The following is a 46259-nucleotide window of genomic DNA, read 5'->3' as shown; positions in this document are numbered from 1 at the left end:
TGTTCTATTTTGTCAGTTAATATTTTGCGTCTATATTTCACACACCATACGATATGATATTGAATAGAATAGACATAACCTCGTCCGTAGTGTATTTTTGCCATATATTATCACCTAATTGTAGGGTAACATGTGTATGAGTGAAAATCAAGATTTTATCTGGTTTTATAGCCACATTATAAATAACATATGTTAACGTCCTTACTCATGACTAAAGTCACGAGAGTGCGGACACAAACGCTTCAATCGGATATACATGCATTGTGACACAAAAAAAGCCTTGACGTAAAGCATGTTCTTTACGTCAAGGCTTTATTCGTTTTTGTTTCTGTAGTCCCAATCGTGCCGTCGCTGATGGCCTTTGTTTTGAACCCGCTCTCTCACAGGTGGGTGCCCTGTTTCAAGCTTTTGTACGTCCTCGGTATGTAAATGAGGCATGTACGCCACCTGAAAACCCGAGCTCCCGTATCACACATTGTTCGGTCAAAACAATAGGTGATACGACAAACACATCAGGACTTCGTGTTATTTGTATGTTAACACACTTTCGATCGTTTTGCAACGTCACAAATTTAGTCTGCTTTTTGAACGTCTTTCACACGCAAACGCAGCTCGTCTAGTTGTGCTTCACTTACTGCGCTTGGCGCTTCCGTTAACAAACAGCTCGCGCTTGCTGTTTTCGGGAAGGCGATTGTATCACGTAAATTCGAACGCCCCGCAAGCAACATGACAAGCCGGTCTAAGCCGAGCGCGATGCCGCCATGCGGAGGAGTGCCGTATTCAAACGCCTCAAGCAAGAAACCGAACTGTTCGCGCGCTTGTTGTTCTGTAAAACCAAGTGCTGTAAACATTTTTTCTTGTATATCGCGTTCGAAAATGCGGAGGGATCCTCCTCCTAATTCGTATCCATTTAACACAAGATCGTATGCTTGCGCTCGAACGCTCGCTGGGTCTGTTTCAAATTTTGGCACATCTTCACGAACAGGCATCGTAAACGGATGATGCGCTGCATAATAACGACCTTCTTCTTCGTCGTATTCAAATAGTGGCCAATCTGTAATCCATAAGAAATGAAACGCTGATTCGTCAATCAACTGTAAATCTTTTCCTAACTTTGAACGCAATGCACCAAGCGCATCGGCAACAACCGATTTTTTATCAGCGACAAATAACAATAAGTCACCCGTTTCTGCTTCAAGTGTTTGCATCATTTGTTTTTGTTCATCTTCATTGAAAAACTTAGCAATTGGTCCTTTTAAGCCGTCTGCTTCAACTTTCAACCAAGCTAATCCTTTTGCTCCATAACGAGCGACATATTCCGTTAGCGCATCAATATCTTTACGCGAATATTTATCCGCTGCACCTTTCACATTGATCGCCTTCACTTGTCCGCCGTTTTGCACCGCGCTTGCAAACACTTTAAACCCGCAATCTTTCACTTGCTCGGATAAATCAACAAGCTCAAGTCCAAAACGCGTATCTGGCTTGTCCGAACCGTAACGCGCAATCGCTTCATCGTATGACATGCGCGGGAACGGAATAGAGATGTCGACTCCTTTTGCGACTTTCATGACGCGCGCCATCATTCGCTCGATCATTGCTAAAATATCGTCTTGACTCATAAACGATGTTTCAATATCGACTTGTGTAAATTCTGGTTGACGATCAGCACGTAAATCTTCATCGCGGAAACAACGAGCGATTTGATAATATCGTTCAAAGCCAGCGACCATTAATAATTGTTTAAAAATTTGCGGCGATTGTGGCAACGCATAAAACTCGCCTGGATGTACACGGCTCGGCACTAAGTAATCGCGCGCCCCTTCTGGCGTACTTTTCGTTAAAATTGGCGTTTCTACTTCTAAAAAACCTTCTTCGTCTAAAAAGTCGCGAATCGCTTTCGTTACTTGATGGCGCATTTGAAACGTCTGGAACATCACCGGGCGACGCAAATCTAAGTAGCGATATTTTAAGCGAACGTCTTCGGATACATCTGTTTTATCTGAAATCGGAAATGGCGGCGTTTTTGCTTTACTTAAAATTGTGACGTGCGTTGCATGCACCTCAACCGTCCCTGTCGGTAAATTGTGATTTACTTGTCCTTCTTCGCGACGTACGACCGTTCCTTCTACGTCTAGTACATATTCGCTACGAATTTTTTCTGCTACTTGTAATGCTTCTTTTGATACATCCGGACTAAATACAATTTGCACGATGCCCGTCCGATCGCGCAAATCAATAAAAATTAACCCACCTAAATCGCGGCGATTTTGTACCCATCCTTTTAAACGGACCGTTTGACCGATTGCTTTATCCGTCACTTCTCCACAATAATGCGTCCTTCCAAACATATTTTCCCCTCCTATTGCAATGCGTTTTTCATATGAGAAATAAATGTATCAAGCGATACTTCCTGCTGTTCTCCCGTTGCCATATGTTTTACGTTAATGACACCTTTTCGCAATTCATCTTCACCTAAAATTGCAACATACGTCGCATGTAAACGGTCGGCAGCTTTAAGCTGTGCTTTCACTTTTCGATCTTGATAATCTTTTTCTGCCGAAATGCCTTCTTTACGTAGCGCAGCAACGAGCGCAACCGCTTCTTCTTTCGCTTGTTCACCTAAAGCTACAACATAACAGTCAATTCCTTCTGAAATCGGTAACGAAATGCCCTCGGCCTCTAATGCAGCAAGCAAGCGCTCAATGCTTAAAGCGAATCCGATCCCTGGCGTTTCAGGTCCGCCAATTTCTTGAACGAGACCGTTATAACGCCCACCGCCGCATAGCGTCGTAATGGCGCCAAATCCTTCTGCCTCGCTCATAATTTCAAATGCGGTATGATTGTAATAGTCTAAACCGCGCACAAGCCGTGAATCGACTTCAAATGCGATGCCAAGCTTTCGTAAATACATTTGCACTTTATTAAAATACGTGTACGATTGTTCATTTAAGTAATCTAAAATCGATGGGGCGGTGCACATCAATTCATGTTCACGGTCTTTTTTACAATCTAAAATACGCATTGGATTTTTATGTAACCGCGCTTGGCAATCATCACAAAACTCATGAATGCGAGGTTGGAAATGATCGATGAGCGCTTGGCGATGCGCTTTTCTACTTTCAACGTCACCTAAGCTGTTGATAACGAGCTTTAACTTTTTCAATCCGAGCGAACGATATATATCGATCGCTAAAGCAATCACTTCCGCATCAATCGCAGGATCGTTGCTTCCGAGCGCTTCAACACCAAATTGCACGAACTGGCGGAAACGACCAGCTTGCGGACGCTCATAACGAAACATCGGCCCCATATAGTACAGTTTGACTGGCTGATTCGGATACCCGTACATTTTATTTTCTACAAATGAACGAACGACTGCTGCCGTTCCTTCTGGGCGAAGCGTTAAACTCCGACCGCCGCGGTCTTCAAACGTGTACATTTCTTTTTGAACGATATCGGTTGTATCGCCAACACCGCGCAAAAATAGTTCTGTATGCTCGAAAATCGGTGTGCGAATTTCTTGATAGTTATAGCGACGGCAAAGTTCGCGCGCAATGTGTTCAATATATTGCCATTTTGCTGCTTGAGCTGGCAATATATCTTGCGTTCCGCGCGGAATTTGAAACGACATATGTTTCCCTCCTTCAGTTTTTATGCAAATAAAAATCTCCCACCCCTAATAAATTAGGGACGAGAGACGAGTTCCCGTGGTGCCACCCTAGTTGAAGCGCATGCTTCCACTTTCATCCGATAACGCCCGGAAAGCGTTCTCTCCTACTAACTGACGCGTTCAAAGAGAAACCTACGGAGTGTTCGTTCGTTAAGTCATCATGGAGAAATGCTTCCAGCCTATGGCATTTCCTCTCTGTCCATGTGTACTCTTAACTACTTTTCTCCATCATCGGCGAGATGTTGAATTTTCTTTTTATATTACGTATGAACAAACCATTTGTCAAGACGACCTTCATTTTTCAAAATAGCGAAGCAAGCCATTACAGATCGCTTCGGTTGCTGCTTGTTGATATGTCGATGACGCGACGAACAATTCCTCATTCGGATGGCTTAAATAGCCAAGCTCAAGCAGTACAGAAGGGCGGCTATTTTCCCGTAAAACATGGTAGTTACCTACGCGAACGCCACGCTGTTGAATGCCTGTTAATCGACTGAGCGGTTCAAAAAGCGCATCTGCGAGCGATCGGTCCATTTGTTTATAGTAGTATATCGTTAATCCGTTTGCCGTCCGGTTTAATGCGCTGTCGTAATGAATGCTAACGAACGCATCCGCTTTATTTCTCGCCGCAACTTGAACTCTTTCACTTAACGATAAAAAGCGATCGTTGGCACGCGTTAAAATGACGTTTACCCCTCGCTGTTTTAGCTTTTCGCTAAGCAATAGCGCAGTTTGTAATGTTAACATTTTTTCGATTGTTCCGTTGACTCCAGTCGCCCCATAATCTTTTCCACCATGTCCTGCGTCAATGACAATCGTTTTCCCTACAATCGTTTTTTGAGAAGGCGCAGGTTTCTTTGTTACTTGAACGATCCATTCTGCGACATAACCGATCGTTTGTGCATCTACTTGTATGACGTACCATCGTCCTTCTTTTCGAATGACTGCAAACTGGTCGCCACGTTTTGCTTTAGTAATGATAGAGGACTGTGTTGAAGCAGCAGAACGAATATTTGTATTGTCATATAACATTTGGACGTATGTATTTTGTTCTGTGTCTTTTTCAACATTTGTTATGTATGATCGATGCACCCAACCTTCTTTTCCATCCCAACGCACATACATCCAATCCCCTTGTATCATCGTTGCCGTTCCTTTTTCGTTACGATTGACATACCCGATGATCGCATACATCGTTCCTGGTCCTTTACGAAGTCGTAATCCGTCTGCTTGGCATACAACAAGTTGTTGTGTTTGTTTTTTCTTTTCCATCTGTTCGTTTTGCATTTGCACGTATTTGCCGTACACCCAACCTGTCCGATTCGAAGCGAGCCGAATTTGCAGCCATTCCCCTCGCTTTTGAACGACAGCATATTGCTTTCCTTTCGCTACTTTTCCTTGCACCGGAAATGTCAATCCCGGACCTGTTCGTACGTTTAATCGGTCAACAACGATGCGCACGTTCATTGCTGCTGATGCTGTTTGAACGATCATCAAGAAACAACAACAAATGAACAATGAAGCCACGAACGTTTTTTTCATGCTGTACATCCCCCTACGTTGTCGATAGTCGCTACTTTATTTCTTCATAAAGAAAAAAAATCCTTCTTTGAATGAAAAGGTAGAAAAATTGGGAATAATACGAACGACATGTGACACGAAAGGAGATTCGTTATGCGTCATAGCGAAAAAGGGGAATTTATTCATACGCAATCACCGCTTATGCACGTCGACTTTCATTCATTTATTCAAAAAGAAAACGACTTGACATCGTTTGAACTCGCCTCCGAATTCGGACTTTCTCTTCGCGATATCCAAAAACTAAAGAAACATTTAGCGCGAGGATAAAAAAACCGAGCTCGTCCCACAGGAGAGCTCGGTTTCTATTTGCTTTCAACAATAAGCGTCACCGGGCCAACGTTTGTCAGTTGTACATCCATCATCGCTCCGAATATGCCCGTTTCCACCCGAATTCCTTTTTGGCGTAATTGTTCGTTCAATGCTTCATATATTTGTTTCGCATGCTCCGGTTTTGCGGCATCCATAAAGTTCGGTCTTCTCCCTTTACGGCAGTCCCCATACAACGTGAATTGGGAAATTGATAAAATCGATCCGCCAACATCTAAAAGCGACACGTTCATTTTTCCATGTTCATCTTCAAATATGCGTAAGTGGGCAATTTTGTCGGCGACAAATGCTGCGTCTTCAACCGTATCATCATGCGTAATACCGACTAACAATACAAGGCCGAAATCGATCGCTCCTACGACTTCACCACCGACAGTAACTTTCGCATCTTTCGCCCGCTGAACGACAACTCTCATTGCGACAACCCTTTCTAGTTCATGATCCGTCGTACCGAATAAACATCTGGAATTTGCTTAATTCGCTCAACTACTTTTTGTAAATGACTTACATTATGAATAAAAATGGTCATATGAATCGTCGCCATTTTATTGCGATGATCCGTTCTTCCTGATACAGCGGAAATGTTCGTTTTCGTTTCATTAACAGCTTGCAACACTTCGTTAAGCAAGCCACGTCGATCATATCCAGTAATTTCGATGTCGACTGTATATTCCCGTTGACAGTTTGCCCCACTCTCCCATTGCACAGGAATAAGTCGCTCTTTTGCTTCTTCAACAAGCACGTTCGGGCAATCTGCACGATGGACAGAAACGCCTCGCCCTTTCGTAATAAAGCCGATAATTTCATCCCCCGGCACTGGATTACAGCAGCGCGACAGACGAATAAGCAAATTGTCGACCCCTTCGACGCATACACCAAAATCTCGCTTTTTCATCGGGGTCACCGTTTTTGCCTCTTGTAACATGTCGGACAAACGTTTCGCTTGTTCTTCTAAGTCGCGTTGTTTTCGCCACTTTTCTGTTAAGCGATGTGCCACTTGAGCAGCTGTAATACCGTTGTAGCCAACGGCCGCATACATATCTTCTTCATTCGCAAAATTAAATTTTTCCGCAACGCGTCTTATATTTTCCGCGGTAAGCACTTCTTTGACATCAAAACCCATGTTGCGAATTTCTTTTTCGACAAGCTCTTTTCCTTTTTCAACGTTTTCTTCACGGCGCTGCTTTTTGAAAAATTGGCGAATTTTATTTTTCGCATGTGATGTTTGGGCGATTTTTAACCAATCTTGACTTGGGCCATATGAATGATTGGACGTCAAAATCTCAACGATGTCTCCCGTTTGAAGCGGATGATCGAGCGGAACCATTTTTCCGTTCACTTTTGCTCCAATTGTTTTATTTCCGATTTCTGAGTGAATGCGATACGCAAAATCAATCGGCACCGAACCAGCAGGAAGCTCAATGACATCGCCTTTCGGTGTAAAAACGAACACCATGTCAGAAAATAAGTCCATCTTTAACGTTTCTACAAATTCTTCCGCGTTGTTCGTTTCACTTTGCCACTCGACAATTTCGCGAAACCATGCTAGTTTTTCTTCAAACGTATTCGGTCGAATCGTCTTTCCTTCTTTATACGCCCAATGGGCAGCAATTCCAAACTCTGCGATATGATGCATATCAAACGTCCGAATTTGCACTTCAAGCGGCTCGCCTTTCGGACCGACAACCGTCGTATGGAGCGATTGATACATGTTCGGCTTCGGCATGGCAATATAGTCTTTGAAACGTCCCGGCATCGGCTTCCAACATGTGTGGATGATCCCGAGTACCGCATAACAGTCTTTAATACTTTCAACGATAATGCGCACAGCGAGCAAATCGTAAATTTCGTTAAATTGTTTATTTTGCAACACCATTTTCCGATAAATGCTATAAATATGTTTTGGGCGTCCAGAAATTTCGGCCTGAATCCCGACTTCCTGTAACCGTGCACGCATGTCTTGAATGACTTCTTCCAAATATTGTTCACGTTCGGCGCGCTTCTTTTTCATTAAGTTGACAATGCGATAATATTGTTGTGGATTTAAATAACGGAGCGCCGTATCTTCTAGCTCCCATTTAATTTTTGAAATTCCTAGACGATGCGCAAGCGGTGCAAAAATTTCAAGCGTCTCGTTCGCGATGCGCCGTTGTTTTTCAAGCGGCAAATGTTTTAACGTCCGCATGTTGTGCAAACGGTCCGCCAATTTGATTAAAATCACCCGTATATCTTGCGCCATCGCTAAAAACATTTTGCGATGATTTTCTGCTTGTTGTTCTTCATGCGATTTATATTTAATTTTTCCGAGCTTCGTTACACCATCAACGAGCATCGCTACTTCTTTTCCAAATTCTCTTTCTAAATCTTCTTTCGTCACATGTGTATCTTCAACGACATCATGTAAAAATCCAGCCGCAATTGTCGCAGGATCCATTTCTAAATCGACTAAAATGCCAGCCACTTGAATCGGATGAATGATGTATGGTTCCCCAGACTTCCGATATTGCTCGCGATGCGCTTCTTTTGCAAACTCATATGCCCGTTCAATAAACTGTACGTCGTCTTTCGACAAATAACGGCTCGCCTTTTCAATTACTTGTTCTGCCGTTAATACTTGTTCATTTGCCATGCAATCACCTTTGTTTTAAACGTATTGACAATATTATCATGAAAATTTTCTCAAATGTAAAGAACAATGATGCGAAAAAGAGGAGCGTTTTGCCCCTCCTTCCTTAAAATTGCATTAACGTTAAAATATCGTATCCTTTCAACTTTTCGCGACCTTCTAAATACGTTAATTCAATTAAAAACGCAATGCCTGCGACAACCCCACCGAGCTGTTCGACGAGCTTAATCGTCGCCTCAATTGTTCCGCCAGTTGCTAACAAATCGTCTGTAATAAGGACGCGCTGACCTGGCTTAATCGCATCTTTATGCATCGTTAATACGTCCTTGCCGTATTCTAAACCGTATTCTACTCGAATCACTTCGCGAGGTAATTTTCCTTCTTTGCGGACAGGAACAAATCCGACACCAAGCGCATAAGCGACTGGGCAACCGATAATAAATCCGCGCGCTTCTGGTCCAACGACGACATCTATTTTCTTCTCGCGCGCATAATTGACAATTTGATCTGTCGCGTATTTATATACTTCACCTTTGTCCATAATAGTCGTAATATCTTTAAATTGAATACCCGGTTTTGGGAAATCAGGAACAATCGTGACGTATTGTTTTAAATCCATTGACATTTTCCTCCTCATACAATGAATCAAACCAACGTTTCAGTTGGGAATAAGATGAGTATAAAAACATGTGCTCAAGCTCTGCTTGTGCTTGTTTTAACCGATAAGACGGCGATTCCGTTAAATCGCGCTTTTGCACATGACGGACTAAAGAAACAATTCCGTTTTCGACTGTAACAAAGCCGAGTTCCACAAACACTTGAACCATAAACAACATCGTTTCTTTCGTCCATCCGCGCGAGCGAGCTAACTCCTCAGCGTAACGCCGCATATCAAACGGGCTACGCTTATGCAAAAAAGAATATAGCCACTTAAAATGTTCACGCGTTGGCAGTACGCTAAAAAAGTGACTCTCCCTTTGATAGAATAACGCATAAATGCGCTCAGGTAAACTACAACTTAACAAAACTTTAACGATTTGCTGTGACGGAGGCAAATCGAGAAGGATCACGTACTTTCCACCGACATGAATCGCCGCCTCATTTTCATTTTGGACATGTACAATTTCATCCGCATATGGAGATAACTGCAACGCATCGACCGTATCGCGATGAAAAGCAATTAATAGCCGTTTTTCTTTTGGAAGCGATGCAATGAGCTTATTCGGCTGGCGAATATGGCGCATATCAAACAATTGCCATTCGTTTACGGCTACATCTTGAATCATTAACTGTGGTTTACGAAAGTTATTCCATTCGTTAATCGCCAACTCCCCAACAATCGAAAGACGAACGTTGGGCGCAATTTCGTCGCCAACTTGTCCAAAGCCAAATCCGATCGCTTCTAACGTTTTTCCATTTTCAGCTAACAGTAATTTTAAATGATTTTGATCCGTTCCAATTTTTCGCAACGTATCAAGCTGTACATTTTCTAAAAGCACGCGTGGTTTCGGATTCCCCATTCCAAACGGGGCAAGCCGATTCATTTGTTCAATTAATTCGAGTGAGACGTCCGAAATCGAACAGCATAAATCAACATGCGTAACAGGTATGAAATGTTCATCCGTTAGCTGTTGCTTCGCTGCCTCATTTAGACGGTGACGTAATTCATCTACATCATGTAAAGAAAGCGTCATCCCCGCCGCCATCGGATGGCCGCCAAAATGCAGTAAAATGTCCCGGCATTCCGACAAATTGGCGAATAAGTCAAACCCTTCAATGCTTCGCGCTGATCCTTTTGCAATGCCTTTTTCTCGATCAACACTTAAAACGATCGTCGGCCGATAAAAACGTTCAACTAAACGAGAAGCTACAATGCCGATGACACCTACGTTCCATCCTTCGTTCGCTACAACTAGCACGCGATCGTCGGCATAATGTTGCTCAACGAGTTGGATAGCTTCCTCTGTGATGTCATTGACGAGCTGTTGTCGTTCGCGATTCATCGCATCGATTTGTTCTGCTAACATATGCGCCTCGTGCTCATCTGTCGTCAACAATAACTGAACAGCTGGATCGGCGCAATCGAGGCGGCCAGCTGCATTGATGCGCGGGCCAATCATAAACGCGATCGTATCTTCTGTCACCGCCGTATGAGATACGCCGCATTGTTTGCAAAGCGCTTGTAAACCGAGACGGTTCGTTTGCCTAAATTGTTCGATACCTAAACGAGCGAGCAAATGATTTTCATCTTGGAGTGGGACGAGATCAGCAATCGTCCCGATCGCAACAATGTCAAGCCACTCATATGGCACGCGCCCGATGAGCGCGTGGGCAAGCTTGAACGCAACTCCTACACCGGCTAAATGTTTAAACGGGTAATTTGGACTTATTTTTGGATGAATCGTCGCATACGCTTCAGGCAACACCGGACCGGGCTCGTGATGGTCTGTAATAATTAAATCGATGCCGAGCTCTTTTGCTACGTTTGCCTCATGTAAAGCGGAAATGCCCGTATCAACCGTAATAATGAGCGAAACACTTCGTTCTTTCGCCAAGCGAAACGCTTGTTCATTCGGCCCATATCCTTCTGAAAAGCGATTTGGAATATAAAAAGAAACGTTAGCGCCTTTTTGTCGTAACGCGCTCACCATCACGACCGTACTGCTTACTCCATCGGCGTCGTAATCGCCAAAAACGAGAATATGCTCTCCGTTTGTAATCGCTTTCTCTATTCGCTCAACCGCTTTTTCCATATCGTTTAACAAAAATGGCGAGTGAAATGATTGCTTTCGTTCAAAAAAAGAACGAGCGGCTTCAACGGTATGATAGCCGCGGCTAACGAGTAATGAAGCAACAGGCGGAGCTATATGTAATGCTTTCGCAATCATTTGCACTTGTTCGTCGTTTACTTGTTGGACGTTCCAGCGGGTTTTCGATGCTAACATATCATTCACCCCTCAACCTTCTCATTATACAAAACAATGGGCCGAGGAGCAATTTATTGTTCGAGGTATGGATTAATATGCACCATCACATTATGCACTTGTGGAAACGACATCAATTTTTCTTTCACTCTTTTTCCGATTTCGTGACCTTCTAAAACGGTGACATGTGGATCGACAGCAATCTTTAAATCGACAACGACGTAGTGCCCGTGTTGGCGGGCATAGAGTGCATCAATGCGCTTCACTTCTCGGAAAGAAAGAATAGCTTCGCGTAAATGAACCGTTTCTTCTTCATTCCACACGTGATCGAGTGCGTGATGGATTGATTCTGCCCCTAACTTCCATGCCATTTTTAAAACGAGAAGCGAAACGAATAGCCCGGCAACAGGGTCCGCATAGATGAGCCAAGGGATGTCTACTTTTTGTCCGACGACGGCAGCGACAATCCCGATAAGAGCAGCAAGCGACGAAAAAACATCCGAACGATGCTCATACGCATTCACGATAATCGCATCGCTTTTAATTTTCTTGCCTAAAACATACTTATAGCGAAACATCGCCTCTTTCACAACAATAGACAACACAACAGCATAGACAGCTATCATTTTCGGTGGCTCAATCGGATGAAAGAGGGAAGAAAAAGATGAAACCCCTATTTCTATTCCGACGATAAAAAGTAAAACCGCCACAATAATGGCAGCAATCGATTCCGCTTTCCCATGTCCGTACGGATGATCTTCATCAGGAGGTTGTTTAGCTGCACGCAAACCAACCCATACGGCAAACGATCCTGCTACATCGGAAGCAGAATGCACCGCATCAGCAACAAGCGCTTTACTATGAGCAATGATCCCGATCCAACCTTTTATGACCGCCAAAACGATGTTCCCTATAACGCCAATCATAGCGGCAAATTGAGCTTGTTGAAAACGCGTTTGTTCATCCATCTCATTCGCTTCCTTTCCCTTTTGCTTTTTAGTGTATCCTATTCAAGTGACGAAAAAACGTCGCGGCATGAGCCACGACGTTTATACTTCCGGTTCTACTTCTAATTGTTCGCGTTTTTGTTTTCCTTTTTTCAATTGTTTCGCCTTCCAAACGAACCATAATTGTGCGGCGATAAAAAGTGACGAATATGTGCCTGAAACCAGCCCGGCAAGCAGTGCAAACGAGAAGTTACGGATTGCTTCACTACCAAATAGTAAAAGAGCTACGACTGTAAATACGACCGTTAATACTGTATTAACTGAGCGCCCAAAAGTTTGTTGTAATGCTTTGTTGACAACGTCCTTCAAATCGTCGGCCGTTTTCACTTTCCGTTTTTTCATTAAATAGCGAATGCGATCGAACGTGACGATCGTGTCATTAATAGAGTAACCAACGATCGTTAACACAGCTGCAATAAACGTTAAATCGACCTCTAACCGCGTCAAGCTAAAGAACGCAATGATGAAAAACGCATCGTGTAATAGCGCAACAATCGCCGCAAGCGCCATATACATTTCAAAGCGAACCGTTACGTAAATGATAATACCAACAGATGCAATTAAAACGGAAATGAACGCATTGCGCGCCAATTCCTTCCCGACTGTCGGTGACACGGTGCTAACGTTCGGTTCTATACCATACTTTTCTTTAAAATGCGATTTCAGTTGTGAAATTTCATTTTGATCGAGCACACCGAGAAAACGGACGATAGCCATTTCGTTCTTATTTCCTGACAGTACGATATCTTTCGGTTCAAGACGTAATTTGTTTAATTCTTGCTTCACTTCCTCGGTTGTAAGCGATGTCTCGCTCATTAAATCGATGCGCGTTCCACTTGAAAAATCAATCCCTAAATTTAATTTAGCAGTAAAAAGCAATACAAGTCCGATAACGACCATCGCCCCTGAAATGGCGAAAAACAGTTTGCTTCGTTTCACAAAATCAAGACGTGCAAACTTTGTCGGTACATCGGTGTCATCTGTCACTTGTGCGATATTTAATATATCTTTCGGGTTGACACCGAAGTAGTGCGGTTTTTTATCAAACAAGCGGCTTTTCACAAGCAATCCGAGCAATATACGCGTCCCATATACCGCCGTAATAAAGCTTGCTAAAACGCTGATAATGAGCATCGTCGCAAATCCTTTTACCGAGCTCGTCCCATATGCAAACAACACAACACCAGCGATGATCGTTGTAATGTTCGCATCTAAAATCGTTCCGAAAGAACCGCGATTTCCGATGCGATATGCTGACATAAGCGACTTTCCGAGCTTTAATTCATCTTTTATTCGCTCATATGTAATAATATTTGCATCGACAGCCATACCGACACCAAGGATAAGCGCTGCAATTCCCGGTAGCGTCAACACGCCGTTCATCCAATCGAATATGAGCAAAATGAGGTAAATGTAAACACTTAACGTAACGACAGCGACAATTCCCGGCAAGCGATAAAAAACGAGCATAAATAAAAAAGCGAGCGCGATGCCAATAATTCCTGCTAAAATCGTTTTTTGAAGCGCTTGCTCACCAAATTGTGCACCTACAGATGTAGAATAAATTTCTTTCAATTCAACAGGGAGTGCGCCTGCATTTAACAAATCAGCCAATTGTTTCGCTTCTTCAACTGTAAAGTTTCCAACGATAGAAACATCTGTCTGATTGAACACTTCATTCACTTGTGCAGCTGAAATAAATTTCGGATGCTCTTTTCCTACTTCTTTCGCGTACGAGTCAACGCCTTCTTCAAAATCTAGCCAAATGACAAGCACGTTATTTGGTGCCATGCTTAATACTTTTTCTGTCACTTGCTTAAATTTATTTGCATCTTTTAATTTAATTCCGACGCTCGGTTTTCCTTTATCATCAAACGTTTGTTTGGCGCCTCCTTCAACGAGGTCGCTCCCGTCCATCAACACGTTGTCGTGTACGTCGCGAAACGTCAATTTTGCCTCTGTCGACAAAATTTCACGCGCTTTATTTTGATCTTTTACGCCGGCCAATTGAACGCGAATACGATCGTTCCCTTCGACATCAATGCGCGGTTCACTTACTCCAAGCACGTTAATGCGCTTGTTTAACGCGCTTACTGTGCTGAGCAATACGTCTTTCGTAATTTTTTCCCCTTCTTTTATCGGCTTCACTTCATATAAAATTTCAAAACCGCCTTGCAAGTCCAAGCCGAGCTTAATATCCTTTACAATTTTCTCCCCGGTTGTTCCCATCATGCCGCCTAGTAAAACGACAAGAAGGAAAAAAGCAATGATGCGACTACGTTTTACCATAAAAATCCTCCTCGATTCTGGACATACCAGAATTTTTACCAACAAAACAAATTATGAATGACAGTACACTTTCTGTCAATTTCCAAATGAATGATTAAAACAACTGTTCTAATTCTGAAAGACCTTCTTCCGTAAACCAACGGTCGTGCTTTTGTTCTTTTGTCATAATATAGGCCATATAATCCGTTGCACGTAATGATAACACATCGTTCACAAGCTCAAATAACCGCTTCTCCTCATTGTTTTTTTTCCATTTTTTCATCATTAAACAATTCCATACATCTTCAATAGTTGCTTGTTCGTAGCCGAGCAACTTTAACTCATCTACTTTACACTGTAAAGCTGGCATTAATTGTTCGCGATTCACGGTCATCTCCCCCATTTTGTCATGCTTGGCCAACATATGCATATATTTCATTGTATAAAAGATGACCTCATTTGAGAAGAGAGGGAGGAGCATGTCTAAATTTTTAAAAGGGACGATCATTTTAATTATCGCAGGATTGTTAACACGCATACTCGGGTTTATTAATCGCATCGTCGTAGCTCGTCTCATTGGTGAAGAAGGCGTCGGATTATATATGATGGCCGTGCCAACGCTTGTGCTAGCCATTACGATTACGCAATTTGGATTGCCTGTTGCCATTTCTAAACTCGTTGCGGAAGCAGAAGCTTTAGGCGACAAAAGAAAAGTAAAAAAAATATTAGTCGTATCTTTATGTATGACAACGGTGTTAAGTTTAATCTTCTTTCCAACGTTGCTCGCGGTTGCCCCTATTCTTTCTGAAACGTTGTTTACAGATGAGCGCGTATATTATCCGCTCGTCGCCATCGCTCCTGTCGTGCCGATTGTTGCCTTGTCTTCCGTATTGCGCGGATATTTCCAAGGGAGACAACAAATGAAGCCATTTGCGTATTCGCAGCTGCTCGAACAGGCAGTGCGTATTACATTAGTCGCTACGTTTACGACTGCTTTTTTACCGTACGGCATCGAGTATGCAGCAGCTGGTGCGATGGTGTCAGCAGTTATTGGCGAACTCGTATCGCTCATGTATTTATTCATTATGTTTAAGCGAAAAAAGCCCATTCGTATTCGCTATCGCTTTTTCGCATACGTCAAAGAAGGGAAAGATACATTTGTTTCACTCATGAACATCGCTGTACCGACACTTGGAAGTCGAATGATCGGGTCAATCGCATGGTTTTTTGAACCAATTGTCGTAGCACAAAGTTTAGCACTTGCTGGCATGACAACCGTCCATGCCACAAAGCAGTATGGAGAACTAACAGGCTATGCATTGCCTCTTTTAATGCTTCCGTCTTTTATTACGTATGCCCTCGCTACTTCGCTCGTTCCAGCCATTAGCGAAGCGGCTGCCCAAAAGCAACATCGTCTCATCGAATACCGTTTGCATCAAGCTGTGCGCTGGTCGCTTTTGGCGGGGGGATTGTCGATCGTCGTGTTATACGTATTGGCTGAAGAAATGATGCAGCTCATGTACGGGACAAGCGAAGCGGCCGTATTTGTCAAAGTGATGGCACCGTTTTTCATTTTTTACTATTTGCAAGGGCCATTGCAAGCTGTGTTGCAGGCGCTCGATTTGGCGAAAGAAGCGATGACAAATAGCTTAATCGGTGCCGTGATCAAAACTGCGCTCATTTTTTTTCTCGCTTCTCAACCGTCGCTCGGCATTATGGGGGCAGCCCTAGCGATTACGGTCGGCATTATGGTTGTCACTTTATTACATGCTGCTACAATTGTTAAAGCCATTTCTCTTTCTTTATACGTGAAGCAGTATGTCGCTCATATGATCATTATCGTTTCTGTTGCGGCGATTGGACAGTTGCTCGTTCCACTCTTGCCTTTTTCATTACTTATCAAAACGATGGTCGTCATCGTGGTGATGACATGCATATATCTCGTTCTTTCGCGATTGTTTCATCTCATTGAAAAAAACGAGTTTCGTCAACTATTTCGTTAGTCATTCGTCTTTTTCATCAATATAAAACGCCCCATCTTCGTATGTACAATATGAAATGCGATCGATACGCCTATATCCACGCTTCGCTAATTGCTTTACTAGCCATTCGGGCGTTTGATGAATGAGTGCCAAATGCTCTTCTTGGATGACACCGTCTTTAATGAGCGGCAACGTTAACGACGGTGTCTTCTTTTTACCTTTTTCTTTTTCAAATACGGACAGTTTACTGGACGGCTCTAAAATGGCAAATTCGACATCAGCAATATTTTTAACATTTTTTTCTCGTAGCTGAACAAGCAAGTCATCGAAATTGTATCTTTGCTTTCGCATCGCCTTTTCATCAATTTTTCCGTTGCTAATGATGACCGTCGGCGAGCCGTCAACGAGACGACGAAACGTTTCACTTTTCAATGAAAAAAAGGCAAACACAATTTGAGAAATGGTCAACACAATCATCGGAACAAGCGTATGAAAAATCGGATCTTTCGGCTGTTCAATCGCAATGACAGCCATTTCTCCAATCATAATAAAAACGACTAAATCCAAAATGCTCAGCTCACCAATTTCCCTTTTGCCCATCATACGAAAAATAAATAAAATGACCCCATACAATAATAACGTGCGTAAAATGATCGTTACATACTCCAACTTGACTCCCCCTCGTTTATTCGTACGTTTTTTATTCTAAACAAATGGACAATGGAATATGTTTGTACTAAATGTAATCAGGAGGGATGAACATGGTTCGCGCTGTTTTGCATGGAGTGATAACAATTTTTATAAGCGCCATTATATGTAGTTTTATATTTGCTCTTTTGTTAAAATTGACAAGCTATGATGAAACATCGTTACGATGGGTCATGCACGTTCTCGCATTTTTATCGTTATTTTTTGGTGGATTGATAGCGGGGGGGAAAGGAAAGGTTCGCGGCTGGCTGCTTGGCGGTGCAACGAGCATCATCTTTACAACGATCATTTTTTTATTCCAATTTCTTGGAATGAATCAAATGTTTTCGCTCGAACAATGGGGATACCATGCTGGTTTTCTTATTACGGCGATGGTTGGTGGCATGATTGGCGTCAATGTAGCGACATCGAAATCACGAAGCGCATAAAAATAAGACAGGCCGCAACCTGTCTTATTTTTCGTTGACAACTTCACGAACGGCCGCACGATCGTATGTAAGACGTGAACCGTCACCGGCACGAATGACAACCGTATGTTCATCGAGCGAATCGATGATGCCGTGCAACCCGCCAATCGTAATCACTTTGTCTCCTTTTTGCAAGTTCGCCTGCATTTGTTGAACAGCCTTTTGGCGCTTTTGTTGTGGGCGGATAAGCAAAAAGTAAAAAATCGCGAAAAACAAAATGAGCGGCAACAAGCTAACTACTGTTTCCATATGTTTCACCCCCTTTTAAAAGTTTTTTGCATTCGGCTGATTAAAGCCGTATTGTTCAAAAAACTGCTCACGAAAATCGCCAAGGCGATCTTCGCGAATGGCCTGTCGAACTTGCTCCATTAATTTTATCAAAAAGTAGACGTTATGGTAAGACGTAAGTCGAATGCCAAACGTTTCATCGCATTTAATTAAATGACGAATGTACGCGCGCGTGTAATTGCGGCACGTATAGCAGTCACAGTTCGGATCAAGCGGCGTAAAATCGCGCGCATATTTCGCATTTTTAATGACGACGCGTCCTTCGCTTGTCATCACTGTTCCGTTGCGACCGATGCGCGTCGGCAACACACAGTCAAACATATCAATGCCGCGAATCGCTCCGTCAATGAGTGAGTCTGGTGAGCCAACACCCATTAAATAACGAGGTTTATTCGCTGGTAATAGCGGCGTTGTAAATTCTAATACACGGTTCATCACATCTTTCGGCTCACCAACCGATAATCCGCCGACCGCATATCCTGGGAAATCGAGCGATACTAAATCTTGCGCGCTCTGTTTGCGAAGCTCTTCAAACTCCCCGCCTTGTACGATACCGAACAGTCCTTGTTCATTCGGACGTTGATGCGCCTTTAAGCATCGCTCTGCCCAACGGCTCGTCCGTTCAACCGAACGTTTCATATATTCGTACGTGGCAGGATACGGCGGACATTCATCAAACGCCATCATAATATCGGAGCCGAGCGCATTTTGAATTTCCATCGCTTTTTCTGGCGATAAAAATAGTTTATCGCCATTTAAATGGTTGCGGAAATATACTCCCTCTTCCTCGATGCGACGAAATTCACTTAAACTAAATACTTGGAATCCGCCGGAGTCTGTTAAAATTCCGCGATCCCAATTCATAAAAGTATGGAGACCGCCTGCTTCTTTCACGATATCATGACCAGGGCGAAGCCATAAATGATACGTATTGCTTAAAATGACGCCAGCTCCCATTTCTTTTAATTCCTCCGGAGAAAGCGTCTTTACCGTCGCAAGTGTACCGACAGGCATAAACATTGGCGTTTCAAACGATCCGTGCGGCGTATGCAATATGCCGAGACGTGCGCCCGTCTGCTTACACGTTTTAATGAGTTCGTAACGAATTGGTGTCACATATAGTCCCCTTTCTCGTTTTATATAATAAGCATCGCATCGCCAAAGCTGAAAAAGCGATAACGCGCTTTTACGGCTTCTTCATAGGCACGCAGCACGTTTTCCCTTCCAGCTAATGCGCTAACAAGCATAATGAGCGTTGATTTTGGCAAATGGAAATTTGTAATCATCCCATCAATAGCACGAAACGTATAACCAGGATAAATAAAAATATCCGTCCAGCCGCTTTCTGCGACAAACGTTCCTTGATGGCGAAAAGCAATCGTCTCAAGCGTGCGCGTTGATGTCGTACCAACGGCAATAATGCGTCCACCTTTTGCTTTGACATCATTTAGCAATTGAGCAGTACCTTCCGTCATTTGATAAAACTCCGCATGCATATCATGTTCTTCAACATTTTCCACGCTCACCGGGCGAAATGTACCTAATCCGACATGTAACGTAATAAAGGCAAGATGGACTCCCTTTTTTTTCACATCATCAAGAAGTTGTTCAGTAAAGTGCAGCCCTGCCGTCGGCGCCGCCGCAGAACCAGCTTCACGCGCATACACCGTTTGATATCGGTCGCGATCGTCAAGCTGTGCTTTAATGTACGGAGGAAGCGGCATTTCACCAAGCGACTCGAGCACTTCAAGGAAAATGCCATCATACGAAAACGAAAGCACACGTCCCCCATGCTCCAGTTCAGCGACACACTCCGCTCGTAAACGGCCATCGCCAAATGAAATGACCGTTCCTACTTTCACGCGCTTCGCCGGCTTAACGAGCGTTTCCCAGTGGTCACCGTCAAGCTGCTTTAATAAAAGCACTTCAATGTGCGCGCCTGTTCCTTCTTTCTCCCCGTACAGGCGCGCCGGCAAAACACGCGTATCATTTAAAACGAGACAATCCCCTTCGTGCAAATACGATAAAATGGAGCGAAACGTCGGTTCGTGTGTAACTTCGCCTGTTTGTTTATTCAATACCATTAAGCGCGACGCTTCACGATTTGGAAGCGGTGTTTGCGCAATAAGTTCTTCTGGTAAATAAAAATCAAATAAATCTACTTTCATATTCACGTCCCTTTCTTTATTCTACTAACGAAAACGACCGATGATATAAAAAATAAGCGATAAAACGACACTTAAAATGATGGACGTCATAATTGGAAAATAAAATGTCGCGTTTTCTTTTTTAATAACAATGTCCCCAGGCAAGCGTCCAAGTTTAATAAATTGCATGAGAAAACCAACGATGATGAACATGACACCGATGAGCATGATCGTCTTTGGTAAGTTCATTAGCGCGGCACCTCCAAACCGAAATGGTTGTAAGCAAGCGGTGTGACGACTCGTCCCCGCGGCGTTCGCTGCAAAAAGCCAATTTGCAATAAATACGGTTCATACACGTCTTCGATCGTTTGCGCCTCCTCACCGATTGTAGCGGCGATCGTTTCTAATCCGACCGGACCTCCGCGAAACTTCTCCATCATGCTTTTTAATAGTTTATGGTCAAGATGGTCTAATCCTAACCGATCGACTTGCAATTGTTCGAGCGCCTCATTCGCCAATGTAAACGTAATCGTTCCATCCCCCCGCACTTGAGCGAAATCGCGCACGCGGCGCAATAATCGATTCGCAATGCGCGGTGTTCCACGCGAGCGGCGCGCCACTTCCCATGCTGCTTCGTCTTCGATTTCTACCGCAAAAATGTGCGCGGTTCGTTTCACGATATGGGCAAGCTCTTCTGGCGTGTAGTACTCTAATCGGCTCAAAACGCCAAAGCGGTCGCGGAGCGGGGCGGAAAGCGCCCCTGATCTTGTCGTCGCCCCTACAAGCGTAAAAGGCGGCAAATCGAGTCGGACAGAACGGGCAGCCGGCCCTTTTCCAATGACAATATCTAAACAGAAATCTTCCATTGCAGGATATAACACTTCTTCTACCGCGCGCGGCAGACGATGAATTTCATCAATGAATAGCACATCCCCCGGCTCAAGTGCCGTTAAAATCGCAGCTAAATCTCCCGGACGTTCAATCGCTGGACCTGCCGTCGTTCGCAACTGGACGCCCATTTCGTTTGCGATGATGGCAGCAAGCGTCGTTTTCCCAAGTCCCGGCGGCCCATACAACAACACATGATCAAGCGTCTCTCCGCGCATTTTTGCCGCTTCAATAAAAACCGTTAAGTTTTCTTTCACTTTTTGCTGTCCGATATATTCTCGCAGCTGTTTAGGGCGAAGACTATACTCAAGCGATGCATCGTCGTAGTCAGCTGCGCCTGAAATGAGACGCTCTTCCATCGTGCATCCTCCCTTACTTCAATAGTTTTTGTAAAGCAAGCTTAATATATCCTTCTGTCGATAGCTGCTCTTGTTTTAAAATTGGCATCACTTTTTGAATTTCTTTTTCCGCATAGCCGAGCGCCTTTAACGCTTCAAGCGCTTCGGAAAGCGCGTTTATTTCTTCAACTGGCTCTGTAAATAAATTCGGGAAAGCATCAGGTACAATGGCTTGCAGTTTTCCTTTTAAATCTAAAATCATTTGCCGCGCCGTCTTCTTCCCGACACCTGGAAACTTACATAAAAACTGATCGTTTTCTGCTTCAATCGCTTCAACAAGTTGCTCAAGCTGACCAGCTGCTAAAATGGCAAGCGCCCCCTTTGGTCCGATGCCCGATACTTGCAATAGTTTAGCAAATAACGTTCGCTCTTGGCGAGTATGAAAACCGTAGAGCGCAAGCACATCTTCACGCACGTACTGATATGTATATACAACAATTTGTTGCTGTTTGTTCATTTGAAATGAAAACGGATTGGGAGTAAAAATTTGATAGCCTACTCCGTTATTTTCGATGACAACATATTCCGGGCAAACGTAATCGACATATCCACGAATAAATTCAATCAACGCCGCGTCCTCCTTTTCTCACGCTCTTCATTTTAGCATAATATAAGAAAAGCGGAAAGCGCGAGCCGAAACGCATATGTTTGAACGTTGGACATAAAAAAAGCCCGCTCTCATTCGCGGACTTATTTTCCGAACGGCTCATACGCTTCGATGACCCGTTTATAATTCCTTTTTGAACGAACAGAAATGCCTTTTTTCAATTTTTCCTGCTCATGACTTTCTAGTTTTTTTACATCAATTTGAAAAAACGATTGAATGACGCGAGATGATTCACCTGGCTTCCCTTCAAAAATCGATAGCGTTCCATCTTTTGTAAGACCAAAATATCCTGCTTTCGTTAGTGGAGATAAATCGTCTACATATCGTTGAAAAACAATTTGTTCATCATCCATGTCGACGAGATACCAATCTTTATATTCGTTCCATATATCTTTCATCGACGCCACCGTTTCCTCGCGTATTTCCTCGCTCACCTCTCCATCCATATATATCGTTTCTAAAATGACCGTCATCTGTACAGAGGATGAGCTCTGTGCAAAAAATAAACTAAGCAACAGTGTCAGTACAATCTTCATCGTTCTCACCTCATTCATATGTTGACCATTTTCTCCAAAATTAAACGGTCTTGCTACCGCAAGACCGTTATTCTAACATCGATTCATCTAAATTATGGTAAATTTCTTGCACATCATCATCATCTTCAAGCATATCAATGAGCTTTAACATTTTCGTTAAATCGTCACCCGTTAACGTCGTATACGTTTGCGGAATCATCGTTATTTCGGCTGTCGCAAACGTAAATCCTTGCGCAGCTAACGTATTTTTTACTTGTTCGAACTGTTCTGGGGATGTATAAATTTCAAATGAATCTTCCGTTGTTTCCATTTCATCTGCCCCTGCTTCAATCGCTTGTAACAGCATCTCATCTTCATCGATATGTAAATTTTCACGTGCGATAACGATTAATCCTTTTCTATCAAATAAATACGAAACACATCCCGTTTCCCCTAAGTTTCCGCCATTTTTTGAAAATGCGACACGAACGTTAGAGGCTGTACGATTTTTATTATCTGTTAAGCAAATGACCATGACCGCTACGCCACCTGGTCCATATCCTTCATAACGAATTTCTTCGTAATGTGTATGTTCTTGATTTCCTGTTGCTTTTTTAATGGCACGTTCAATATTTTCGTTCGGCATGTTCGCCGATTTTGCCTTTTCAATCGCAAGGCGCAACGTAGCGTTTGTTGTTGGATCGCCACCGCCCATCTTTGCCGCTACATAAATTTCTTTTGCCAACTTCATAAATAGTTTTCCGCGTTTCGCATCTTGTGCATTTTTGCGCCGTTGAATATTTTTCCACTTAGAATGTCCTGCCATTCGGATCCCCTCTCATATGTGAAAAATGTCCATAAAAACTATAACAAAAATAAATGAAAAAGAACAGGGGTGAGCCCCTGTTCTTTAGCCGCGATTCATAAATGGCCGTTCGATCATATCGCCCATATCGTTAAATATATCGCGAATATCGCGCTCTAGTTGATCCATCGGACCACCATCGCGAATGTCATTATCTAGCGTACGAATGCGGTTATACATGCTTTCATTTGCCACAACACGAACGGTTTTGCCCGCAGTATATGGAGCGATCGCTTCACGAACGAGACGTTCGATGCGCGCTGTATTTTTTTCTGTCGTCGATACAGCAACAACAACTCGGTCACCTGAGACGACGGCACGTGCATCTTTTACGTTTTCTACGTTCGCTGCTCGTTTTGCAATTTTTTCAGCTAACGCTCCGTTATAATTACGGTAATACGACGGGCGCGTGCGTTCATCCATCGCATTTAAATGTCCATGATAGTTGCGATCGGTGCGACTAAAATTTCGATCCACTTGCGGTGTTCGCGTTCGATCCATGCCACGATCGAGCATTTCCGTAATCGGTCCATCATTGTCACGCACTTGACGAACGTTTCCATTTAAACGCTCTGTGCCGTAACGACCGTATTGAAACCCATTCATGTCGTTTTCATTTGAGTAATACCCGATCGGGCGTGTACGGTCAGTATAGCGGGTATCAAGCGCTTGATTATTACAAGCAACCAATCCGCTAAGCGCAATGACTGCCCCGAAAGCTACAATTCGTTTCCGCAAAGGAAAAACCCCCTTTTTGCTTTTGTAGACGATGCGTCTACATCATTAGCTTGACGCAAAAAAGAGGTTTTATCGCTGTTAAAATTTTGGCGGAGCGATCGCTAACTGCCGTTTATGATGTGAACGTTCATGAAGCCGTTCAATAATTTCGCGGTCGCGTTCTGGAATTGGCTCACCTTTTAAATATTTGTCAATCATGTCGTATGTTGTACCCATTTCGTTTTCGTCTGTCTGTCCTTCCCAAAGACCTGCGCTAGGGGCTTTCGTAATAATTTCTTCAGGTACACCGAGAATGCGAGCCATTTCACGCACTTCTCCTTTTGTGAAATGAACAAGTGGGACTAAATCAACGCCACCATCTCCGTATTTTGTAAAGTAGCCTGTATGCCACTCCGCTGCATTATCCGTCCCGACGACGAGGTAACCATAATTATTTGCGACCGCATACAACGTCGTCATACGCAGACGTGCACGTGTATTCGCATCACCAAGGCGCGCAGCTTGCTCGTTCCATTGCCCCTTTTCTTTTAGTTGTTTCTCAATTTCACCGAATAATACGCGATGTGTTTCTGTTAAGTCGATGACATGATAATCAATGCCGCAACTTTCTACAACTTTTAATGCATGTTCTTTATCTTTTGGGTTACTTTTACATGGCATAATGAGCCCTAACGAGTTGTTAGGAAATGCCCGCTTAATTAAATGGGCAACGACCGCTGAATCAATGCCGCCGCTAATGCCGACGATTGCTCCGTTCATCCCTGCTTCCTGTACGCGTTCACGAAGCCATGCAATTAGTTTTTCAATTTTTTGTTCCATCTATGTACATCCCTTTCTTTTTTGCATCATCATGTTCATTTTATCACACAAAAAGCAGAAAGAAAAAGAGGCGACATTATTGCCCCTCTTCTTCTTCACGATAAGGAACAGAAAAATATGGATTCATTCCATACGGTTGCCCCTGCCACCCTTGTTGCCATCCGTACGGACCATATGGCATAGCTGGTTGTGGCATATACATTTGCTGTGGCATCATCGGCACGTTTTCACCATACATTTGTTGTGGATATGATGCTTGTTGCGGTTGTTGTGAATACTCCCCTGCACCTGTTGGCATCTGCGGCATCATCGGTTGCAACTGTTGAGAATATTCATCTGTTGGCATTTGTGGCATGTATGGTGTCGGTTTCGGTTCACCACATCCGCAATCATCGTTGTTTGCCATGTTTTGTGGATATATCCACGGCATCATTGGATACATTGGCGGAAACCATGGATAAAATCCATATCCCGGCATAATTGGAGAAACAGGGATGCACGGCATTGGTAACGGCATCGGAACAGGTTGTGGTTGCATTGGCTGCTGCGGCTGCTCTTCCTGCGGCTGCTCTTCCATCATTGGCGCTTGTGTTGGTGGAATTGGTGGAATGTCTGGAAACGGTGGCATTTGCACGTCATCATCATGTTCCATCATATTTGGCATAATATTTGGTGGCTTCGGCGGCAGAAGCGGCATTTCTTGTTTCGGCTCCTCTTTCTTCGCCGGTTCCTTTACAATAGGAACTTCTTTTGCAATTGGTTCAACATTGATCGGTTGTTGTAATGGTTGTTCCTTTTTATTTACATGAATATCTACATCGACAGAAACTTGTTGTTGCTGAACGTTTTGTGTTTCTTTTTTTGCTGGCTTGACTGGCGTTACTGGCGTCGGTACTTTAATTTTCATGCCCGGCATAATGTAGTCTGGATCGCTCAAATGGGCATTCATTTTTTTCAATTCTTCGAAATCAACCCCATATTTTTGCGCAATTTTCCAAAGTGTATCTCCCTTTTGGACGATATGAATTTTCACGTGTTTCCCCCTCCTATGTTCAGACGTGACACGTATGTCATGTTCAGCTTGTCGCTACTAGGCTTCAACATAACTTATGAACAGAAAGCTTTTTTTATGATAAAAATAAAAAAGACCGGCAAAAAAATGCCGATCCATTTATGCACGTGCTAACATGCGTTCAAGTGCTAACATCGCTCCTTCTGCTACATCTTTTGGCACAGTAATGCGATTGACGACTTTTCCTTCAAGCAATGATTCAAGCGCCCAAAGTAAATGCGGTAAATCAATGCGATTCATCGTTAAACATGGACACATATACGGATTTAATGACACAATTTCTTTATCTGGATGTTGCTGGATGATGCGATTTACTAAGTTCATTTCAGTTCCGATGGCCCATTTGCTCCCTGACGGCGCGTTTGCAATCGTTTCAATGATATATTTTGTTGAACCTGCATCATCTGCCTGTTGCACAACTTCCCAACTGCATTCAGGATGGACGATAATTTTCATATCTGGCTTCGTTTTTCGAATATGTTCGATATGCTTCACCGTAAAGTTTTCATGAACGGAGCAATGACCTTTCCATAAAATCACTTTGATTTGCTCCATATCACCATCATATTCAAGTGTATTTGTTGTTGGATCCCATACGGCCATTTGTTCAAGTGGGACGCCGAGGTCGTAAGCTGTATTTCTTCCTAAATGTTGATCAGGTAAAAAGAAAATACGTTCTTTTTGCGTAAACGCCCATGCGACCATTTTTTTTGCGTTTGATGATGTGACTGTTGCGCCGCCGTGTAAACCGACGAACGCTTTAATGGCAGCAGTAGAGTTGACGTACGTTAACGGTAAAATCGTGTCGCCAAACCGTTGTTGCAATAGCGGCCAAGCTCGTTCGACTTGTTCAATTTCTGCCATATCGGCCATCGAACAGCCTGCACGCATATCTGGCAAAATGACGATTTGTTCATCGCTCGTTAAAATATCGGCCGTCTCCGCCATAAAATGCACACCACAAAATACGATATATTCAGCATCTTTATTTTTCGCTGCAACTTGTGCTAATTGTAATGAATCACCGGTCGCATCGGCAAATTGAATCACTTCATCTTTTTGATAATGATGTCCTGGAATAAATAATCGTGTACCGAGCTGTTGCTTTACGTCAGCTACTCGCTTTTCCATCTCTTCGACAGACAACTGTTTATATTGTTCTGGCATCGCATCATGTTGTTGCATTAATTGTAATACGTTCATCGTCATTCCTCCTACTGCACGTTTAAACTAATATCTAGCGCTTTCGCCGAATGCGTCAACATACCTAGCGAAATGTAGTCAACCCCTGTATCTCGATAATTAGAAATGTTTTCAAGTGTAATACCGCCTGACGCCTCCGTGACAATAGATGATGGAACGAGTTGCACAAACTCGCGAATTTCATCAGGCGTGCGGTTATCGAACATAATGACATCCGCTCCCGCCTCGACTGCTTCGATCACTTGTTGCTTCGTTTCAGTCTCGACTTCAATTTTTACCATATGACCGAGCTTTGAACGGACGCGCTCAACCGCCTTTGCAATAGAACCGCAAAACGCAATATGATTATCTTTAATCATTACCCCATCGTATAAGCCGAAACGATGGTTGTACCCACCTCCGCACGTAACCGCATACTTTTCTAACATGCGAAGCCCTGGAGTCGTTTTCCGTGTATCACAAATGCGTGTATGATCGCTATTTAATGCGCGCACAGCCTCATTTGTCAATGTCGCAATGCCGCTCATTCGCTGAAGTAAATTTAAAATCACACGCTCCCCGGATAAAATAGGAACGATCGGACCAGAAACGACCGCAATCGTCTCCCCTTTTTTCACGCGCTCTCCATCTTGCTTATACAATTCACATGTAATGGCTTCGTGTAACAGCTTATATCCGATTTCGATGACACATACACCCGCGATAATTCCATCCTCTTTTGCGACAAACATAGCGCTTCCTGTATCTGTAGCTGAGAAAATCGTCTCGCTCGTGATATCGCGATCCCCAATATCCTCTAAGAAAAATTGTTTTAGTAGTTCAGTTAGCTTAACCTCATTCAACGAAATCCCTCCTTGATGAGATGCTCTGTTTTCGTGCGCACGATGCGCCGTTTTTCCCAATACTGTCGCTCAAACGGTTCATCGCTTCGATAATGAGCTCCTCGGCTTTCTCTTCTTTGTAAAGCGGAAGTTGTCACAAGCCAACCAACGATCGACATATTTACGATCGTCCGCTCCTCATCGTCGTACGGTGGCGCACAATGGATTAGTTCAAAAAGCGAATATTGTTCAAACCATTGTTTTGCTTCTAACAGTTGATCATAATTGCGCACAATGCCAACGCATTCGGTCATCGTTTGCTGAATTTGCTCTTTCGTTGGTAACGGGATACATACGTTTTCCCTAGTTTCTTCATATTTGTTTATGCCGGGAAGCTGCTCTTTTTTTTTCAAGATACAATGTGCTGCTCTCCGGCTGAAAACGAGCGCTTCAAGCAACGAATTGCTCGCTAAACGGTTTGCACCATGCACACCTGTACATGCCGCTTCTCCAACAGCATATAATCCCGGCAACGTCGTTTCACCGTCAACATTCACAACGATGCCGCCCATTAAAAAGTGAGCACCTGGCACAACAGGAATGAGACCGCTTCGCCAGTTTATTTGATAGCGCTCACAAAGGGAAGTGATCGTCGGAAAACGAGATGAAAAATGCGGAATCGCTGAAATATCTAAAAAAACGAGATGTCCATTTTTCATTTCACGATCGATCGCTCGCGATACGATGTCACGTGGCGCTAAATCTTTTTGTGGGTGCACCCCATCCATGACGTGTCGACCATCGTCTGTCACTAACGTCGCTCCTTCACCGCGTACCGCTTCGGAAATGAGACCAACTGCCTTTCCATCTACATAAAGCATCGTCGGATGAAATTGTACAAATTCCATATCAGCCACGGCAGCGCCGACCCGATACGCCATGGCAATTCCATCGCCTGTAGCCGTTTCCACATTCGACGTAAACGTATATAACTGTCCAATGCCGCCCGTTGCAACGATTGTCGCTTCGGCTACATACAGGCCGTTTTTTGTTCGCACGCCAACACAACGTCCGTCGTTTACGAGCAAATCAATGACCGGATCGTTTTCAATAAATAAAACACGACTCGAAAGCTTCTCAAATAAAAATTCCACCATCTTTTTTCCAGTCGCATCACCCCCGGCATGTAAAATACGTCTCATGCGATGCGCGCCTTCACGCCCAAAAAGTAGTTCCCCACGCTCATCAACATCAAATGAAAAGCCGAGATGCATAAACTGTTCAATCGCCTCTCGTCCTTCTTGAACTAAAATGCGTACCGCTTCATCATCGTTATGTTCACATCCCGTTGTAATCGTATCTTCATAATGAGATAACCAATGATCCGCAGGGTGAATGGCCGCAGCCACCCCTCCTTGAGCCAGCCAAGAGTTACTTACTTCTTTATTAGACTTCGTGAAAACAATCACATTTTTATGCTCACATAAATGATAGGCAACCATTAACGCCGCGAGGCCGCTACCAACAATAATCACATCTGCTTTATGCATGATGCTCCTCCATTTCATACTGTCTTGACACCTATATTGACATATATTTAAACTGATGACAAGACTTTTGTTTTTGGAAGTGGTGACTGTGATGATTTATCTCGACTACGCTGCAACGACGCCAATGAGCGAAGAAGCTTTAGCAGTTTATGTAGAAAGTGCAAAAACATATTTCGGAAATGCAAGTAGTTTACATGACGTCGGAACAGCTGCCAATGAGTTGCTTACTATTTGCCGAAAACAAATAGCTCAGCTCATTGGCGGTGAGGAAAAAGGAATATACTTTACAAGCGGAGGAACAGAAGCGAACGTCCTCGCTATTCGTTCGCTTGCTTATGCCCAGCGCCATAAAGGAAAGCACATTGTTACATCAAGCATCGAACATGCTTCCGTTCATGCTGTGTGCGCACAGCTTGAACGAGAAGGATTTTCTATTACGTACGTTCCCGTCGATCGCTACGGACAAGTTAACGTCGAAGCACTAGAACAAGCATTGACGGACGACACCATTCTCGTCTCTATTCAACATGCCAATTCTGAAATTGGTACGATTCAACCATTAAAACAAATTGGCGAATTATTAAAGAAAAAACAAATTGTCTTTCATAGCGATTGTGTACAAACTTTTGGTAAAATACCGATAGATGTGAAACAGCTACACGTTGACAGCATATCGATCGCTAGCCATAAAATTTATGGTCCAAAAGGGGTCGGTGCTGTTTACATCCATCCGCGCGTTCCTTGGCATATGTCATTACCGAACACGACGCATGAAGGAGGTTTTCGACCTGGGACGGTAAACGTACCTGGCATCGCTTCGTTTACAACAGCCGCAATGGAAGCCGAGAAAAAGAGGGAAGTCACTCAACAAAAAATGAGCGAGTTGCGTCGTTATTTTGTCGAACAAATAAATGAAAAGCAGTTGACAATTACCGTCTTTGAACATCCGACGGATCAACTACCACAAATCATCGGCTGTCTCGTTCACGGCTTTGAGGGGCAATACGTTATGTTACACTGCAATCGCCACGGCATTGCTATTTCTACCGGAAGCGCATGCCAAGTCGGAAAGCAAGCGCCGTCTAAAACGATGATCGCAATCGGTAAGGAAGCGGATGAAGCGAAACAGTTTGTTCGCCTTTCGTTTGGTGTGCATACAACAAAAAGGGAGATTGAAACGGTTGTTTCTGTGCTTGAACAGCTTCAAAAAGAAAGGATGTCAACATGAAAAAAGAGAGAAAACTATTAGGGGAAGAACGACGAACACTTATTTTACAGTGGTTGAAAGAAACAAAACGCCCGATGACAGGAACAGAGTTGGCAAACAAAACAAATGTGAGCCGCCAAGTCATTGTTCAAGATATTTCGCTGTTAAAAGCAAAAAACGAACCTATTATCGCAACAAGCCAAGGATACTTATATTTGTCTCCCTCTTCTGCCCATACGTATACGCGCATCATCGCTTGTTGTCACACACCAGAACAAACGAAAGATGAACTATATACGATCGTCGACCATGGTGTCACCGTAAAAGACGTAAAAATTGAGCATCCTGTATACGGAGACTTAACAGCGTCCATTATGGTTAGCAATCGGTTAGAAGTCGACGAATTTATTCAAAAGATTAACGAGACGAAATCTGCCTACTTATCTCAACTGACAGGTGGAGTTCATTTGCATACGCTTGAAGCAGATCGTGTAGAAAAGCTCGATGAAGCATGTACAGCTTTAAAACAAGCAGGATTTTTAATCGAATAAAAAAACATCCCTTACACGAGGGATGTTTTTTTCACCATATAATACGGGTAACTTCCTAACACTTGCACCGTACAGCCGAGCGCTTCTAGCTCCGCAATCGCTCCCGGAATTAAAACGTCATCCATTTTTTGATCGATATCAATAATGAAAAAGTAGTTCCCTAAGCCTGTTTTCGCTGGTCTTGACTCAATTTTTGTTAAGTTGAGCTTTCGCCAAGCAAACGCCGATAACACTTGATGAAGCGCTCCTGCTTGATCTTTTGGCAACATGACCATTAATGTCGTTTTAAACCCGTCCTCTTTCTCTCCCACAGGCAATGTGCAACGCTCACGATGTAAAACGATAAAGCGTGTATGATTGTAGTCATAATCATGAATGTTTTCTTTCGCAATCGCTAAACCGTATTGTTTTGCCGCGAGTCGATTGCCAATCGCTGCAATATTTTCTTTCGGATGCTCGCTTACATATTTAGCTGCTGCACTTGTTGAAGTGACGTATTCGTACGTGGCATGCTTTAAATGGCGATGTAAAAATTTATGGCATTGTGCAATCGCATGTGAATGGGAATAAATACATTTAATGTGCTTCCAATCGTCCAAATGAGACGGATGAACGAGCAAATGTTGCTCGATCGGTGCAATAATTTCCCCAACAATCGGCAAATTGCATTCATGAATTAAATAGTCAATCGTTAAATTGACAGAACCTTCAAGTGCGTTTTCAAGCGGCACGACAGCAAACGGTACGTCACCGTCACGCACCGCATCCATACATTGTGGAATCGTATGATATGGAATGCTCTCCATGTGGGGAAACACAGCTTCAACGGCCGCATGCGTAAACGTCCCTTTTGGTCCTAAATATCCGATTTTCACATTTCCTCTCCTCTCTACGCCCCTGAACCGAGAATCTCTACTTTTTCAACAAAAGGCAGTTGTTTTAATTGCGAAAGTAGCTCGTCAATCGTCATCGTCATCTCGCTCGTGCTAATCGATAACGTAACGTTCGCACGCCCTTGAAGCGGAATCGTCTGGTGAATCGTAAGAACGTTGCAATTTGCTCCAGCGACGACGCTTAATAGCTTCGAAAGGGTGCCTGAGCGGTCTTCCAAATGGAAAAAAAGCGTGATGATTTTTTCGCGCACCATCGTATGAAACGGGAATACCGCGTCACGATATTTGTAAAACACGCTTCGGCTAACATCGACAAGTTGCACAGCATCAGCGACAGAATCTACTTTTTTACGTTCAATTAATTCTTTTGCGGCCAGCACTTTTTTCATTGCTTCCGGCAATACGTCCTCACGCACTAAATAAAACTTTTTGTCCACCGCACAAGCGCCCCCTTTCGCATTAATCGACAAACTCAAATTCGTAATTTAACAACTTTACAATATCGCCGTCTTTTGCTCCGCGAGCGCGCAACGCGTCATCCACTCCGAGCGAGCGCAATTGCCGCGCAAATCGACGTACTGATTCTTCCCTTGAAAAATCGGTCATCTTAAATAGCTTTTCAATTTTTTCACCTGATAAAATAAACGTTCCATCATCATCACGCGTAATATGAAACGGCGTTTCTTCTTTTTCAAGCTTATAAACGACACGATGAACCGCTTCTTCCTCTTGCGGATAGAGCGGAAATTCCGGCGTCGTTTCAAGCAAATCAGCAATCGCGAATAACAGTTCGCGCACCCCTTGGCGCGTGACTGCTGAAATAGGGAAAATCGGAACGTCTTCGTTTAGTTTTTCTTTAAACTGGCGCAAATGTTCTTCAGCATTCGGCATATCCATTTTGTTCGCAACAATCATTTGCGGCCGCTCCGTTAATCGTAAATTATACTGCTTTAGCTCTTCGTTAATAACTAAATAGTCTTCATACGGATCGCGCCCTTCCATCGCGGCCATATCAATGACGTGAACGATGACGCGCGTTCGTTCAATATGACGTAAAAACTGGTGGCCAAGCCCAACACCTTGATGAGCTCCCTCAATAAGACCTGGCAAGTCAGCCATGACAAAACTGCGTCCATCTTCTGTTTGTACAACGCCTAAGTTCGGAACGATTGTCGTAAAATGATAATCGGCAATTTTCGGCTTTGCAGCTGAAACGACAGATAACAATGTCGATTTACCAACGCTCGGGAACCCGACAAGCCCTACATCAGCAAGTAATTTTAATTCAAGCGTCACGTAACGCTCTTGACCTGGCTCGCCATTTTCAGCAATTTCTGGCGCGGGATTTGATGCAGTCGCAAATCGGGTATTCCCTCGTCCACCGCGCCCACCTTTAGCCACGACGAATCGTTGCCCATGTTCTGTTAAATCAGCGATGACTTCTTTCGTTTCATCATCAATAACAACCGTTCCAGGCGGTACTTTAACAATTAAATCTTCTGCATTTTTCCCATGCTGATTTTTCGACATGCCATGTTCACCGCGTGGGGCTTTAAAATGGCGTTGATAGCGGAAATCCATTAACGTGCGCAATCCTTCGTCAACAACGAAGACGACGTCTCCACCCTTTCCGCCATCTCCTCCGGCCGGCCCGCCTTTTGGCACGTATTTTTCGCGTCGAAACGCGACCATTCCGTTTCCGCCGTCGCCACCTTTCACATATATTTTCACTTGATCAACAAACATGTTTTTTCTCCTCCGATCTTTCCATCTTTATTCAAAAAGATGAATGATTGCACATACTGTTAATTCATGTTCGTGAACGACATGTTCACAAAGTGCTAGCGCATCGTATTCGCTATATTGTTGAATCCATGTTTTCACTTTCGCGAGCTCATGAAGCATGCCGCGATAATCAAAAAATAACCGCACATCTTTTTCCGTTAAGTCAATTGTAATCGTTATATAGTTTTCAACATGCGGGACGGAACATTCCTCAAGCATATGTAAAAATTGTTGACACCATGTAACGAGCATATTGTCGTATGCATGTAACGAGCGCGGTTCGCCAAACACTTCATACTCGAGGTGAATACGGCGAGCTTGCCAATGGTACGTCATAAGCAGTTCAGCGAATTGCTCCGTTTGTAAATTCGTTAACTTTGCTTCATTTTCCGCTTCCATGATAATTTGTTGAATAATTTCATTGACGCGATCTAGCCGTTGTAAAGATAAGTTCCCTTTAATTAATTGAATTTTATTAAGCCAATCGTGTCGGGAATGGCGCAATGCCTCCACAATCGTCCACCGCTTCTCCATGGTCCATTCTCCCATAAACATTTTGACTATAATTATAACATACGCCAACAAAAAGAAAACCCTAACCAAGTCGGTTAGAGTTTTCCACTTCCTTATGCTTCTTTCACTACAGGATATACGCTCACTTTTTTACGATCGCGACCCATGCGCTCGAAACGAACGATGCCGTCAACTTTCGCATAAAGCGTGTCATCGCCACCGCGTCCTACGTTTAAGCCAGGGTAAATTTTTGTTCCGCGTTGACGATAAAGAATAGAACCGCCTGTAACGAATTGACCGTCTGCACGCTTCGCGCCAAGACGTTTTGCGATTGAATCACGACCGTTCTTTGTTGAACCTACTCCTTTTTTCGATGCGAAAAACTGAAGATCTAAACGTAACATGTCGTGTCACCTCCTATACTGTTTTCGTCGTTATTTTGACGTATTTGCCGTAATCACGCTCAATCGTTTGGAGCGACACGATCATTCCTTCAAGAAGAATCTGCACATGATCTGCTGCTTTCGTATCTTCGATTGATGGAAGTTCACAATGAAGATAGCCGTCTTTTCCTTGTTGAATGATCGGTTTCACGTTCGTCAATGCGATAATCGCATTGACCGCACCAAACGAAATCGCTGATACACCTGCACATACAATATCTTGTCCACGCTTGGCAAAATGAGCGTGTCCGCTAATCGTAAAGGAACGAATCGTCCCTTCTACCGTTCGATGAACTGTGATACGAATCATCGCTTACGCCTTATGCATTAATTTTTTCGATTACAACTTTTGTGTATGGTTGGCGATGACCTTGCTTACGACGATAGTTTTTCTTTGGCTTATATTTGAAAACGATGATCTTCTTTTGACGACCATGCTTTTCAACTTTCGCCGTTACTGTTGCGCCAGCGACTGTAGGGTTACCAACTTTTACGTTTTCGCCACCTACAAATAGCACTTTGTCGAATGTAACTGTTTCACCTTCTGCTGCATCGATTTTCTCGATGTAAATCGCTTGGCCTTCTTGCACTTTAATTTGTTTTCCACCAGTTTCAATAATCGCGTACATATTTGCACCTCCTAAATTAGACTCAGACTCGCCAGCTGTGAGGCGGTTCAAGCGAACGCTTAAAAAGCCTTAGCTGAGCGGTTGTAGCACGGGTGCTACACAACATAGAAGATGATAGCATAAAAAGAAAACAATTGTCAATACGTATGAATCAAATGTCCGATCGGTTCGTTTGTTCGTTTCTCATGAAAATAAGCGTATAACAACTCGTTTTCATCGAGCTCCATTTCTATATGATTTTTCTTCACAATAATCGCATGTTTTTTTCCGCGATGAAATAAAAGAAGGACGCGAAATAACGGATCATTTGCATCGACGACGAGACGTTTTAACGTCACATATTCCACTCGCTTGCCGTAATATCGTTCAAGTAAAAAGCGAATCCATACGTATGTGCGTTGCTTCCATTCTCCCCAAAGCGCATACGCTAAAAAGAAGCCAATGATCCACAAGTTAACGTTCAGCGGTGCGACGACCAACAAAACGACGAAACAGATCATTAAAACAAAGGCAGAAGCATAAATGGTTTGCTCATGCGCACGTCGAAACGATGTGCGCGCCGTGCGATAAAGAAAAAAGAGCTTCCCCCCATCAAGCGGCCAAATGGGCAATAAATTAATGAGCAAAATGGATAAGTTGTATTCGAGCAATTGGTGGTACATCTCACTCGATATGACGTTCGCATGATGAGCAATATATGCTATAAAAAAGATGATTAGATGTTGGAGCGGACCTGCAATTGTAACGATCAACTCTTCGTAAAACGGACGATTTCCATGCTCATCCATTTCGGCAACACCACCGAAAGGCAAAAGTAAGACACGTTTGACGCGCCATGAAAACATGTGCGCCGCTACAACGTGTCCAAGTTCGTGCCAAAGCACAATCCAAAACAATAAAAGGAGCGTTTGAAATTGCGCTGTCATAATTGCAATGAGCGCAATGAACCAAAACAGCGGATGGATGTGAATGTTCATAAACGTAGAGAGCCATTTATTCAAAGGAAATCACCTGAACCGGATCGACGAAATGATCCCCTCGTTTGATCGCAAAATAAAATACCCCTTTTTTATCGCTCGTCTCCGCTGTCCCGACTTCTTTGCCAGCTTCAATAAAATCATACAACTTTACCGAAATAGCAGATAACTTTCCATACCACGTTTCACTTCCGTCCGCATGTTGAACAATGACCGTTTTTCCGTACGGCTCTTTTACCCCCGCGAAAATGACGATTCCTTCTTCCACCGCCACGACCTTCTGATCCGTTTCAATGACTACACCTTGTCCATTATGTTCAAACGTTTCAACGACACGTGCTGAAGCAGGAAACGCATATACAGCTGTTGCATCTTCTTGTTTTTTTACGTTAAAAAATGCAAGCGGCTTGCCAAAATTTTTTTCGTACCATTGCGCAACTGTCGCAAACTGAAAATCTTTTTCCATCGCTCGTTTCACGAATGCGCGCGCGCCTTCAATTTTCGGGGAGTCATATTGAAATAAGATGGCAACGCTAAAAAATAAAAGCATAGCAAGAAAGCTTTTTAACAAAAATACGTCTTTGCGAAAAAGCGGTGGCTCTTGCCCCCTATCATACGTCACAACCGTTGGATTTCCGTACTTTTCTTCTTCATTCCAATCGGTTAACATCGTTTGAACGTAACGTTCACGCGCTTTTTTTCGCTTGGCTATTCGCTTTCGAATATGTTCAATTCGATCGCTCACATTCCCACCCCTCTCGTCCTATTTGTACTATATGTATGGAAAGGAGGGAAAAGATATGAATAAGAAAAAGCACTCCCAACCGGAAGTGCTAACGCGCGCTAAACAATTTTTTAATTTTCGAAAAAAACCCTTTTTGTTCTTCGTTATCGAGCGACATAAGCGGCACTGATTCACCGAGGAGGCGACGGGCGATATTGCGATACGCTAAAGATGCTTTACTGTTCGGATCGAGAACGATCGGCTCGCCATTGTTTGACGCTTTAATGACATGTTCATCATCTACAATAATGCCAAGTAAATCAATAGATAAGTGCATCACAATTTCATCAATATCTAACATATCATGATTTTTCAACATATGGCTGCGAATGCGGTTAATAATTAGACGTGGACGTTTCATATGTTCTTCTTTTTCAAGCAATCCAATAATTCGATCCGCATCGCGCACAGCTGAAATGTCCGGTGTCGTGACGACGATCGCTTCATCCGCTCCTGCTACAGCATTTTTATATCCTTGCTCAATGCCTGCTGGACAATCGATTAAAATATAATCGTAATCTTGTCTTAAATTGTCGATGAGCTCCTTCATTTGTTCCGGTGTTACAGCGGACTTATCGCTCGTTTGGGCAGCTGGCAATAAATAAAGGCGATCCTCAAACCGTTTATCTTTGACGAGCGCTTTTTGAATCGTGCAACGTCCTTCAACAACGTCGACAAGATCATAGATGATACGATTTTCTAACCCCATGATGACATCGAGATTGCGTAGCCCGATATCGGTATCAACGAGACAGACGCGCTTTCCTAGCAAGGCGAGCGCCGTGCCGAGATTGGCTGTCGTTGTTGTTTTACCGACGCCCCCTTTACCAGAAGTAACAACAATCGCTTCTCCCACTGTCAAAAACTCCCTTCTATACGAGTTAAATTCGGACGTAAATGCATCAATAGTTGAAGCCGATCGACGACAATTTGATCGTGCTCATCAATATAGGCACACTCCATTTCATTTCCTTCCTCGCTGCGATAGTCTGGCGCTCGATTCATAATATCGCTAATGCGCAATTGTGTCGGTTTCATAATTGACGCTGCGATGATCGCTTGGCGGTTTCCTTCATATCCTGCATGAGCGATGCCGCGCAACGCCCCTAATACAAAAATATTTCCTGTCGCAACGACGGTTCCCCCAGGATTCACATCACCAATTAAAAGTAAGTCTCCATCGACGTGAAGCACTTGTCCGGAACGAACAATTTTCGCAACTGATACGATTTCATTTTTCTTTTTCCATTCTAACGCTTCTTGTTTCGTCATGACATTGCTTATAATCGAGTGGACAATTAAATTTTTTTTCATTCGGATGACATCGCGCAAACGTTCTTCTTGTTCGCGCGTCAAATATCGGTTGCCGACATGAACATGCACAGCAACAAGCGGGCCTTCTTCGTCGCGAGTTGCTCCTGTCAACAATTCGTCTACTTGTTTTAACAATTCATCATAGGCGCACGTATCATCAAGTTGCAACGTCAGCCCTTCTTTCGTCCCTTTCATCGACACATATGGTCTCTTTTCTTTGCCAGCCACGACTTTCACCTCAATGAATAGTTCTCCGCATTTTTTTGTATTCCTTCACATAGGTGACGATTCGTCCTGCTTCTCTCCCCACTTCAACAACGTTTGCTTTAACGGATAAGCAATGAGCAATATAACAATTGTATGAATAAATAACGTTGGCAAAAAGCGCACTTGGAAAAATGTTGGGGCAGACATCGTCGTTCCACTAATCACGAGTTGAATAGCATACGTATACCATTCTACAGACGCGATTGCAACAATGGAAAAAAAGGAGGCGGTCCATGCGTTTTTGTGCAAAATGTTCATCGCCTTCGCAACTAAATAAGCAATAAGCGGAAAAGCAAAAGTGTACGCCCCTAATATTTCCGTATACACAACATCATACAGCAACCCAAATATAAAACCATATGTCATTCCTTCTGCTTGTCCAACGAACATCGTCATAAACACGAGAACAATGAGCAAGGCGCGCGGGACGAGCAAATAAACATCAAATAACGGGTAGGAAAACAACTGGACAATGATGCTTTCAAATAAAAACACGACGGTCACAAGAGAAGAAAGAAAGAAGCGATTCATTGCTCTTCCTCCTCTTGCACCATATCAATTTTTCGTTTCACAATAATGACATCGTCAATATCATAAAAATTCGCTGCTGGCTTGACGTAGGCAATTTGTGTAAGCCCGTACTCATCCGCAACGACCTCTTCAACCTCTCCGATAAATAATCCCTTTGGAAAAATCCCGCCAAGTCCTGATGTAAATACACGTTGCCCTTTCTTTATTTTTGCATCATACGGAATGCGTTTAAGCAACAACGCTTCCCGCTCTTCATCATACCCCTCAATTAAGCCGAATACGTTTTCATCCCCTTGAATGAACGCTGAAATGCGATTTTGACGATCTTTTGCGCTAAGCAGTTGCACCGTTGCGCTAAAAGGGGATACGCTGCGCACTTTTCCAATCAATCCTTGTGGAGTAATAACAGCCATATTTTTCTCGACGCCATGTTGAGATCCTTTATTAACGATTAACGTTTCTTTCCAACGATCAGGGTTACGACCAATAACTGTTGCTTGAATGGCTAAGAAATCGCGCAAGCTTTCTTTTTTTTCAAGCAGTTCACGTAAGCGTTCGTTCTCCTTTTTTAGCGATTCCACTTCAGACTGTAAAAGAACGTATTGCTCTAGATGAGCCTTTAGCCGTTTGTTTTCTTCATATGTATGGCGTAAATCGTTCACATTTTCAAAGAAGCCCGCAACGAGCTGTGCGGGCTTATGCACGATAGATTGCATGAAAACAACGGTGTCTTTCACGAACTTTTCCATCCATGTCAACTCGCTTCGGTCTTTCAACGAAAATCCGATGAGAGCAACGAGAACCATGAGGCTCACAAGCAATATGATCAGCCGTTTATTTAAGAAAAACTTCGGCATAAAAACACCTTCTTATGCATTAGCGATGGTCTCGCGCTTTATTTTTAAATAAATGAATATGATCAAGCGCTTTTCCTGTACCAATCGCAACGCAGTCGAGCGGGTTTTCGGCAATAATGACCGGCATGTTCGTTTCTTGGCTAATAACTTTATCTAAGTTGCGCAACAACGCTCCTCCACCAGTTAAAACGATTCCGCGATCCATAATATCGGCTGCAAGCTCCGGCGGCGTTTTTTCAAGCGTATTTTTCACGGAATCAACGATGGCATATACTGTATCACGCAATGCTTCTGCAATTTCTTCCGCATGAATTTCAATCGTTTTTGGCAACCCTGTTAATAAATCTCGACCGCGAATTTCCATGCTTCCGATTCCTTCCGGATTGCCTGCTGAGCCAATTTCGACTTTAATCGCTTCCGCTGTGCGCTCCCCGATCATTAAATTGTACGTCTTGCGAATATACTGGATAATTGCCTCATCCATTTCATCGCCAGCGACACGGATGGATTGACTCGTTACAATGCCACCTAAAGAAATGACAGCGACTTCCGTTGTGCCACCCCCAATATCGACGACCATGCTTCCTGTCGGCTCCCATACAGGTAAGTTCGCACCGATTGCCGCGGCAAACGGCTCTTCAATTGTGTAAGCATCGCGAGCCCCAGCTTGTCTCGTCGCATCAATCACGGCACGCTCTTCTACTGCGGTGATCCCCGATGGAACGCAAACCATAACATATGGCTTTCCAGCAAACAAGCCACTATTTTTCGTCGCTTGCTTAATGTAATACTTCATCATAATAGCTGTCGTTTCATAATCAGCGATTACTCCATCTTTCATCGGACGAAGCGCAACTACGTTTCCTGGCGTGCGCCCGATCATTTGTTTTGCTTCATTACCGACCGCAACAATTTGCTTCGTATCTTTTTGTAGCGCAACGACAGAAGGCTCGCGCAACACAATTCCTTTTCCTTTCACATAAACAAGCGTATTCGCCGTACCTAAATCTATTCCGAGATCTTTTGATCCAATGCCAAACATGTTCGTATCTTCCTTTCTGAAACAAAATGCTTTCAAAAACTCATGACAATTTATTATAACGCAATTGTGATAAAAAGAGAATGATTTACACATATCCTTTTTCTTTTAAGCTAACATACGTTTTATCACCAATGATTAAATGGTCGAGTAGCTCAATACCGACGAGACGACCACATTCCACGAGCCTGCGCGTCACTTCAATATCTTCCCGGCTCGGTGTTGGATCTCCTGACGGATGATTATGAATGCAAATAATCGATGCTGCCGAACGTTTTATCGCCTCTTTATATACTTCGCGCGGATGAACAATCGACGCATTTAAACTGCCAATAAATACTGTTTTTTTATGCATCACTTGATTTTTCGTATTTAAATATAACACAACGAAATGTTCTTGACTTAAAAAACGCATATCTTCCATGACGTATCGCGCACCATCTTCTGGAGAGCGAATGACGTAACGATCGTCATATTGCATTTGGTGTACGCGCCGACCGAGTTCAAGCGCTGCAATAATTTGAATAGCTTTTGTTTTTCCAATTCCTTTAATGCTTGTCATTTCTTCGATAGTCGCATCTTTTAGCTGACGAAGTCCTTCGAAATGGGTGAGTAAATGTTGTGCAAGCGTGAGAACGGAATATTGCTTTGTCCCCGTGCGAAGCAAAATGGCTAACAGTTCTTGATTTGATAAGCTTTGCGGTCCTTCAGAAAGCAAGCGTTCACGCGGGCGTTCATCGGGCGGAACATGACGAATAAGCATACGTTCCCCCCTCTATTTTAACCTTTTTTTAACGAAATGGACAAAATCCGAATTTTTTTAATTCGCGAGCAAGTTTAGCGATCGGCAAACCAACAACAGAAAAATAATCGCCATCGATTTTTTGAACAAAAAGCGCTCCACGTTGTTGAATGCCATATGCCCCCGCTTTATCAAGCGGCTCTTTCGTCGCAATATATGCCCAAATGTCTTCATCTGAAAGCGGCCAAAATGTAACGTCCGTCTTCTCAGCAAATGTGACGCATGTATTTGTCGTACAAATCGCCACCCCTGTCCACACTTCATGCGTCTTCCCTGATAAACGTTTTAACATGCGAAAGGCGTCTTGTTCGCTCGCTGGCTTTCCAAGCACATCTCCCTCGCATACAACGATCGTATCAGCACCGATGACGCACGCATCGCTTACTTGTTGCCATACCGCATACGCTTTTTTATGCGCAAGCTGCTGCACAATTTCACTTGGGGATAAGTTGTCGTCGAATGATTCATCGACATCGCTGACGAGGATGTCAAACGGAAGTCCAAGCATACGAAGTAGTTGTTTTCGACGAGGAGAACTAGAAGCTAACACAAGTTGCATCGTCATCACCTTTCTGTCATGAGCGTTTGTTTCAAGGAAGATACACTTGTATCGTACCAAATTTATACACAATAAACAATGGTTCGACACAAAAAAAGAAGCAGTGCGCTTCTTATTGTAAAACGTTTAATATATGTTGTTGTGCTTTCCATAGTTGGGCGTTGTCGTTTGTTTGTTGAAAAGTTTGAAGCGCTTTATACGCTTTTTTCATATGTTCGTTATGAAACGAATACGACTGTAGCTGTTTCCACTGTTCATTAACAAGTTGTTGCCCAGCTAGCAACTTGCTAATAAAAGAAACGATGGTAAAAAACGCTTCTTTTTCTTTTTCATCAATAGATACATTCCACGATTTCACGTACGTGTCAATGCCGAGCGGTTCATATAAACTTGCGATTTGCTTTGCCTCCTCTTTTGTCAATGCCATGCCTAAAAATACATAAACAGGCTGTTTTCCAATCATGACGCTCGGACGTTGTTGTGCCTTTATTTTTTGTACATATACATTCGCTGCTTTTTCATCTTGAAACACTCCTCCTTGAATGACAAAAACCGTCTCGGTTCGTTGCGCAATCGGGGCTTCTTCTTTTTGTTCTTGTTGCAACGTCGCTGGCGATGCTGTCTTCTCTGCTGTCGGAATAATTGTTAACACAAGGAAGCCAAAGCTTGTCCCAAGAACGACTGCTAAAGCAATCGCGAACAGAAAGGAGCGCCAAGGCGATCGTTTTTTATATCGTTTACTATCCGTTTCAAATTGGAGCGAATCATTTTGTTTTTCATATCGTTCATCGCTGTCGTCACTTGACCATTCTAATAACGTGCTCGTTTCCGTCGTATACGGTTGTTCTTTTCCGTTCACTTTAATCACAATCGCTTTTTTCGCTGGCTTGTCCATCTTTTTCCCCTCCCGCTGTCATTCTTCGCCCATCGTAACATAAAAAAAGAAAAAAAAAACGAGACATTTGTCGTCTCGTTGCGGAAGGTTTTCGTCAAATTTCGCACTACTTGTCTTGAATATCATTGACAGACAATTGATCGACAGGCACGCCGTTTTGTTTACAAATTTGCTTCGTTTCCCCTTTTAAACAAACGGCATATGTGATCGTACCGTCACTTTGTTTTGTCACAATGACGTATGAATCATCATTTGGCGGCAAACGTTTCGATGTGTATGGATCGATAATTCCTTCAAGAACCCCATCAGCGACTAATTGTTCATACGTCAATATCTCGCTTTCATTTGGCGTTAAAAACTCTACTTTTTGCGCACCAACGTGAAGCCGTGCTGCTTCATAGAGCGTATAAGCTGTCGCAACAAACGCCCGATCGCGCGACTTTTTTATTACCTCAATGACAGAAATGGTCGCAATCATCATTAAAATACTCAAAATCACAACGACAGCTAACAGTTCGATTAACGTCATTCCCCGCTCATCTTGCATTCGACCGCCCCCTTTATTGTTCCGTTAGTGAAGGAAACGGATTGCGCTTTTCGCTCGGTTGCGGTAAATCAAGTGGTGGCAATTGCTCAATCCATTGGCGCAATTCTGGTGCATAAAATGTTGATACAGTCAAGGAATAAGAAAGCTCTGGCACTTCATCCATCACTGTCGTCCATTCTTCATATCCTGTAAACGATCTCGAACAGTTCAGCATATTGCAAAACGTGCGCTTCTGGAGCTGCAAATAATAAAACGTGGAGCGCTTCTTCCGTTTTCTCAAGCACCACATAATCAAATACCGCATCTTCAAACGGAAGTGGAATGGTAGCGCTAATTTCCATAAATAAATAACTGCGTATATCTTCGACGTCCACGTCTTTTGGCAACGATATTTTTCGAATGACGACGAGCGGATCAGGAACGAGAAAACGAACGCGGCGATGTTTTATTTTCCATTCGTCCACGCATTGTTCTAACACTTCGGTAAGCTGTTCTTCATTAACAATTTTTCCGTCGCGCACAATCCCTTCTGGAAGCGGCCATTCCTCGCACATATGCAAGACGAGCGGTTGCTTTTGTTTCAGTTCAACGTAGCGAATGACATGATCTTTTATAACGATATTGCCTATTTTATTTTTTATTGAAAAAAGCCGCATAAGCTCGTTCTCCTTACATCATAACATTGACGTATGCCTCGATCATTGCTTCACCAAAAAAGTAAGCGATCATTGTTCCAACAGCAATCGCCGGGCCAAACGGCATCGGTTCGCCACGTTTTACACGCCCAATCGCCATGCCGACAAGCCCAAATATTGTCCCGACGAGCGTCGATAAAAAGAACGCAACAACCGTTAATTTCGCTCCAAGCACTAAGCCGATGACAGCAAATAGCTTAATGTCGCCTCCACCCATCCCGCCTTTACTTATGAGCGCGATAATAAATAACATTAAAAATCCAACGATGCTGCCTAGCAAACTATCCCACCACGGAGTAAGCGGCGCAAACCATAGACGCTCAATAAGAAGAAGTGGGGCAAAAAACAACAAAATACGATTTGGAATGACCATATAATGCACATCTGAAACGAAAACGATAGCAAATAAAGAAATGAGCGTCCAACTAACGACGACTTCCGCTGACCAACCGACAAAAAGTGGGGCAAGCGCAAACAACATCGCCGTAGACAGCTCAACGAATGGGTAAACAAAGGAAATGCGCGCCGAACATGCGCGACATTTCCCTTTTTGTAACACATACGAAACGACCGGAATTAACTCCGTCGCCGTCAACGTTCGCTTACAAGACGGACAATGCGAACGTGGCGCAACAATCGACTCCGCTTTCGGCACCCTTAACCCGACAACGTTATAAAAAGAACCGAGAAGAAGACCGAGGAGGAAGGAAATAAAGAACAACATATGCGATCACTCTAAGCTAAAAAGATTTTATTCATTTTTTCTTTTATTTTGCAACTCACCCTCAGTTAGTTCATCTTTATCAAGAACATCATTTGCATCGTGGTTTTTAAGAATATATGAATACTTCCCTTCTCCATCTTGACTGACCTCCACTTCATAATCATCATCTTTGACGTTGTCTAAATAGGAATTTAAATCGTCCTCAGTCAATGTTGCTGGAAAAGAACTAGGTGTATTAGCAGTCATATAAAGTTTAGCAGCATTAATAATTTGAATTCCCTCAGCAATTTTTGCGTCATCTTTTGACTTGTTTATAATTCCCCCAATACTCGGAATTGCAATGGCAGCGATAATTCCTAAAATAACGATAACTGCTAACAACTCAATTAACGTTAAACCTTTTTCGTTACGAATAAATCGTTTGTAACTATTCAGCCACATCATAAAGTGAGCTGAATATTTTCTTCTTTCCTTGTCTATGATGTGAATACTGATAGACAAGGAGGTGAATCGCATGTTGACGGTACAACAAGCTGTATTTACAGTTGAGAGCTTAATCGGCAAAGTTCAACAACAAAAACAGCTCATTCATCAACTCGTTCAAGAAAATGAACATTTGCGTCACGAAAACAAACAGCTACGCAAAGAAAATGAACAACTCAAGTATCGCGTTCAAGAGCTGGAAGCACGCACGAAAAAAAACAGCTCCAATAGCCATTTGCCCCCATCTTCTGACCGTTTTGCCAACACACGTTCTTCTCGTCAACCATCTG

At 43.3% G+C, this 46259-nt stretch carries 54 protein-coding genes, 1 other RNA gene and 2 other annotated features; of the genes, 6 read left to right on the top strand and 49 right to left on the bottom strand.

Annotated features, from left to right (window positions below):
• The 5 genes from BM213_RS06710 to BM213_RS06690 all read right to left on the bottom strand — a co-directional run.
• Positions 1 to 104 (bottom strand): transposase (locus BM213_RS06710; RefSeq protein ID WP_208601876.1); only part of this gene is annotated, 104 nt, incomplete at its 3' end.
• A 225-nt stretch (positions 105 to 329) separates the two neighbouring features.
• A non-coding RNA gene (gene ssrS / locus BM213_RS06705) (6S RNA) lies at positions 330 to 522 on the bottom strand.
• 50 nt (positions 523 to 572) lie between these two features.
• Positions 573 to 2351, bottom strand: coding sequence for an aspartate--tRNA ligase (gene aspS / locus BM213_RS06700; RefSeq protein WP_091702265.1), 1779 nt, complete (start codon positions 2349 to 2351; stop codon positions 573 to 575).
• Between the two features lie 11 nt (positions 2352 to 2362).
• On the bottom strand, positions 2363 to 3634 hold the full coding sequence (gene hisS / locus BM213_RS06695; RefSeq protein ID WP_091702262.1) for a histidine--tRNA ligase: 1272 nt from the start codon (positions 3632 to 3634) through the stop codon (positions 2363 to 2365).
• 52 nt (positions 3635 to 3686) lie between these two features.
• Positions 3687 to 3914 (bottom strand) — a binding site (T-box leader).
• A 53-nt stretch (positions 3915 to 3967) separates the two neighbouring features.
• A complete protein-coding gene (locus BM213_RS06690; protein ID WP_091702259.1) occupies positions 3968 to 5215 on the bottom strand; it encodes an N-acetylmuramoyl-L-alanine amidase family protein in 1248 nt (415 codons plus the stop codon).
• 132 nt (positions 5216 to 5347) lie between these two features.
• On the opposite strand from BM213_RS06690, the gene BM213_RS14655 reads away from it, so the two are divergent.
• Positions 5348 to 5521: a hypothetical protein gene (locus BM213_RS14655; RefSeq protein WP_167357381.1), complete on the top strand. Its 174-nt coding sequence runs from the start codon at positions 5348 to 5350 to the stop codon at positions 5519 to 5521.
• A gap of 35 nt (positions 5522 to 5556) precedes the next feature.
• Here the strand turns inward: BM213_RS14655 and dtd are convergent, their stop codons facing one another.
• The 7 genes from dtd to BM213_RS06655 all read right to left on the bottom strand — a co-directional run bounded on the left by dtd (position 5557) and on the right by BM213_RS06655 (position 14800).
• A complete protein-coding gene (gene dtd / locus BM213_RS06685; RefSeq protein WP_091702256.1) occupies positions 5557 to 5997 on the bottom strand; it encodes a D-aminoacyl-tRNA deacylase in 441 nt (146 codons plus the stop codon).
• Between the two features lie 14 nt (positions 5998 to 6011).
• Positions 6012 to 8210, bottom strand: a complete 2199-nt coding sequence (locus tag BM213_RS06680) for a RelA/SpoT family protein (RefSeq protein ID WP_091702253.1) — start codon at positions 8208 to 8210, stop codon at positions 6012 to 6014.
• Between the two features lie 103 nt (positions 8211 to 8313).
• Positions 8314 to 8826 (bottom strand): adenine phosphoribosyltransferase, encoded by a 513-nt coding sequence (locus BM213_RS06675; RefSeq protein WP_003396235.1) that lies wholly within the window; start codon positions 8824 to 8826, stop codon positions 8314 to 8316.
• The gene (gene recJ, locus BM213_RS06670; protein ID WP_091702250.1) at positions 8792 to 11152 is read right to left on the bottom strand and encodes a single-stranded-DNA-specific exonuclease RecJ; all 2361 of its coding nucleotides are present in this window, start codon (positions 11150 to 11152) and stop codon (positions 8792 to 8794) included. The genes BM213_RS06675 and recJ overlap by 35 nt, the downstream gene beginning before the upstream one ends.
• Before the next feature lie 53 nt (positions 11153 to 11205).
• The gene (locus BM213_RS06665) at positions 11206 to 12099 is read right to left on the bottom strand and encodes a cation diffusion facilitator family transporter (RefSeq protein ID WP_091702247.1); all 894 of its coding nucleotides are present in this window, start codon (positions 12097 to 12099) and stop codon (positions 11206 to 11208) included.
• 81 nt (positions 12100 to 12180) lie between these two features.
• Positions 12181 to 14427 carry a protein translocase subunit SecDF gene (gene secDF, locus BM213_RS06660; protein WP_091702244.1) on the bottom strand — a complete coding sequence of 749 codons (2247 nt, stop codon included), beginning with the start codon at positions 14425 to 14427 and terminating at the stop codon, positions 12181 to 12183.
• Positions 14428 to 14521: 94 nt separating this feature from the next.
• On the bottom strand, positions 14522 to 14800 hold the full coding sequence (locus BM213_RS06655; RefSeq protein WP_241762312.1) for a post-transcriptional regulator: 279 nt from the start codon (positions 14798 to 14800) through the stop codon (positions 14522 to 14524).
• 85 nt (positions 14801 to 14885) lie between these two features.
• Between BM213_RS06655 and spoVB the strand changes: the two genes are divergently transcribed.
• A complete protein-coding gene (gene spoVB / locus BM213_RS06650; RefSeq protein ID WP_091702241.1) occupies positions 14886 to 16409 on the top strand; it encodes a stage V sporulation protein B in 1524 nt (507 codons plus the stop codon).
• On the opposite strand, the gene BM213_RS06645 is transcribed toward spoVB, so the two are convergent.
• Positions 16410 to 17057, bottom strand: coding sequence for a DUF421 domain-containing protein (locus tag BM213_RS06645; protein WP_091702238.1), 648 nt, complete (start codon positions 17055 to 17057; stop codon positions 16410 to 16412).
• A 92-nt stretch (positions 17058 to 17149) separates the two neighbouring features.
• Between BM213_RS06645 and BM213_RS06640 the strand changes: the two genes are divergently transcribed.
• The gene (locus tag BM213_RS06640; protein WP_091702236.1) at positions 17150 to 17524 is read left to right on the top strand and encodes a TIGR04086 family membrane protein; all 375 of its coding nucleotides are present in this window, start codon (positions 17150 to 17152) and stop codon (positions 17522 to 17524) included.
• A gap of 24 nt (positions 17525 to 17548) precedes the next feature.
• Here BM213_RS06640 and yajC read toward each other — a convergent pair whose 3' ends face one another.
• The 14 genes from yajC to nadB all read right to left on the bottom strand — a co-directional run bounded on the left by yajC (position 17549) and on the right by nadB (position 29474).
• On the bottom strand, positions 17549 to 17812 hold the full coding sequence (yajC, locus tag BM213_RS06635) for a preprotein translocase subunit YajC (protein WP_091702233.1): 264 nt from the start codon (positions 17810 to 17812) through the stop codon (positions 17549 to 17551).
• A 15-nt stretch (positions 17813 to 17827) separates the two neighbouring features.
• The gene (gene tgt, locus BM213_RS06630; RefSeq protein ID WP_091702230.1) at positions 17828 to 18967 is read right to left on the bottom strand and encodes a tRNA guanosine(34) transglycosylase Tgt; all 1140 of its coding nucleotides are present in this window, start codon (positions 18965 to 18967) and stop codon (positions 17828 to 17830) included.
• 20 nt (positions 18968 to 18987) lie between these two features.
• Positions 18988 to 20019, bottom strand: a complete 1032-nt coding sequence (gene queA / locus BM213_RS06625; protein WP_091702227.1) for a tRNA preQ1(34) S-adenosylmethionine ribosyltransferase-isomerase QueA — start codon at positions 20017 to 20019, stop codon at positions 18988 to 18990.
• A 24-nt stretch (positions 20020 to 20043) separates the two neighbouring features.
• Complete coding sequence (locus BM213_RS06620) at positions 20044 to 20247, bottom strand: DUF2905 domain-containing protein (protein WP_091702224.1); 204 nt, start codon at positions 20245 to 20247, stop codon at positions 20044 to 20046.
• Positions 20247 to 21245: a Holliday junction branch migration DNA helicase RuvB gene (gene ruvB, locus BM213_RS06615; RefSeq protein ID WP_091702222.1), complete on the bottom strand. Its 999-nt coding sequence runs from the start codon at positions 21243 to 21245 to the stop codon at positions 20247 to 20249. Before ruvB ends, BM213_RS06620 begins: the two co-directional genes overlap by 1 nt.
• A 13-nt stretch (positions 21246 to 21258) precedes the next feature.
• Positions 21259 to 21852: a Holliday junction branch migration protein RuvA gene (ruvA, locus tag BM213_RS06610; protein ID WP_004889264.1), complete on the bottom strand. Its 594-nt coding sequence runs from the start codon at positions 21850 to 21852 to the stop codon at positions 21259 to 21261.
• A 122-nt stretch (positions 21853 to 21974) separates the two neighbouring features.
• Entirely contained in the window at positions 21975 to 22427 is a 453-nt protein-coding gene (locus BM213_RS06605; RefSeq protein WP_244149206.1) for an intercompartmental signaling factor BofC, read from the bottom strand.
• A 67-nt stretch (positions 22428 to 22494) separates the two neighbouring features.
• A complete protein-coding gene (locus BM213_RS06600; RefSeq protein WP_004889261.1) occupies positions 22495 to 23232 on the bottom strand; it encodes a YebC/PmpR family DNA-binding transcriptional regulator in 738 nt (245 codons plus the stop codon).
• 84 nt (positions 23233 to 23316) lie between these two features.
• Positions 23317 to 24009: a YhcN/YlaJ family sporulation lipoprotein gene (locus BM213_RS06595; RefSeq protein ID WP_088223703.1), complete on the bottom strand. Its 693-nt coding sequence runs from the start codon at positions 24007 to 24009 to the stop codon at positions 23317 to 23319.
• Between the two features lie 78 nt (positions 24010 to 24087).
• Complete coding sequence (gene nadE / locus BM213_RS06590) at positions 24088 to 24828, bottom strand: NAD(+) synthase (RefSeq protein ID WP_091702216.1); 741 nt, start codon at positions 24826 to 24828, stop codon at positions 24088 to 24090.
• A 76-nt stretch (positions 24829 to 24904) separates the two neighbouring features.
• Positions 24905 to 25861 carry a LysM peptidoglycan-binding domain-containing protein gene (locus BM213_RS15145; RefSeq protein ID WP_091702213.1) on the bottom strand — a complete coding sequence of 319 codons (957 nt, stop codon included), beginning with the start codon at positions 25859 to 25861 and terminating at the stop codon, positions 24905 to 24907.
• A gap of 138 nt (positions 25862 to 25999) precedes the next feature.
• On the bottom strand, positions 26000 to 27103 hold the full coding sequence (gene nadA / locus BM213_RS06580) for a quinolinate synthase NadA (protein ID WP_091702210.1): 1104 nt from the start codon (positions 27101 to 27103) through the stop codon (positions 26000 to 26002).
• Positions 27104 to 27114: 11 nt separating this feature from the next.
• Positions 27115 to 27945 (bottom strand): carboxylating nicotinate-nucleotide diphosphorylase, encoded by an 831-nt coding sequence (gene nadC, locus BM213_RS06575; RefSeq protein WP_091702207.1) that lies wholly within the window; start codon positions 27943 to 27945, stop codon positions 27115 to 27117.
• Positions 27942 to 29474, bottom strand: coding sequence for an L-aspartate oxidase (gene nadB, locus BM213_RS06570; RefSeq protein WP_091702204.1), 1533 nt, complete (start codon positions 29472 to 29474; stop codon positions 27942 to 27944). The genes nadC and nadB overlap by 4 nt, the downstream gene beginning before the upstream one ends.
• A gap of 91 nt (positions 29475 to 29565) precedes the next feature.
• Here nadB and BM213_RS06565 point away from each other — a divergent pair, with 91 nt between their 5' ends.
• On the top strand, positions 29566 to 30702 hold the full coding sequence (locus tag BM213_RS06565; RefSeq protein ID WP_091702202.1) for an IscS subfamily cysteine desulfurase: 1137 nt from the start codon (positions 29566 to 29568) through the stop codon (positions 30700 to 30702).
• Positions 30699 to 31232 (top strand): transcription repressor NadR, encoded by a 534-nt coding sequence (locus BM213_RS06560; protein WP_091702199.1) that lies wholly within the window; start codon positions 30699 to 30701, stop codon positions 31230 to 31232. Before BM213_RS06565 ends, BM213_RS06560 begins: the two co-directional genes overlap by 4 nt.
• Positions 31233 to 31243: 11 nt before the next feature.
• On the opposite strand, the gene pheA is transcribed toward BM213_RS06560, so the two are convergent.
• The 22 genes from pheA to BM213_RS06450 all read right to left on the bottom strand — a co-directional run bounded on the left by pheA (position 31244) and on the right by BM213_RS06450 (position 45987).
• Positions 31244 to 32107 carry a prephenate dehydratase gene (gene pheA, locus BM213_RS06555; protein WP_091702197.1) on the bottom strand — a complete coding sequence of 288 codons (864 nt, stop codon included), beginning with the start codon at positions 32105 to 32107 and terminating at the stop codon, positions 31244 to 31246.
• Positions 32108 to 32121: 14 nt separating this feature from the next.
• Entirely contained in the window at positions 32122 to 32562 is a 441-nt protein-coding gene (locus BM213_RS06550) for an ACT domain-containing protein (protein ID WP_064214457.1), read from the bottom strand.
• A 22-nt stretch (positions 32563 to 32584) separates the two neighbouring features.
• Positions 32585 to 33871: a GTPase ObgE gene (gene obgE, locus BM213_RS06545; RefSeq protein ID WP_091702194.1), complete on the bottom strand. Its 1287-nt coding sequence runs from the start codon at positions 33869 to 33871 to the stop codon at positions 32585 to 32587.
• Between the two features lie 27 nt (positions 33872 to 33898).
• Positions 33899 to 34444, bottom strand: a complete 546-nt coding sequence (locus BM213_RS06540) for a sporulation initiation phosphotransferase B (protein WP_091702191.1) — start codon at positions 34442 to 34444, stop codon at positions 33899 to 33901.
• Positions 34445 to 34536: 92 nt separating this feature from the next.
• A complete protein-coding gene (gene rpmA / locus BM213_RS06535) occupies positions 34537 to 34827 on the bottom strand; it encodes a 50S ribosomal protein L27 (RefSeq protein ID WP_003396301.1) in 291 nt (96 codons plus the stop codon).
• A 13-nt stretch (positions 34828 to 34840) separates the two neighbouring features.
• Complete coding sequence (locus BM213_RS06530; RefSeq protein ID WP_091702188.1) at positions 34841 to 35176, bottom strand: ribosomal-processing cysteine protease Prp; 336 nt, start codon at positions 35174 to 35176, stop codon at positions 34841 to 34843.
• 10 nt (positions 35177 to 35186) lie between these two features.
• Entirely contained in the window at positions 35187 to 35495 is a 309-nt protein-coding gene (gene rplU, locus BM213_RS06525; protein ID WP_003396311.1) for a 50S ribosomal protein L21, read from the bottom strand.
• A 14-nt stretch (positions 35496 to 35509) separates the two neighbouring features.
• Positions 35510 to 35588, bottom strand: a sequence feature (ribosomal protein L21 leader region).
• 44 nt (positions 35589 to 35632) lie between these two features.
• A complete protein-coding gene (locus tag BM213_RS06520) occupies positions 35633 to 36496 on the bottom strand; it encodes a M50 family metallopeptidase (protein ID WP_091702185.1) in 864 nt (287 codons plus the stop codon).
• A complete protein-coding gene (locus BM213_RS06515) occupies positions 36489 to 37217 on the bottom strand; it encodes a M23 family metallopeptidase (protein ID WP_091702183.1) in 729 nt (242 codons plus the stop codon). Before BM213_RS06515 ends, BM213_RS06520 begins: the two co-directional genes overlap by 8 nt.
• An 88-nt stretch (positions 37218 to 37305) precedes the next feature.
• Positions 37306 to 38112 (bottom strand): septum site-determining protein MinD, encoded by an 807-nt coding sequence (minD, locus tag BM213_RS06510; protein WP_091702180.1) that lies wholly within the window; start codon positions 38110 to 38112, stop codon positions 37306 to 37308.
• Positions 38113 to 38114: 2 nt separating this feature from the next.
• A complete protein-coding gene (gene minC, locus BM213_RS06505; protein WP_241762313.1) occupies positions 38115 to 38765 on the bottom strand; it encodes a septum site-determining protein MinC in 651 nt (216 codons plus the stop codon).
• 78 nt (positions 38766 to 38843) lie between these two features.
• Positions 38844 to 39368, bottom strand: a complete 525-nt coding sequence (gene mreD / locus BM213_RS06500; protein WP_091702178.1) for a rod shape-determining protein MreD — start codon at positions 39366 to 39368, stop codon at positions 38844 to 38846.
• Positions 39365 to 40225, bottom strand: coding sequence for a rod shape-determining protein MreC (mreC, locus tag BM213_RS06495; protein ID WP_091702175.1), 861 nt, complete (start codon positions 40223 to 40225; stop codon positions 39365 to 39367). Before mreC ends, mreD begins: the two co-directional genes overlap by 4 nt.
• 19 nt (positions 40226 to 40244) lie before the next feature.
• Complete coding sequence (locus BM213_RS06490; RefSeq protein ID WP_003396333.1) at positions 40245 to 41267, bottom strand: rod shape-determining protein; 1023 nt, start codon at positions 41265 to 41267, stop codon at positions 40245 to 40247.
• An 85-nt stretch (positions 41268 to 41352) separates the two neighbouring features.
• Positions 41353 to 42027, bottom strand: coding sequence for a RadC family protein (gene radC, locus BM213_RS06485; RefSeq protein ID WP_091702172.1), 675 nt, complete (start codon positions 42025 to 42027; stop codon positions 41353 to 41355).
• 28 nt (positions 42028 to 42055) lie between these two features.
• A complete protein-coding gene (locus tag BM213_RS06480) occupies positions 42056 to 42625 on the bottom strand; it encodes a Maf family protein (protein WP_091702169.1) in 570 nt (189 codons plus the stop codon).
• A 112-nt stretch (positions 42626 to 42737) separates the two neighbouring features.
• Entirely contained in the window at positions 42738 to 43520 is a 783-nt protein-coding gene (locus BM213_RS06475; RefSeq protein ID WP_091702167.1) for an SPOR domain-containing protein, read from the bottom strand.
• Positions 43521 to 43626: 106 nt separating this feature from the next.
• Entirely contained in the window at positions 43627 to 44067 is a 441-nt protein-coding gene (locus BM213_RS06470) for a type II secretion system protein (protein ID WP_091702164.1), read from the bottom strand.
• 13 nt (positions 44068 to 44080) lie between these two features.
• The gene (locus BM213_RS06465; RefSeq protein ID WP_244149205.1) at positions 44081 to 44281 is read right to left on the bottom strand and encodes a hypothetical protein; all 201 of its coding nucleotides are present in this window, start codon (positions 44279 to 44281) and stop codon (positions 44081 to 44083) included.
• Entirely contained in the window at positions 44247 to 44723 is a 477-nt protein-coding gene (pilM, locus tag BM213_RS06460) for a type IV pilus biogenesis protein PilM (protein ID WP_244149204.1), read from the bottom strand. Before pilM ends, BM213_RS06465 begins: the two co-directional genes overlap by 35 nt.
• A 13-nt stretch (positions 44724 to 44736) precedes the next feature.
• Positions 44737 to 45486, bottom strand: coding sequence for a prepilin peptidase (locus tag BM213_RS06455; RefSeq protein ID WP_091702161.1), 750 nt, complete (start codon positions 45484 to 45486; stop codon positions 44737 to 44739).
• 27 nt (positions 45487 to 45513) lie between these two features.
• On the bottom strand, positions 45514 to 45987 hold the full coding sequence (locus tag BM213_RS06450; protein WP_425265919.1) for a prepilin-type N-terminal cleavage/methylation domain-containing protein: 474 nt from the start codon (positions 45985 to 45987) through the stop codon (positions 45514 to 45516).
• Between the two features lie 13 nt (positions 45988 to 46000).
• Between BM213_RS06450 and BM213_RS06445 the strand changes: the two genes are divergently transcribed.
• The coding region (locus BM213_RS06445; RefSeq protein ID WP_244149203.1) for a DUF6444 domain-containing protein at positions 46001 to 46259 on the top strand (259 nt) is incomplete at its 3' end.

This window comes from Anoxybacillus pushchinoensis, assembly GCF_900111795.1.
GTDB classification, from domain to species: domain Bacteria; phylum Bacillota; class Bacilli; order Bacillales; family Anoxybacillaceae; genus Anoxybacillus; species Anoxybacillus pushchinoensis.
The sequence above is the reverse complement of the archived record's forward strand: the minus strand, read 5'-3'. Positions and strand labels throughout refer to the sequence as shown.

Coding starts and splice junctions, on each gene's coding strand:
- aspS (WP_091702265.1), bottom strand. CDS start 2,351: ATGTTTGGAAGGACGCATTATTGTGGAGAAGTGACGGATAAAGCAATC.
- hisS (WP_091702262.1), bottom strand. CDS start 3,634: ATGTCGTTTCAAATTCCGCGCGGAACGCAAGATATATTGCCAGCTCAA.
- BM213_RS06690 (WP_091702259.1), bottom strand. CDS start 5,215: ATGAAAAAAACGTTCGTGGCTTCATTGTTCATTTGTTGTTGTTTCTTG.
- BM213_RS14655 (WP_167357381.1), top strand. CDS start 5,348: ATGCGTCATAGCGAAAAAGGGGAATTTATTCATACGCAATCACCGCTT.
- dtd (WP_091702256.1), bottom strand. CDS start 5,997: ATGAGAGTTGTCGTTCAGCGGGCGAAAGATGCGAAAGTTACTGTCGGT.
- BM213_RS06680 (WP_091702253.1), bottom strand. CDS start 8,210: ATGGCAAATGAACAAGTATTAACGGCAGAACAAGTAATTGAAAAGGCG.
- BM213_RS06675 (WP_003396235.1), bottom strand. CDS start 8,826: ATGGATTTAAAACAATACGTCACGATTGTTCCTGATTTCCCAAAACCG.
- recJ (WP_091702250.1), bottom strand. CDS start 11,152: ATGTTAGCATCGAAAACCCGCTGGAACGTCCAACAAGTAAACGACGAA.
- BM213_RS06665 (WP_091702247.1), bottom strand. CDS start 12,099: ATGGATGAACAAACGCGTTTTCAACAAGCTCAATTTGCCGCTATGATT.
- secDF (WP_091702244.1), bottom strand. CDS start 14,427: ATGGTAAAACGTAGTCGCATCATTGCTTTTTTCCTTCTTGTCGTTTTA.
- BM213_RS06655 (WP_241762312.1), bottom strand. CDS start 14,800: ATGACCGTGAATCGCGAACAATTAATGCCAGCTTTACAGTGTAAAGTA.
- spoVB (WP_091702241.1), top strand. CDS start 14,886: ATGTCTAAATTTTTAAAAGGGACGATCATTTTAATTATCGCAGGATTG.
- BM213_RS06640 (WP_091702236.1), top strand. CDS start 17,150: ATGGTTCGCGCTGTTTTGCATGGAGTGATAACAATTTTTATAAGCGCC.
- yajC (WP_091702233.1), bottom strand. CDS start 17,812: ATGGAAACAGTAGTTAGCTTGTTGCCGCTCATTTTGTTTTTCGCGATT.
- queA (WP_091702227.1), bottom strand. CDS start 20,019: ATGAAAGTAGATTTATTTGATTTTTATTTACCAGAAGAACTTATTGCG.
- BM213_RS06620 (WP_091702224.1), bottom strand. CDS start 20,247: ATGAACTTACCAAAGACGATCATGCTCATCGGTGTCATGTTCATCATC.
- ruvB (WP_091702222.1), bottom strand. CDS start 21,245: ATGGAAGAGCGTCTCATTTCAGGCGCAGCTGACTACGACGATGCATCG.
- BM213_RS06605 (WP_244149206.1), bottom strand. CDS start 22,427: ATGAAGATTGTACTGACACTGTTGCTTAGTTTATTTTTTGCACAGAGC.
- BM213_RS06600 (WP_004889261.1), bottom strand. CDS start 23,232: ATGGCAGGACATTCTAAGTGGAAAAATATTCAACGGCGCAAAAATGCA.
- nadE (WP_091702216.1), bottom strand. CDS start 24,828: ATGGAACAAAAAATTGAAAAACTAATTGCATGGCTTCGTGAACGCGTA.
- nadA (WP_091702210.1), bottom strand. CDS start 27,103: ATGAACGTATTACAATTAATGCAACAACATGATGCGATGCCAGAACAA.
- nadB (WP_091702204.1), bottom strand. CDS start 29,474: ATGCATAAAGCAGATGTGATTATTGTTGGTAGCGGCCTCGCGGCGTTA.
- BM213_RS06565 (WP_091702202.1), top strand. CDS start 29,566: ATGATTTATCTCGACTACGCTGCAACGACGCCAATGAGCGAAGAAGCT.
- BM213_RS06560 (WP_091702199.1), top strand. CDS start 30,699: ATGAAAAAAGAGAGAAAACTATTAGGGGAAGAACGACGAACACTTATT.
- obgE (WP_091702194.1), bottom strand. CDS start 33,871: ATGTTTGTTGATCAAGTGAAAATATATGTGAAAGGTGGCGACGGCGGA.
- BM213_RS06540 (WP_091702191.1), bottom strand. CDS start 34,444: ATGGAGAAGCGGTGGACGATTGTGGAGGCATTGCGCCATTCCCGACAC.
- rpmA (WP_003396301.1), bottom strand. CDS start 34,827: ATGTTACGTTTAGATCTTCAGTTTTTCGCATCGAAAAAAGGAGTAGGT.
- BM213_RS06530 (WP_091702188.1), bottom strand. CDS start 35,176: ATGATTCGTATCACAGTTCATCGAACGGTAGAAGGGACGATTCGTTCC.
- rplU (WP_003396311.1), bottom strand. CDS start 35,495: ATGTACGCGATTATTGAAACTGGTGGAAAACAAATTAAAGTGCAAGAA.
- minC (WP_241762313.1), bottom strand. CDS start 38,765: ATGAAAGGGACGAAAGAAGGGCTGACGTTGCAACTTGATGATACGTGC.
- mreD (WP_091702178.1), bottom strand. CDS start 39,368: ATGAATCGCTTCTTTCTTTCTTCTCTTGTGACCGTCGTGTTTTTATTT.
- mreC (WP_091702175.1), bottom strand. CDS start 40,225: ATGCCGAAGTTTTTCTTAAATAAACGGCTGATCATATTGCTTGTGAGC.
- BM213_RS06490 (WP_003396333.1), bottom strand. CDS start 41,267: ATGTTTGGCATTGGATCAAAAGATCTCGGAATAGATTTAGGTACGGCG.
- radC (WP_091702172.1), bottom strand. CDS start 42,027: ATGCTTATTCGTCATGTTCCGCCCGATGAACGCCCGCGTGAACGCTTG.
- BM213_RS06480 (WP_091702169.1), bottom strand. CDS start 42,625: ATGCAACTTGTGTTAGCTTCTAGTTCTCCTCGTCGAAAACAACTACTT.
- BM213_RS06475 (WP_091702167.1), bottom strand. CDS start 43,520: ATGGACAAGCCAGCGAAAAAAGCGATTGTGATTAAAGTGAACGGAAAA.
- BM213_RS06470 (WP_091702164.1), bottom strand. CDS start 44,067: ATGCAAGATGAGCGGGGAATGACGTTAATCGAACTGTTAGCTGTCGTT.
- BM213_RS06465 (WP_244149205.1), bottom strand. CDS start 44,281: ATGCTGAACTGTTCGAGATCGTTTACAGGATATGAAGAATGGACGACA.
- pilM (WP_244149204.1), bottom strand. CDS start 44,723: ATGCGGCTTTTTTCAATAAAAAATAAAATAGGCAATATCGTTATAAAA.
- BM213_RS06455 (WP_091702161.1), bottom strand. CDS start 45,486: ATGTTGTTCTTTATTTCCTTCCTCCTCGGTCTTCTTCTCGGTTCTTTT.